Here is a 57,671-nt window from a genome sequence, read left to right as displayed (position 1 = left end):
CCCGATAAAAGGCAAAGAAAGAGAATTTAACGATTATTTCTCTTCATTTCGAGGCACTAAACAAGGAATACGCATTTATTGGGCGAAGCACAGTCAACAAGTTGTCATGGAAGGTGAGCTGGTACATTCTTTTGAAGGTGATTATGTTACTGGTCAAGGCAAAATACTATCAAATGAGTATGTCAGTGATGGCCACTTCAAATTAATGCTTGAATTTTATTCATTACCACTATGTGACTAACGATCACTGTAGAAAGAATGGGCACCTAAATGCCCATTCTTTCTATGCTTTATTTCTTATACTTTTCGAACCATGCTAGGGTATGCTCAATTTTACTGATCATACGCGATGGTCTTCCTGCAATACCGTGTGGTGCGCCCGGTATTTTTATAAGAACGGTATCTATTTTACGTAGCTTTAATGCTTGATAATACTGCTCAGTCTCTGCCATCGGTGTTCGCAAATCCTCTTCACCGGTCATTAACATGGTTGGTGTTGTAACATTACCAACGAGAGACATAGGTGAACGCTGCCAGTAGTGCTCAACATGATCCCAAGGCATCCCTGGAAACTGTGTAGGGATCTGGGTTAAACCACTGTCTGCGGTAAGTACTTTGCTAAGCCAGTTAATTACTGGTTTTACTACCACTGCGGCATTAAAACGCTCTGTTAATCCAATAGCATAAGCAGTCGCAATACCGCCAGCGGATCCCCCTGCAATAAATAAATTTTGCTCATCGATAAAGCCTGTTTTTATCATTGCATCAACCCCTGAGTCGTGGTCTGCAAAATCCTCTTTAGAGCTATATTTATATTTTAATAGCATCGCAAAACGCTCGCCGTATGAGCTGCTACCTCGGTGATTGTCATAAAATACCACATAGCCCTCTGCTGCATATCGTTGGAGCTCAGCAGAAAAGTGAGGACCATAAGCTAAGTGAGGGCCGCCGTGAATTTCTAACAATAAAGGGTATTTTTTAGTCGGATCAAAATTGGGAGGTGTTATATACCAACCTTGTATTGCTTCACCATCAAATGATGATTTGTAATTGATTTCATGCACTTTACCAAGTCGTTTATGAGCGAGCAAATCTTCGTTCAAAGACGTTAACTGCTTCACTTTACCCCGGCTACTCACCATCGCGACATTTGACGGTCGTTCACTTGTGCCTAATGTATATGCAATATCACCGGCGTAATTAGCGCTAAATGAACCACTTAAATAAGGTCGGCCTAACGTGCTCCCTGACACGGTATCGGTTAAGTCTTTAATTTTCCCGCTTGTGGAAATGGTCGCAAGCTTGCGTTTGCCAAAATCGTCATACGACATTGCGAGCTTAGATGAACCAATCCACGTGGGGTTTTGTATCGAACGGTCAAAATCACTGGCAATCATTTCTGACTTTTTAGTACGCCACGTCATAATATTTAGTTTGTGGTTACGATAAGGATTTGGTGCGTTAGAAGCGCTTAAATATGCCAACTGTTTACCATTTTCAGAGAAACTAGGCGAATGCTCTCTACCTGGTGCCGACGTAAGTTGGGTTAATTTGTTATCTAAACTGATCTCGAACAAATCACCTTCTAACCTTTTATATTCCCAATCCGCAATTCTGTTTGCGGAGAATACTATCGATTTAGAATCACGACGCCATGCAAGTTTGCCACTGTGGTGAAACTCACCTGAGGTTAACTGTCTTGGTGTACCGCCTTCGCAAGGTAAAACAAAAATCTGCTTATAACCTGGTTTTACCAAACCACGCCCATCAGCCTGATAATAGGCTTTATCGATAACAATAGCAGGCTCAGACCAGTTAGCGCCTTTAGGTTTTACAGGCATTTTTGCAACCACTGTTGGCTTTTCATTGACCTGTTGGCTAAAAGCAAGCCACTGACTGTCAGGTGACCAAGTTAAGTTACTCACACCAGAGGTGAGTTGTGACACAAGCGCGGTTCTATTTTCAGCTAAATAATGCACATGTATTTGCGTGGAACCCGATACATTGCTGATGAATGCCACTTTTTTACCATCAGCAGACCATCGAGGGTGACTAAACTGATTTGCCCCTGAAAACAATGGCGTCTGCTCATTGGTTTTTGTATTTACCAACCACAGGTTGCGACGTTTACTGTCATTCATAACGTCATTACTGTTACGTACGTAAACTATTTGCTCACCGTCAGGTGAAAGCTGTACATCACTGGCATATTCTAGTGAAAAGATATCTTTGGCAGTGAAAATGCTATCAGCGTGGGCCATTACGGGTAATAACGCGCAAATCGCGACCGCAAGACGGTTTCTATATGACATGAAAAATTCCAAACGAGTGTTATTAAGTAACACACATTTTTAAACAAAATTTACCATTCGTCACTGATTAGTCGATGAAATGTCTCAGATAAGAGAGCAACGACTTCCAGCCCCCTGATACCGCATTCTTCACATAACAATGCCTGCGTGTAGACAAGGCCATTCCTTAGAAAATATCAGTAAAAACAAAAAAGCCAGCAACTCATGCTGGCTTTTAATCACCACTCGTCGTTACTAAAAGCCAAATAAGCTCACAGCAAAAAACTTAGTCGCGACCGTATTAACAAAAATAATAAGTAAAATAACCGGAATAAACGTCGACAGTGAAAAATTCACGTATTTCTCGGTGAAGCTTCCTTTGTAACCATCACACCCTAGTGATAACTCCTCAGACAGTTTTATTTTCTTCCAGCGGTAGATTACGAATAGACATACCATTAACCCATTAAGCGGTAAAATCGTATCGTAAAAAACATCGTACACTAAATCGAACAAACTCTTGGGAGCACCGCCATAACTAATAAACTGAGTTAACCAATCAACCATACCAAAAGACATAGTACACAAGACGGTTAATGCCCCAGTTGAACCAGCCAATATGATTAATGCGGTTTTCCGGCTTACCTTTTTTTCTTCAATTAATGCCGCTGTAGGTACTTCGATGATTGAAACCAAAGACGTTATTGCGGCAAAAAATACCAACAAGAAGAATATAAATGCCACAATTGACGCACCTGTGTAGCCAATATCAGATTGAATAGCTAGCAAAATTTTGGGCAGGTAAACAAAAATCATTGACACTGACGACTCTGACAATTCATCTGGATTGGTCGCAGGATTAAAGCTAAATATAGCAGGTAACACCATTAAACCGGCGATAAACGCAACCAATGAATCTGTCACTGCCACCATTTTAGCACCACCAACAATGTCCTCTTTCTTAGAAATATACGATGCATAGGTCATTAAAATACCCATACCCAACGATAACGAGAAGAATGCTTGTGACAGAGCGCCATTTAATACACTGGCATTCATTTTAGAAAAGTCAGGAATAACATAATAACGAACGCCCGCCATTGCATTATCAAGGGTCAGCACATAGCCAACGAGACCTATTAACAACACAAACAATGCTGGCATTAAGAATTTCGCTGCTTTCTCAATCCCCTGCTTCACGCCACCAACAAGGATCAGGTTAACAATCACCCCTACCAATAACATGTACCAAAACACACTTGATTGGTTTATAAATTGCCCAAAATGCTTAGGATCAGCGAGTGCATCTAAATTACCCAGGGCTGTCTGGGCAAGATAGCCAAATATCCACACCGTAATTACCATGTAAAATACCGCGATCATAAACGGTGTCAGAACAGCGAGCATTCCCGCAAATGACCATTTCTTATCATTGCCGGATAATGTTTTATATGCGCCGTATGGGTCTTGCTGTGCTTTTCGACCCATCGCCATTTCAGCCATCATTACAGGGAGACATATAAATGCCACAAATAGCGCATAGACTAATAAAAAAGCACCACCACCATTTTTGGTAGCCGATACTGGAAAGCCAACTAAGTTACCTATACCAACAGCAGATCCCGCTGCTGCTAAGATAAACCCTAGTCGGGAGCTAAAATGCTCACGATTTGCACTCATGCAGACAACCTTATTATTATTTTTTAATTAATATCCGAGCGACTCTAACAGTCTTGGCGTGTCATTTTCAAGTATTTAACGTTAAAGCCCTACACAAATCGCATCAACGTTTACAACGTAATATGAATCAGACTAATATAAGGAAATTTTATCTTACTGATTAGCAAAGCTATGTTATACATGATCTACTCAATAGATGTAGAAAATTCGTTAGAAAAGCGCTTGGGCGCAAGACCTGCGCACCTAGCAAGATTAACTGAATTACAAGCACAGGACAGATTAGTCACTGCCGGTCCATTGCCCGCCATTGATTCTACTGAACCAGGTGAAGCAGGATTTACAGGGTCTTTACTCATCGCAGAATTTGCGTCTTTGAAAGATGCCAAAGAATGGGCCAATGATGATCCCTATTTTATCGCTGGCGTATATTCAGGTTGTACCGTAAAACCATTTAAAAAAGTATTCTAATCCGAGTATAAGTTCAGGAAAGGTTAATCACCTTACTTCTAATCTTATACACTCTTGTTAAGTAAATTTAAGATCGTGGAGCTTTGTAAAATGCGATTGTCAGTTTGTTTGTTTCTACTGGGTTTGTTTTTAACTTCAAACAGTGCCCTAAGTGCTGAAAAGCCTACTGAACAGACAATTACCAAAAAACAGGCGGTAGAACTTGCACTCGCAAGCTATGCTGGAAAAACTTTAAAGATCACTGAGCAAGGTGATCACTTCATCGTACGTATATTACAAAGCAACGGTCGTATTGTAGACCTCAAAGTAAATAAAATGACTGGTGAGGTCAAAAAGGATTAGAAATGCGAATTTTAGTAATTGAAGATGATATTCAACTGGCCGAGAATTTACGTAGTACGCTTGAAAAAGAAAAGTACAGTATCGACCTATGTCATGATGGCGAATCAGGGTTGTTTCATCTCAAAGAATACCCACTTGATATGGCCGTAATTGACCTTGGGTTACCCAAACTCAATGGGATTGAAATCATCCGCCAAGCCCGTGCAGCGGGCATTGATATTCCCATATTAATCCTCACTGCCCGCGATAGATGGCAAGATAAAGTCGAGGGCCTCGACGCGGGTGCCGATGATTACTTGACCAAGCCTTTTCACCTCGAAGAACTCATTGCTCGCTGTAATGCATTAATTAGAAGAAGTGCAGGACAAGCTAATCCAGAGATGAGTATCGGTCCGATAAAGATTCATACGCGTTCTCAGCAAGTGTGGGTAAATGATCGTGAGCTGTCTTTAACTGCATATGAATACAAAGTACTTGAATACCTTATGGTGAATCCACAAAAGGTCATTTCTAAATCAGAGCTAACAGAGCATATCTATGATCAAGACTTCGACCTTGATTCCAATGTAATAGAGGTGTTCGTGCTCAGACTGCGTAAAAAACTTGACCCTGACGGCACACTCAATCCCGTTGAAACACTTCGAGGAAGAGGATATAGGTTTAAAAGTCAGTGGTAAACGCAGCGCAAATCTCTTTGAAAATAAGGCAAGGATTTATCCTTGTCTTTGTTTTAATTATCGCTCTACCAGCGCTGTTTTTTTCTATCGGCCGCGCTTATCATGCGTCACTGGTTGATGCCACAGAAAAAACCTTAGAAGCCCACCTTTACTCTCTCATTTCTGAAGTTGAATTCGTGTCCGACGGAATTGAAATGCCACGTACTATTCTGGCACCTGAATTAAACCGGCTTAATTCCGATACATTCGCTATGGTATACCAAGACCAAACCCTTGTTTGGTATTCTGAGTCAGCCGTTAACTTGTCAGTGACGCCAGAATTTATTGATGGCAGAGCTGGTGCAGCCGAATTTGAGCTTGTTGAATATAACAATGCCAAATACTGGCAACTGAGCTTAACGGTGATACTCGGTAATGCAGAGCAGAGCCAACACGCGAGATTCATCCTTTTAAAAAGTAATGGGGCCTTAGTGGCACAAATGTCCGGTTTTAGAAATACGCTCGTAAATTGGATGCTGGTGATGGGCGTGATCATCGCTGGGCTTATGGCCGTTGGCTTCATTTGGAATGCAAGGCCACTGCAACGACTTGATAAAGAAATCAAGGAGGTAGAAGCCGGAGAAAGGGACAAAATAAGTGGCTTATACCCTATTGAGTTGCAAACAATCAAAGCTGACTTAAATTTATTATTAGACTCGCAAAGACGTCAAAAAGAGCGCTACCGCGCCTCTTTGAGCGATTTAGCCCATGCCCTTAAAACGCCACTTGCAGTACTAAAATCAAGCCCTATGGCAAGTGACGCCGATGCGCAAGAACAATTAGATCGTATTAACGTCATGATCGAACACCAATTAAAGCGTGCCGCGACTGGCGCATCAGATACATGGAAAAAACAAACAGTAATTGAACCTGTGCTACATTCTATACTCAATGCAATGAGAAAGGTTTATTATGATAAACACATTGATTTTCAGTACACTTGTGATGACAATCTTGCCTTTTTAGGCGATAAAACCGATTTAATGGAAATTCTTGGCAATATCATAGATAACGCCTGTAAAGCATGTGTAAAACAAGTCGAAATTAATATCGCTGTATTGGAAAAAAAAGGCTTACGCATTGAAATTTGTGATGATGGGCCAGGTGTACCAGAAAATCGGCGTTCCGAGCTATTAAAACGCGGTGCAAGGTTAGATACGTATGAAGCAGGGCACGGTGTTGGCATGGCCATTGTTTCTGATTTAGTTAACGCCTACCACGGCCAAATACACATCGATAATTCACCCCAGGGTGGGGCTAGGTTTACGATTGAGTTTAATTATGAAAAAAACTAAGTACTTATTAACATCATTACCTTGTCTATTGTTGTCGACATTTGCGCAGGCAAATTTCGACATTTTGAAAGACTGTGATCCCTTAGCTGACACGCACCCGTCTCGGGCTAAAAATTACATTGTGTGTTTAGATGATAACATCAGGAACCTCGAACGCACCCGTAAAACCTGGATCACAAAACTTCGTCTTGATATGGACTTGATCGAGCAAGATACGGGTAACTCGCAATTACTCCCTATTATTGAGCGAAGCTTTATTCGTCAAGACAACTATATTGAGGATAGCTGTCGGTGGCGTTACTTACATCAAATGCCCAACGCAACCAAAGCAGCCATTATTTATAAAAAATGTAAAATCCGCATGTTAAAAAGACACATAGAAGATTTAAAACATCCTTATTGAACTTTAACTTCACCATTTCCGAGCATGGTCGCAAGCCACTGACCTTCTTCAGTGGCTTCTAAAGCAATTTTTACTATCATCGTCAGTGGAACTGACAGCAACATACCGACAGTGCCTAACAACCACCCCCAGAAAATTAACGAAAGAAATACCACTAAAGTAGATAAACCAAGGCCTCGTCCCATAAAGCGAGGTTCGATAATATTACCCATCACAGTATTTATCGTAATATAGCCAATTGCCACAATACCAGATGCCACAGGCCCAACTGTCAACAAAGCCAATAAAACCGCAGGAATAGCCGCGATAATAGACCCAATATTAGGGATGTAATTCAATAAAAAAGCCAACACTGCCCACAACACGAAATAATCGACATTAAGTATCCAGAGTAACAGTCCTGCACAAAACCCAGTACCAAGCGACACCATAGTTTTAATCGCTAGATAAGAGTTAATAGACTCTAAAAACCGGTCAATTTGTAGCATTTTCATTTCCGGGTCATCTAGAGCCAAATGCACCTTTTTACTTAACATAGGTGCTTCAAATAGCATAAACACCACGGTTAAAATGATTAAAAATAAGTTAGCCATAACCCCACCAAAACCGGTTAGCATATTGGTCGCCATGTCAATCATTTTTCCAGGGTCAAAGAGTGAAATTAACTGGTTTTTATCTATGAGAATATTGTACTGCGCTGCTATATCGACAAGCCAAATAAATTTATCCTGTAACTGCTCTCTGTAATCTGGAAGTTGCTTAGAAAAGTCGGTAAGTGATTGGCCTACAAGGCCTGCCAGACTCATCCCAACAGCGCTAATTAAGCAAATAATAATCACGATAGAGAGACCTTTCGGTATATGAAAGCGTGCAAAGAATCGAAGTAATGGATTACAAATAATGGCAATAAAGGCGGCTAAAATAAAAGGGACAATGATGTCACTTGCTAACTTCACGCCCGCTAGCACAACAAACAAAGAGGCCAAAATAACAAGGCTTCTGTTTAAACCCGATAATGACGACACTGGATTTCCTTAACGATTTTTTTCTGATTCTAATGCATTCCCTGATAAAGTCATAACTATTTACAGTCCAGTCCAATGCTTTACTTGATTGTTGTAGAGTACGCATAATTTAATTCTCTAATTCCCTATGCCACTCTATTTTTCTTAAAATTTTCAGCCTGTGCAAAAATCTCTTTATACACTTCGTCTCGACTAACCGGCGGGTAGCCAAACCTATGGAGTAGCATGATCAAATCAACTTTTAACTCAGCCTTAATATCATCACGGTTATTCCAATCGGTGTATTTGGCTTTATCATCAACAACCTCTTTTACAGCTTGCGACAATTCAATTAATTTCTCGTCAGGGTAAGTAAAGTCATACTTAACAGCCAACGATTTTAATATGTCGTAAAAGGCTTTTTCTTCAAAGCTAATACCTAAGTCATCGTTAGAGTCCATCTCAGTTTTAAGGTCGGTAAACATATTGATAATTTCATCAGAAAAGTCTTCTAATACTTCACTGACCAATACATCTTCTTCTTTTCGCTCATTGTACTTTTCAACTAACGCCTTAAACCGTTTGGTGAAATCTACCCCTTGTGCAAGATTAACCTTTTTCATTTCTCCAATGGCTTTAGCTAGCATTTTTTGCAGTAGCATTATTTTGGTATTGGACAGCTTTATTTTGCCAATTTTGGCAAGATAGTCTTCATCAAAAATATCAATCTCACCATCGTCGTTGCCAAGTTTGAATATTTCCTCTACCCCCTCACTTTTAAGCGCCTCTGCAATCATCTCACGCACTTTAGCGTTCATCTGAGTAGTATCAGGCGCATCGCCTTTGGTTAACTTATAAATAATTGAGCGAACAGCTAAATAAAAGTGAATATAATCCCGCTCTTTTTCTGAAAGCTTCTCGCTGCCACAACACACATCATAAGCGGCTTTTAAACGCTTAACTAAGGCCATAAAGCGTTTCTCAAGTTTGCCAATAGAGAGTACAAATTCAGCCGCAGAATTTAAGCAATTTAACTGTGCCACTGGCTCGCCAGTGAAATATGGAGAAGAGTTAAACTGATGGAAAATTCGATTGAGTAAATCTAAATGATCTTTAACCGCAATAACCGACTGATTAATATCTTCAAAGTTCGTTTCTTCTGACTTTGAGAACTGCGCTAACGCTTTATTCATCGCCGTTTTAATACCGATGTAATCGACCACTAAACCTTTATGCTTACCTGAAAACTTGCGGTTAACACGTGAAATAGTTTGAATAAGATTATGTTTTTGCAGTGGTTTATCAATATAAATCGTATCAAGAAATGGGACATCAAAACCAGTAAGCCACATATCAACGACAATGGCGATTTTAAAGTTAGATTTATCATTCTTAAACTGACGGTCTAACTCTTTACGGTACTCTTTGGTGCCTAGTAAGTTATACAGGGCTTCTGGATCATCTTTACCACGTGTCATAACCATTTTGACACGTTCCATCGGTTTGATTTTCTTCTTCTCTTGTTCGCTTAACGTAGAGCCTTTTTCGCACTCCAGTATTTCAAACCACTCAGGGCGTAACGCTTCCAGCTCCTGATAAAACAGGTAAGCAATCTCACGTGAACTACTAACAAACATGGCTTTACCTTTTATGGTAGAACCTTCAGTGATGCGTGCTTCGTAGTGTTCAACAAAATCTTTAGCTAGCGTGCGTATGCGATCAAGATCGCCCAAAATCGAGTTCATGCTCGAAGTGGCTTTTTTGCTTTCTTCTATTTGATGTTCATTGCTACCAGAGTCTTCACATTGCTTGTAATACGCTTCTATCTCTTCTAACTTGGCATTATTAAGCAATACTTTTGCCGCACGGCCTTCGTAAACAATACGCACCGTTATTTCATCTTTCACCGACTCTGACATGGTATACGCATCTATTACCTCACCAAAAACATCTAACGTGGCATCAATAGGTGTGCCGGTAAAACCAACAAAGGTCGCATTAGGTAATGAGTCATGTAAATACTTTGCAAAACCGTATGTGCGCCTCACTCCGGCATTAGGGCCTTTATCAGTAATCACCACCTTTTGATCTAAGTTTACTTGGCTACGATGTGCCTCATCAGAAATACAAATAACGTTGGTACGCTCTGTGAGTACTTCAATGTCTTCGGTAAATTTATGAATGGTCGTTAAAAATACACCGCCACTTTGTCGGCCTTTAAGAAGTGTTCTTAGTTGATCGCGGCTTTCAACACTCACAATATGATCATCGCCAATATAGCTTTTAGCGTTGGAGAATTGTTTAGATAACTGGTCGTCTAAATCTGTTCTGTCGGTAATTAATACAATGGTCGGGCTTTCAAATTCAACGCTTTTCATCAAAAGCCGTGATAAAAACTGCATGGTAAAGCTTTTACCACAGCCTGTAGCACCAAAATACGTACCGCCTTTACCACTGCCCCCTTCTACATTGCCGCCAGCAGTAAGCAACTTTCGCTCTTTCTTAATATTCTCAAAAAGCTTTCTAGCTGCGTAATATTGTGGGTAACGGCACACTATTTTTACTTCATCTTTAGATTTATCAGGAAAGTAAATAAAGTGTCGAATAACATCACATAAACGTTCTTTATCAAACAAGCCTTGCAACATAGTATGCAAGCCATTAATGCCGTCTTGCTCTATTGATTCATCCCCCGTCACTTTTCGCCATGCATAATAAAAATCATAAGGTGCAAATACATTGCCCATTTTATTATTTACCCCATCACTAATCACGCACAGTGCATTGAAAACAAATAACTGAGGAATATCACGGCGATAACGAGTGGTTAATTGCACATAGGCATGATGTAATGTGGCTTGTTCTTCACGAATGGCGCTCTTAAATTCAAACACAACAACAGGCAAACCATTGATATATATAATACCATCAGGAATACGCATGGCGTTATCTGCTGATGGGCTGTCAATCTCTAGCTGATTAACGATCTTAAAAATATTGTGCTGTGTTGAAGCAGCATAAGTGATGCTTGACTCTGCAACCCTAGGTAACGCTTCATGTGACGCTTGAGCAACCGCGACTTCTGCCTTCTTTACTTGGTCATAGTCAATTAGCTGAATATATAAATCTTTTTTAGACGCTTCACCGGGCTTACTACCTGCTTCACGTTTTAATAAAAAGCCATCACTTAACCACTTACAAAAGGTTTTATTACTTTCATATAAGTCGCCTACCGGTAAGGTTTCAAGCTGTAAGATAATACTGTCAATTTCACCCGAGGTAATGTCATCAGCAGCATAACGATTTGCCAGATAGGCGCGTAAGTCTTCTTTTATTAATACCTGCTCTGGTTCTCGTGTGCCGTCAGCCATAGAAAAGTCTGAACCAGAGGTATACAGGTAGCCTTGATCACCCAGTAACTCTATAATGGCTGCTTCTAATTGAGCTTCTGTAAACTGCATAATATTTCCCTATTATTATTGTTTTATTTTGGCGCTTTTTGAGCGTACTTTTATCGCTGTATTTGATTGACCACTGACTCTAAAAGCATACTGAATAATGTGCCTTTAAAAGCTTCATCATATTACGTTTTGCTTTGTGTTGTTTGATAACGTGACGGATCATCCGGTGTAGTTGCTCAATATGATCACCTTGGAGGTTTTTCTCTAGCGTCAGCAGTAAATCGGTGGCGTGTTGATATGCTTGATTGTTACCTTGGCTTATTGTTGGTAGTACAACACGCGCATATAAATCGATGGCTTCTTGTGGGTGTTCTGCAACAATTAAATCCGCTAATGTAAGCAATTTTGTAAACTCTGCTTTATGTGACTTTACCCATAAACGGGCATTGGTTAACTCTTGGTGATACATATAAAAGCTTAATAACGCATCAGCCTCTCGGGCTATGCCTCCATAGCTATTTTCAGTGTAACAGTGGGTAAAAATATGCTCGGCTTTCTGTTTAAATGTTGTATCAATTACCCCTGTTTTTTTCTCCAGTGCCATTAACCCTTTGTAACCTGAAAAACTAGGGCGTTGGTTAAATAGTTGCCACGCCAACTGCCACGCTTGGCCATAGTCATTTAAAGCAAGGCGCAACTCAACTTCAAATTGTTGACAACTGATTTTTTCCCGGTCATTTTTTGCCGCGTGATAGGCTTTTTGTAACCAATATTCCGCATCTAAGAGTTCACCTTGATCAACACCTTTATTATCTAAACAAAGCTGGCTGATGCTAATAAAATCTCTTTCATCGTAAGCGGTCATTGCCATCAATGTGCATTGTTGCTGCCAATCATTATTTTGTTGCGCTTGTGCTATGAGGGGTTCAATTAAGCGGGCGAATTTAGATTTTTGTTGCCAGTTGCTTAAATCAACGCCTTGTTGCTGACGTTGTTGTGCAGCTGTTTCACATAAGCCAACAAAAATCTGTTTTACCGGATCGGTTAAGTTAAAGTCCTCGGGTACGCTCGGAAACACATCGTATTTATAGTCTTTATAATGGTCAAAAATCCATTGTGCCTTTTCATCGTCAGACCAAGCTTGCTGGTTAAACAAGGTACTTAATCGTTGATTTAATTCGCCTTCTAAATCAAAGCGGTAACCGCCTGAGTCATCGACTTGCTCTAATACGGTATTGAGCCGAACCAGCGCATGTAACACCAGTTGCCATTGTTTATCAACGGGCAAGCTATCGATGGCAATAAAAATGTCTGCAAACATGTCATCACTATGCCGAAAATAGGCGCTTGCCTCGCTGTAGCTCCAAACCTGCTTTTTTGGCAAGGCTTTGGTGATCATCTTTTTTATATCCGCAGCGCTTAACCCAACTTGATCGTTTAACATGGCAAGCTGCCAACGGCTTTGCTCTTCGGCAGACTCGCCGATATAATTGAGAATAATCTCGCTGAGTTCACCTACCGATTTTTGTTTAAACCAGGTTTTTAGCTGGCTCATAATGGGGTGCTGTTCGTCGTCATAGGTTTTCATGATGGGTATGCTTCTGTCGCGGCCGTGCATTTACTGTTGTCAGCAGGCAAGGTTAATTCGCCAGAGATTAGTTTTGGTAGTAAATAATCTCGTGTATCAGTTAGAGTATTTGAGTGCTTGATATTTTCCGTGACTTTATCGTATTGAGCTTTTGCAATACAGCTATACGCATCAACAATGGATTTTGAAGGGACAATTAGCTTAATACTTCTAAACGTTTTTTTACTTATCTCGGCAAAAGTAGTGCCGCCTGAAATACCTTTAATTTCATCCATCACAGAATCTAAAAATTGCATAGTGTATTCAGGAGATAATGTTTTCTTGCACTGTAAAGCAATGTAACCTTGGTTAATTGCAACGGGAACTTTAGCGAAGGCTAAATAGCCAACAGGTGCTCTTGAAGACATTAATACTGTATCTACAGGCAGCAAACCTGAAGTTATTTTTGCTAAGCCTGCTTCAGTAATCTTACGGTTTGTATCTAATAATATTTTTGAGTCATTACCTGATAGATCTTTTGGTGATGTCCAGTGTATTTCACCACCCTCCCAAAAATCTGAGTTTTTCGTACTAGGTGTTGAACCACCTTTGATCTCAAACTCATCGCCAGTATTTGATAAAACCCAACCCTTAGGTATCCAGCCGTTGATGCCGATTGATGGTTCATCCGTCTGTTCAAATTCACTTGGGAAGAGTTGACGGATATCTTCGGGTAGTGGTTTAGCTTCGTCTTTTTTATCGGCTGAGGGCTCTCCATTAGCACTTTGTTGTTGCACTTTACTCGCTGATGGCGCTTGTTGGCGTTGCTGTTGCCTCAAAAGTGCTTTTTTCTGTAAGGCTTCTGGGAAGTCGTTAACTGCCATACCGCTAGCAAGGGCGTTGTCGAAAACGGGATCAAAATCGACAAACCAGCTTTTAAATAACGCTTGCGCCATTTTTTCTAGAGTTTGGTTGGTTTGGCGGTTTAACTGTATTTTATTATCAAGGCTGTAGAGAACGTCAGCGATGCGTTTTTGTTCTTCTAATTCAGGTATTGAAAACTTTAACCGTTCGAAAGTAGCGAGGTTAATGTTATCTTGAACAGAGCCTATGGCTTCTCTTTGTAATTGAGCTTTTAAATATCGAAAACGATATTCAATAAAGCGGACATCACACAAACTTTCATCCGCTATAAAGCCAATTACGCTATCAGGAAAACATGCTGGGTATGTCAAAATTCCAGTTTCAGCAATGTTTGCAGCAATAGTGATACACATTGTATTGGTTGGCCACAAACGACTTTGCGCTAATCCTGCTTCACTGTAGGTTTGCGAATGTGTAGATACTAGCCCACCAGAAGCTTTAATATCCCCAGTTTGTATGAAAGGATATTTTCCTCCATATAAGTGCTCAGCATACCTAGGACGATGCTTAGACTTTCCTCTGGCTACCTCGCCTAAATCATTTAACCCTACTTTTTTCCAATTACTCGCCATAACCCAACACCTCCAAGTTTTGGCGGATCGCTTTATCTAGTTCTTCTGCCTGCTCCATCTGGCTATAAAGGGTTTGGCTTAGCTCCTTCATTTTAACTTCAAACGGGATGCCGTCATCTTCAATGTCAGCAGCGCCCACATAACGGCCCGGTGTTAATACAAAGTCATTCGCTTTAATATCTTCAAGCGAAGCTGACTTGCAATAACCAGCAACATCTTCATACGGTTCAAGAGATCCCGCATCAAGTGCGGAATGACCGGGGGTGTTGCGCCAAGCATGGTAAGTGCGAGCAATATCAGCAATATCATCCGTGGTTAATTCTTTATTGGTACGGCTGATCATTGAGCCCATTTCACGGGCATCAATAAATAGCGTTTCACCTTGGCGGTTGCGCCTGTTACCTAGTGAATCTCCCTCAGTACTTGCTTTTTTATTCTTGGTGATAAACCATAAACATACCGGGATTTGTGTGGTGTAGAACAATTGCCCCGGCAGTGCAATCATACAATCCACTAAGTCTTGCTCGATGATTTTTTGGCGAATCGCACCTTCGGTATTTGTATTGGTTGACATTGCGCCATTGGCCAATACAAACCCTGCGGTGCCGTTTTCACTAAGCTTTGAGATCATGTGCATGATCCACGCATAGTTCGCATTGCCTGTTGGGGGTACGTCAAAACCCGCCCAACGGCCATCGTCAACTAATTCGCTATCAGAACGCCATTGTTTTTGGTTAAACGGCGGATTTGCCATAATAAAGTCGGCTTTTAAGTCTGGGTGTTGATCTTTAAAAAAACTATCACCGGCAACTTCACCTAAGTTGCCGGAAATACCCCGCACCGCTAAGTTCATTTTGGCGAGTTTGTAGGTGGTATTCGTGTATTCCTGTCCATAAATTGAAATATCTTTACGATTGCCTTTGTGGCTGTCGATAAACTTAAGCGATTGCACAAACATACCGCCAGAACCACAACATGGGTCGTAAATTTTACCTTTGAACGGTTCAATCATTTCAGCAATTAACGCAACGACTGATTTTGGCGTATAGAATTCACCACCACCTTTGCCCTCACTAGAGGCAAACTTACCTAAAAAGTATTCGTAAACGCGACCCACTAAATCTTCTTCAGTCATTTCACACTCAGAAGCCGCAGTGTCGATGTTATTAATGGTATCGATAAGTGACGCAAGCTTACTGGTAACAAGCCCTAAGCGGCTAAAGTAGTTTTCTGGCAATGCGCCTTTTAATGATGGGTTGTTCTTTTCAACGGTGTGTAATGCGGTATCAATTTTTACAGCAATGTCGTCTTGCTTCATGTTCTTTTTAATAAACGACCAACGGGCTTCCTCTGGTAAGTAAAACACGTTGTCTTGCATGTAAAATTCCACTTGCTCAACAAAATCCTGCATACCACCATCAATTAAGGCTTGGCGTTTGTCTTCAAACTTATCACTGATAAATTTTAAGAAGATAAGACTTAATACCACATGCTTATATTCAGACGACTCAACACTGCCACGCAGTTTATTTGCGGTATCCCAGAGGGTTTCTTCAAAATTGGGGTTTGCGGTGTTGCTCTTTTTGCTTTTAGCGGTTGCCATTCACTTTACCTTAATTCTTTTTTTAAACAGTGATCTGTATCATTTAGTAGTATGGTACATTGAATTTACTTTTAACTCATGTAGTTATGTAAGTAAAACTTTACCTACACGCTATTATCTTGTTCATCTTCAGCAATAATAGTCAGCACTTGCTCAAGATATTTGCCATGTGCTGTGGATGTTGCTGAGCGCAAATATGATCAGGGGTAATATCTTCTAGCGAAATATTAACGAACTCTTTACGATAGCGTGTTGCTATTGAAAAGATTTGATAAATTGCTCTCTCTGTATTTGTAATGTGCTGTTGATCACAATTAGCATATTGAGTTAATGCCTCTTTTTTCTCTTCATACATTCGAATATGAATTGATGATGGATAGCAATAATCATCTTAGCTGTTTATTCGCTTAGCTATATTTTTATAAACTTGTTTTTCTATGTTTTATGGCTAGATAATGCCAGACAAAAATCACCTAAGCCCTACTCTAGCTAATCGAGATTTTACGACTTAAAGTGCAGCCATTTTGTCAGCAACACAAAGTATTTTTTTACCTTGAGGAGAGCCGCTGTCATTAAATTAGTTATAGTGTGCGATTTACCAGAGCATGATGGCCCTTCGATAGCTAAATCTTTTCCCTGCATAATAACTTTCAAGTCTGTTTTCAGCTAATTGATCTGGCATTTCATCTATCACTCGGATAAAACCAGATCTGCCATGTTTAAAGTTTAACAGTCGGTTTCTGCCAGTTAGGTCTAATAAGCGATTTCGAATCGACTGCAAAGAATCAAAGGCAAAGTGCTCATTTAACTGCGTATGAGTTGAATTATCCATCTCTTGAGGTACTCCTTTTTCATTGTTTTTAAATAAAGGCGGCTAAAATAACTATGTCACGACAGTTTAAACCCGATAATGACGACACTAGATTTCCTTAACAATTTTTTTGCTGATTCTAATGCATTCCCTGATAAAGTCATAGCCACTAGACGCTAAAGATGATCTATATTGTTTGGTGTGCGTATTCATTATGTTGATATTAATGCAGTAAGGAAGGTAAACCACATGAAAGTATTGATCACAGGTGCAACAGGGCTGATTGGTCGTCAATTATGCCAAGTGCTGTATCAAGAGCATGAACTTATAGCGTTAACACGCAATATAGACCGCGCAAAATCAATCTTACCAGACACCGTTACATGCATAAACACAGTAAACGACGCCGATTTTAACGCGCTCGATGTCATTATTAATCTTGCAGGCGAGCCCATCGCCGACAAGCGCTGGTCAGATCAACAAAAAGAAAAAATCTTAACGAGTCGGCTAACTATCACCCAGCAACTGATCGAGAAAATTAAACTCGCAAATAGTCCGCCGCATACACTTATTTCAGGCAGTGCCATTGGATTTTATGGACGTCAATCAAGTCATATAAAAATCAATGAGACGTTTACCGACTGTACAACAGAATTTAGCAATGAGTTATGTGAGCAATGGGAAAACCTTGCACTTAGTGCCCAGCAGTACAATACTCGAGTATGCATCGTGCGCACGGGCGTTGTACTTAGCGCACAGGGCGGCGCCTTGGCTAAAATGGTTCCTCCGTTTAAAATGGGTCTGGGTGGCAAAGTATCAAGTGGCGAACAAATGATGTCTTGGATCCACATAGATGACATGGTGAACATTATTGTGCACTTGATGGAAAATACGGCACTCACAGGAAAATTTAACGCCACAGCGCCCCACCCTGTTAGCAACATAGAATTTACCAAAACATTATCAACTGTACTGAAAAGACCCTCAATAATTCCTATGCCCAACATCATGTTGCGGCTTCTTTTTGGTGAAATGGCTGATTTACTCATTTATGGCCAAGCGGTTGTGCCCGAGAGGTTAACTAAAGACAACTTTCAATTTAAGTATAAGGAATTACACAGTGCACTGAGTGATATACTGATCTGATAAGAAGCAGGTCTTATTTAATGATAAGCTGATCTTCAAGTAGGTAGATGCTTTCTGGATTCGTTAGGCTGAATACCTCAACTGCCAACGTTTTACCTGCCGCATCTTCACACAGAAAAGTGTGGTAAAGAACAGGTTGACGCGTCTCGTTCACCACGGCTTTGTTTATTGTAAATACATCTGAGTGGAAAGGCCGTTTTGCGCCTTTCCAAGAGAATAAACCCAATTCAACATCACGGTTAAATAAAGTAGCATAATAAGCTTGGTTATTCACTGTCAAACGACTCGTTACAGTGTATGCACTATGATAGCCATATGAATATGGCGGGTGTACGCGTTCTCCATTAGGCAAATCATCAATTCCATAATCAACCCAAGGGGCACCAAACATGGTAATTAATACGTAATCATCAACCCCTTCATCATCAATACAATTGACTGACATCGTCTTATTGCTTGTTAAATATTGCACAGGAATATCTGCTGATACAGTGTTCATGGTCCTCACAGCAAAGGTGATTGAGCCGTGTGGTCAACGGGCCTAAAGTTCGCATATAAGACACAGTATGCAGCCCAATGAGCCTGCATACTGTGACTATTTTAAGGAAATGAGTAACGCAAAATACGTTTTAACACAGAGCGATACTGCTTAAAAAAACCACCCGTATTGTACGTAATACCATGCTGAGAAAGCACGGCTTGTACCTTGGGTGCAATTTCTTGGTAACGTGATGCCGGTAAATCAGGGAATAAGTGATGCTCAATTTGATAACTTAAGTGACCCGTTAAAATATGGAATGTATTACTTCCTTGAATATTCGATGACCCTAATACTTGACGATAATACCACTGCCCTTGACTTTCATTCTCACAATCACGCTGCTCAAACGTGTGCGTTTGTTCTGTAAAATGGCCACAGAATATGATGGTCGAGGTCCATAAATTACGAATAAGATTAGCGAGTAAGTTACCACTGAATACCCACAAAAATAGCGGACCAGCAAGTACAGGAAAAACAACATAATCTTTCAGTAATTGCCGTGTGCCTTTACTAAAAAAGCGTTGCTTTAACATTCGGTGCGACACTCGAGGATCACGGCCTTGTTTTTGCTTTCCTAAAAAGACGCGTTCAGCAGCCATTTCATGATAAGACACGCCCCATTGAAATAACATGCTCAAATTGATGTATGTTAACAGTTGCCAGCTATTTTTAAGTCGCCATTTAAAGTCATTCGATAATCGCAGCAAGCCATAGCCAAAATCTCTGTCTTTACCAAGAATATTGGTATACGTATGGTGTTCGTAATTATGCACTCGATGCCAACTTTGTCCATCACAAGCAATATCCCATTCATACACGCGAGAGTTAATATGTTTATCGTTCATCCAGTCATACTGACCGTGCATAACATTATGACCAATTTCCATATTATCTAGAATTTTCGCAATCGCTAATAATAAAACACCTATAAGCCATAATGCCGGAAGTAAAAACCCCATCATGAGTAATACCCGCCCAGACCATTCACAATACCTTTGTATGCGAATAATTCGGCGAATATGATCTGCATCTGCTTGGCCTACTTTGCTTAACGTTTGCTGTTTTATGTCATCAAGCTCTTGTGCTAATAAAGTAAAATTTATCTTATTCATATCGTTAAATCCAAATCAGAGACGGGTTCAGACACACACAACTGGATCAGCTGCTGACCACTGTCAGACAGTTGCCCAGTACGAATATCTCTCACAACTCCCGCATTTTTAACACATTGGCATTGGTGACATACCCCAATGCCACATCCCCGTATCACGGGTAAGTTTTGCACCTCCAGTTGCTCAAGTAACGTGCCTTCGCTCTTAATGTGTGTCGATGATTGCGTGAGTTTGAGAGTAAAACTTTTCGCGTCCGTGCCCGTTGCGTGCAACCGCTGCTTTCTAACACCGAATGTTTCTTGATAGTACGGCATGCCAAACGCTTCACATGCATTTTGCACTTGTTGCATCATATTAAACGGGCCGCAACAATACACATCCGATAGCCTATTTTCAGACACATAAACATCAACTGGTTGACTGTTTTGTCTTACACACAGCGTGACACTAAAGTGTTCATATTTCATCTGAAGCGCATTAAGCTGCTTAATACATTGATGCTCATGCTCTTTAGCAAAGTACACCAAACGAACAGGTTCTTTGATCTGTGGTAAATGTTGACTCAATAAGGCGATAAAAGGCGTAATACCAGAACCACCCGCCACCATAAGCAACGGCTTTTTTAATGTATTAAGCCTAAACTCACCATAGGGCGCTGAAATATTGCACCACGTTTGTGTTCGTAAAACATCATATAGCTGACCTGTAAAACGACCATTTTCATCTACCTTGATCAATAACTTTATTAAACCCGTTGAGTTATGTTCATCGCTACTAGATGCAACCGTAAATGTCCGGGTTAATAATCGCCCATCACCCTCTATGGTTAAATTAATGTGCTGCCCTGCGCGGTGCCTTGGCCAACTTTTCTCGGGTTTTAATGTAATTTCGAGATATGACGGGGATGGTTTAACGACCATTTGTACTTTTGCACGGTATGAACCATCCCTCCATGCGGGTAAAAAATACTGAACAACAGGCTCAACATAGCCAAAAAAACTCTGGTGATGTAAAAAGAGCTGTGTGAATTTATCAAAAATGATTCGTGCAACACGCATTTTGAGCGTACACCTGTTAGCTGAAAATCTGAGCGCACAAGTGTACGCTGAAAATATATAATTTCAAGAAAAATAGAGTAAATAGGTAAATGTCACCAAGTAAATTACACTTTTAGTCTATTCATTCACTAGATAAGTAATGGGACGAAACCCATTATTTGGCTTTATAGCTGATAGGCAGAACGCCAAGTGATAGAATGCGAACAAAAAGAATGATACTGCCTCACTTTTAAACAACCCCGCAAGGTGTCAAAAATACACTCAAATAAAATTTAATTATCACCAAAAGAAAATAAGATCACCCTGCGCTATAAAAAGTACAAACCGTGACAAAATTGTAACTTGCAAGCCAAATGAGAATAAAATATGAAGCAACTAAAATCATTGCGAAGTCCGCAAGGTTATTTATTACTGGCTAATTTATGATTGCTCCGTGTTCGTTATCGACATAGCAACTTTTTCAATGCCATGATCAGGCGTCCATTTTTTAACTGCAACAAATCCCTGTTTTTGATAAAGCGCAATAGCAGGAGCGTTCACCGCAGCGGTCTCTACAAGCGCGCGTGAAAAAGGATATTCCTCCATAATAAAACACAATAGCTTGCGAGCGATGCCCCTTCGAAAAAAGCTCGGTGATACTGTTAAGCTGTCAATAATAAGTACCGTGTCTTGTATCGAAATCTCAACTACCGCAGCCAATTCTTGTGCTTCAAAATAACCGTAAAATTGAGTTTGCGCTGCGCAAATATCGTCTATAGTGCGAGCAAGAGGAGGAAAACACGCAATACCAATCAATGCAGCTTCAATTTTATACGATGCCTGAAAAATATCATATATTTGCATTGCAACCGTATGCTCGGTGTTATCTAAACATCTGATCATGATCTCTAAAATTACCTTTACTTTTTTTCATTTCAAAACAAAAAAGCACAGCGCAAGCCATGCTTTTTCATCAACGTTGTGCGTCAGTACACTGTACTAGGCTTACAAACGAATACCACCATCGATTTCTACCACTCGACCGGTAAAAAAGTCGTTTTCAATAATGTATCTAGCGGTATGGGCAATCTCTTGCGCTTCACCAAGTCGTCCTACGGGCTTCATTTTAACTAAGCGCTCTTTGGCTTCTGGCTTCATCGCATCTGTCATCTGCGTGCGGATCACACCTGGCGCAATCGCGCCCACGCGAATACCAAACCGGCCTAGCTCTTTGGCCCATGTTGTGGTTAAAGCCGCGACTCCGCTTTTCGCTGCTGAATAATTGGTTTGACCCATATTACCCGCGCGTGCCACACTCGACATATTAATGATCACGCCACCTTGCTCACCTTCAACCATTTTCACTGCGGCTTCACGGCCACACAAGAAAACGCCTGTCAGGTTTACATCAATCACAGACTGAAATTGTGACAATGACATTTTATCTATGATTTTGCCTTCTTTGGCTTTGAGTAATAAGCCATCGCGTAAAATACCCGCGTTATTGATCAACACCGCAATATTACCAAAATCATTCATAATGTCGTTAAATACGCCTTCAACATCTGCTTCAACACTCACGTTAGCCACGTAGGTTTTAACGGTTGTACCAAATCGAGTTAACTCAGAAACCGCAGTCGCTAACACATCTTCTTGCATATCAATCAACGCAAGGTTTGCACCTAACTCCGCCATTTGTGTTGCCATGGCAAAACCTAAGCCTTGCGCTCCACCAGTGATCACCACTGTTTTATCTTTAATATCCATAATGAATCTTATTTTTCACTAAAAAGTTTAAAAATCGCGCTAAAGTCTTCCGAGCCTTTGCCTTGATTTTGCATCAAGTTATACAAGTTTTTCGCGAGTGCACCCATCGGCGTTGCCGAATTTGTTTGTTGTGCCGCTTGCTGTGCTAAGCCTAAGTCTTTAGCCATTAAGTCAACCATAAAGCCCGGCTTGTAATCATTTGAGCTTGGGGCATTTTCTAGTACATCTGGGCATGGATTATACAATTCTAATGTCCAGTTGCGGCCAGAACTGTTGAGCATGATTTCGCTGAGTACTTTTGGATCTAAGCCATGGTCAATGCCCATTTGTAACGCTTCGCTGGTTCCTGCCATTAATATACTTAACAGCATATTGTTACAGATCTTAGCCACTTGTCCTGCGCCAATATCACCCGCATGAAAAATATTTTTCCCCATATCAGGTAGCACGCTATTCGCGCTGTCAAAATCACTTTGACTACCACCCACAATAAACGTCAATGTACCAGCAGCAGCGCCCGCAACACCGCCAGATACTGGTGCGTCTACAAATTTAACACCCGCATCACCTAAGGTTTTACCCACAAACTGTGCAGACTCTGCATCAATAGTAGAGCAATCGATCACCAATGTCGTCGTATCTAGATGGTTAATTAAGCCATTTTCACCACAATAAATAGCACGCACATGTTTACCCGCAGGCAGCATGCTGATCACATAATCAGCTCCTTCACATACCTGTGTTACATCGCTTGCGGTCTGTGCTCCTTGTGTTGCTAAGTGCGCCATTGCATCAGCACTTAGGTCAAATACGGTCACTGAGTGTCCGGCTTTAACCAAGTTGCAGGCCATTGGGCCACCCATATTGCCTAAGCCAATAAATCCGATTTTTGCCATTTTTTGTTCCTTACATATTTGCTAATGGGTGTGCATCATCATTCCAACGCGATGCAGTAAAGGTTGATATCGTGTCACCAGGTACGTCACCCACTGATTTAAACTGCCAATCTGGCGATCCGTCTTTATCAATCAATAGTGCACGTACACCTTCTTGAAACTCACCTGCTTTACCTGCTTGCACTGACATACCTAACTCAAACATAAAGCACGCTTTTAAAGAGCGCCCTTTGCCAAGTTTAAGTTGCTCATTCACCAATACAGCACTCAATGGGGAACCCTGTCGCAATGATTTTTGCGCCCTGCTTAACCATTTATTGCCATCACTAGGAATTGATAGAATATAGTCAACCTGAGCTTGGAGATCATGACAATAATTCACGCCGGTGATGTGGTTAATATTAGCCTGAATCTCACTTTTTGGCGGTTCAATAGAGGCAGTATTGAGTTCAGTGAGCATATCGCTGAGCATATTATGGTTTGAACTCATCGTTTTACCCCACTCCACACCGAGTAAACCAGCAATTAACTCACCATACTTTTCAGCATCCACAAAATGATCTGCTAACCCCACAAACAGTGCATCAGCGGCATTCATCGAGGCACCTGTTAACCCTAAAAATAACCCCACACCTTGCGGCATCTTATTCAAAAAGTAACTACCACCCACATCTGGATATAAGCCAATGGTGATTTCAGGCATTGCAATACGTGCGGTTTCTGTGACAACTCGATGACTGGCACCTGCCATGAGCCCTAATCCGCCCCCCATAATAATGCCGTTACCCCATAGTAAAATAGGTTTCTCATAAGTATGTATTTGATAATCTAGGCGGTACTCTTCACTAAAAAACGTTTCTATATAGTTATTGCCGTCATTGGCGGCCATGGCATTATAGAGGCTCACTACATCACCTCCGGCACAAAAGGCTTTTTCACCCTCGCCTTTAATAACAACCACTGCCACTTGCTCGTCTTGTGCCCATGCATCTAATTGGGGGGCAAGCAATCTGATCATATCTAAATTCAGCGCATTGAGAGCTTTAGGTACATTTAGTGTCGCAAACGCAATTTGCATGCCATTATCACAATGCGCTAGCTCAAACACCACAGGCGCATCAGCTTGATTTAATAGTTGTAACTTCGCCATTAACCATTCACCCAATTTGCTTTGCGTTTTTCTAAAAAGGCATTAACGCCTTCTTTTTGGTCTTGTGTATCAAACAAAGTAACAAATAACTCACGCTCTAAAGGCAATGCACTATTAATCGTGCCTGTGCGGCCTTTCTGAATAAGTGCTTTACACGCAGTGACCGCAACTGGGCTTTGATCAGCGACCTTAGTCGCCAATGCAATCGCCGCCTCTAAAGATGTCCCTGTATCTACAACTTCTTCGACTAACCCTATCTCACGCGCCTTGTCTGCTTTAAGACGTTCACCGCATAAAATCATACGTTTAGCCCAGCCTTCGCCGACTAACCACGCTAAATTCTGCGTCCCTCCAGCACAGGGTAATAAGCCAACTTTGGCTTCAGGTAATGCCATTTGTGCCTGCGTTTCGGCAATACGAATGTCACATGCTAGCGCAACTTCTAATCCGCCACCCATAGCAAATCCATTTATCGCAGCAATAGATACGCCTCTAAAGTCACTTAAGGTTTCAAACGCTTCACCAAAAACACGCGACATATCAGCAGCAACACCTTTATCTCCGCTGGCAAACACATTTAAGTCGGCCCCTGCTGAAAAGAACTTTTCACCTTCGCCCGTAATGACCAAAGCATAAATGTTTTTGTCAGCATTAAGCCCTAACACCAACTCTTTCAAACCCGCTAACGTATCCCGCGTCCACGTGTTTGCTGGCGGGTTGCTCATCGTAATTACGGCTGTACTACCTTGCTTTTCAAGTTTCAGTTGTGCTGTCATGGGAAGTCCTTATAATACGTTAGCAGCGCCTTGCGCTAGGATTCGACGTGCAATAATTACACGCATGATTTCGTTTGTACCTTCAAGAATTTGGTGTACGCGAACATCTCGTACATGACGCTCTAGCGGATATTCTTTAATATAACCATAGCCACCATGGATCTGCAGCGCATCATCACAGACTTTAAATCCAACATCAGTCGCAAAACGTTTCGCCATCGCGCAATAAGTCGTTTTTTCAGCATCATTTGTATCCAATTTAAACGCTGCTAGACGCACCATTTGACGTGCTGCAACCAGCTCTGTGTTCATGTCTGCAATTTTAAACTGTAATGCTTGAAACGCAGCTAAAGGCTTACCAAATTGCTCTCGCTCTTGCATATATTCTTTTGCCGTGTTCAGTGCTTGTTGCGCTGTGCCTATAGAACAAGTCGCAATGTTAATACGCCCACCATCTAAGCCTTGCATGGCAAATGTAAAACCTTGGCCTTCTTTTCCTAATAAATAACTTGCGGGGATCCGTACATTTTCAAAGCTCACTAATCGAGTCGGCTGTGCATTCCAACCCATCTTTTCTTCAGCTTTACCGTACTCCACACCCACGGCATCAGCTGGTACAAAGAATGCCGATATACCTTTAGGACCAGCTTCTCCAGTGCGCGCCATCACCACTAAGACGTCAGTTTCACCTGCGCCTGAGATAAACATTTTAGAGCCGTTTAATACGTACTCATCTCCTGCTAATACCGCTTTTGTCTTAAGAGATGCAGCATCCGAACCCGCCCCCGGCTCAGTCAAACAGTATGAAGCTAGCAGCTCCCCCATGACCAATTGGTCAATATAGCTTTCTTTTACTGTGTCACTGGCAAAACTCGCTATCATCCAGGTTGCCATATTGTGGATCGTTAACATAGCTGTTGTCGCAGTACATCCCATAGCAAGCTGCTCAAAGATAATGCTGGAGTCCAAACGCGACAGCCCTAAACCACCGGCTTCTTCAGGTGTATAAAGTCCACAAAAACCCAGTTCACCGGCTTTTTTGATAACTTCTTTTGGAAAAATATGTTCGCGATCCCACAAAGCGGCATTGGGCGCAAGTTCACTCATTGCAAATTGGTATGCTGTATCGGCGAACGCCTGTTGATCTTCGTTCAGATTAAAGTCCATAAAGACCTCTTTTGTTGTCTAATGCAAACCCACACAGGCAGGCTTGATTGTTTTAATTATTGATACGCGAGCGTTATGCAGAGATAACGCTCGGCTACTACTTAGTGTCTGTAACTCTTGTGGCTACTTGCTGGACACTCAATGTATTACTTAAGATTAATACTCATATTTGGGCCTGATACGGCATCATCTTCAAACCAACGAGACGTGATGGTTTTCGTTTCAGTATAAAAGCGCACACCTTGCTTACCGTAGGTATGTTGATCACCATAAAATGATCCTTTCCAGCCTGTGAAAGAGAAAAATGGCAAAGGCACTGGAATTGGTACGTTAATACCCACTTGACCCACTTCGATATGATGTTGGAATTTGCGCGCAGCAGCACCACTTGAAGTAAATAATGATGTGCCGTTACCATAAGGACTGTTGTTAATTAGTTCTATGGCCTCTTCTAGCGTATCAACAAACATACACGCTAAAACTGGACCAAATATTTCTTCTTTGTATAGGTCCATCTCAGGTGTGACATCGGTAAACAATGTAGGGCCAACCCAGTTGCCGTTTTCATAGCCTTCAACGGTAAAATCAGAGCCATCAAATAAACAGGTTGCTCCTTGCTGCTTGGCACTGTCAATCAAAGACAAGATACGCGCTTTGGCGGCACCGGTCGTTTGCGGGCCATAGGCTGCCTCTGGATCATTCCAAATACCAGGACGTACTTTGGTGAAGGCTTCTTTTAAATCAGCAACCCACTCTTTAGAATCACCCACAAATACCGCGACTGATATACCCATACAACGCTGACCTGCAGCGCCCACAGATGAACCAACTAAATTGTTTATGAGCTGCTCTTTTTTCGAGTCAGGCATGATCACCATATGGTTTTTAGCACCAACACACGCTTGTACGCGTTTTAAATTTTGTGTGCCTTTTGAATAAATATATTGGCCTACACCACATGAACCCACAAATGAAATTGCACGAACTTCTGGCGCTTCTAATATTTGGTCTACTTGTGGTTTAGTGCCGTGTACTACTTGAAGTACCCCTTTAGGTGCACCGGCTTCTTCAAATAACTCCACTAAACGCATAGGGGTAAGTGGATCTTGTTCAGAAGGTTTTAAAATAAAGGTGTTACCACACACAATAGCAAGAGGGAACATCCATAACGGGATCATCGCTGGGAAGTTAAACGGTGTGATCCCTGCACATACCCCCAGAGGCTGCATATAAGAATACGTGTCGATATTGCGAGCAACATTACCTACCGTCTCACCCATCATCATGGACGGCGCATTGGCCGCTTGCTCTACAACTTCAATACCACGCCACACATCCCCTTTGGCATCCTCAAATGTTTTGCCAAGTTCATGACAAATAATGGTCGCTATTTCGTCGTGATGTTCTTTAAGTAGTGCAGCATAACGCATCATTACTCGTGCACGTTCTGAGATGGGTACTTCCTTCCACGTTTTAAACGTTTCTTGTGCTGAAGTAATAGCAGCTTGAACTTCTGCTTCAGTCGCACAGGGCACTTTAGCCAGCACTTCTTGGTTAGCAGGGTTAACTACGTCAATCCAAGTGTCTGAAGATGATTGTGAAAATTCGCCGTTGATGTATAAAGGTACTTGGTGCATGACGCACTCCTCCCCAAAGTAAATAGATAAGGCATCGCTGGTTAGTAATATTTGTTATACCAGTTATTCGATGCCCGAATTTTTAAAATAGTGTCAAATCAGCATTACACTTCAACTGCAAGTGCGACCGCTTCACCACCACCAATACACAATGAAGCAATACCTTTTGATAAGCCTCTATTGCGAAGAGCGTGAATAAGCGTAACTAAAATACGCGCACCACTTGCACCAATAGGATGTCCAAGTGCACAGGCCCCACCATTAACATTAACTTTATTGGTATCTAACCCCATTTCATTAATCGCTAACATAGTGACCATGGCAAACGCTTCGTTAATTTCCCATAAATCAACATCGGCTTTATTCCAGCCCGTACGTTCTAGTAGCGTATTCATCGCGCCAACGGGTGCTAATGTAAACTCTTCCGGTGCTTGTGAATGGGTTGCGTGTGCTGCGATTTTACATAAAGGTGTTAAACCTTGACGCTGAGCTTCTGATTCACTCATTAAAATTAAAGCTGCTGCACCGTCAGAGATTGAAGACGAATTAGCTGCGGTGATCGTGCCATCTTTTTTAAATGCTGGACGTAGCCCCGGGATTTTATCCGGACGCGCGTTACCCGGTTGCTCATCAATGTTGACTTCCACATCACCTTTTCGAGTACGAAGCGTATGTGCCGCAACTTCTGCGTCAAAACTGCCATTCTCAATTGCTGCATTTGCTTTACTCAACGACCCCAATGCAAACTCATCCATATGTTCACGCGTGATGCCATACTGATCTGCTGTATCTTGTGCAAAACAACCCATGGCTTTATTGTCATACGCATCTTCTAAACCATCAGACATCATATGATCTTTAATTTCGCCATGCCCCATACGCATACCGCCACGCGCTTTTGGAATGAAATACGGTGAATTGGTCATGCTTTCCATGCCACCCGCGATAGCAGATGAAATACTACCTGCCTTAATTAAATCGTGCGCGAGCATCGCCGCTTTTAAGCCAGAGCCACATACTTTATTGATTGTTGTTGCGCCTGTTGAACGCGCTAGACCACCATGCAACATTGCCTGACGAGCAGGTGCTTGCCCAAGCCCAGCAGGTAATACACAACCCATGATCACTTCGTCTATTGAGGCATCTGATAATCCGGTTTCAGACATCACACTTTTTATGGCAGTTGCGCCTAATTCCGTGGCACTTGCGCCAGATAAAGCGCCCATAAAGCCACCCATAGGGGTACGTTTTGCAGCTACGATGACAACAGCATCATTACTCATTTTTTGCTCCTATTAACAAGCATTCTCGCTTGAACAATAAATTTTATATTTCGAGCATACATAATATTTACGTTTACGCCAACGTAAATCTAAAAACTTGCGACATGCGTTCGCTTAAACTGTAAAGTTATGCTGCACACTATCCTTGCCAAACACGTAATTTCCTTTCTGTAGCTTCATTTAATTCTCTAAGCTTACCTATTTACAACCACTACCAAAGTATGATTTGAATGTTCAGCTTTACCTTTACGTAAACTTCACTTATATTGGTTTTATCAGTATAGATGTAAATGTATAAACACCATGCAAGATAACAACAACGAACCTACTTTTTCTATTAGTGATTTAGCTAAGGAATTTGACATTACCACGCGAAGTATTCGCTTTTATGAAGATCAAGGATTACTTTCTCCTGAACGTCATGGCCAAACACGTATTTACTCGAAGCGTGACAAAGTCCGTCTTAAGCTCATCCTCCGTGGCAAACGATTAGGGTTTACGCTTGCCGAAACAGGTCGTTTGTTCGAGCTATACGACGCAGACAAGTCTAGCGCAAAACAATTAGTTACCATGTTGAATTTAATTGAAGAGAAAAAAGCAGATTTAAGTCAACAAATGGACGATATCAAAGTTGTATTGATGGAATTAGTGACCGCAGAACGTCGCTGCCGCGATACCTTAGGAAATTTAGAAGAATAACTCTCACAGGATTATTAATATGAGCACCGTATCTTTATACAAAGAAATGAATTTTGGATTAGGCGAAACCGCAGACATGATCCGCGATCATGTCAATGCTTTTGCCTCAGCAGAAATTGCCCCTCTCGCTGAAAAAACTGACCTAGATAATAGCTTCCCAAATCAATTGTGGCCGCAATTTGGCGAAATGGGATTACTTGGGATCACAGTGCCAGAAGAATTCGGCGGTGCTGGCATGGGATATCTTGAGCATGTTATCGCCATGGAAGAGATCAGCCGAGCAAGTGCTTCTATTGGATTAAGTTATGGGGCACACTCCAACCTATGCGTGAATCAAATAAACCGCAATGGTGATGACGCGCAAAAGAAAAAGTATCTCCCGAAACTTATCAGTGGCGAGCATATCGGCGCACTGGCAATGAGTGAACCCAATGCGGGTTCTGATGTTGTCTCTATGAAATTGAAAGCGCAGAAGCAAGGTGATAAATACATCCTCAATGGTAATAAGATGTGGATAACCAATGGTCCCGATGCTGACGTGTTAGTGATTTATGCGAAAACAGATTTGGATGCAGGTTCTAAGGGCATTACCGCATTTTTAGTCGAGAAAGATTTCCCAGGGTTTTCTACAGCACAAAAGCTCGACAAACTGGGCATGCGTGGCTCAAATACCTGTGAATTAGTATTTGAAAATTGCGAAGTCCCTGAAGAAAACATTTTAGGGGGCTTAAATGAGGGTGTAAAAGTACTTATGAGCGGCCTAGATTATGAGCGCGTTGTGCTTGCTGCAGGCCCATTAGGTATCATGCAAGCGTGTATGGATATCGTCACGCCTTATATTCATGAACGCCAACAATTTAATAAATCAATTGGTGAGTTCCAACTAATTCAGGGCAAAGTGGCTGATATGTATACGCAAATGAATGCAGCCCGTTCCTATGTATACACTGTGGCTCGCGCATGTGACCGTGGAGAAACGACTCGTAAGGATGCGGCGGGTGCAATTTTATATGCCGCAGAGCTAGCGACTAAAATGGCACTTGATGCCATTCAGATCTTAGGTGGCAATGGTTATATTAATGAATATGCAACGGGCCGGTTGCTACGCGATGCAAAACTCTATGAAATTGGCGCGGGAACTTCTGAGGTACGCCGCATGCTAATTGGTCGTGAATTATTTACTGAAAGCCGTTAAGGACACAACTATGACTGTACTTAACTCATCAGTTAATCCCAACGACAGTCAGTTTAAAGCTAACAGCGATGCTATGGCATCGCTGGTAAGTGATTTAAACGACAAAGTCTCAAAACTGGCTCAAGGCGGTGGTGAAGCACTGATCGCTCGCCATGAAGGGCGCGGAAAGCTATTCGTCAGAAATAGGATAAATACCCTGCTTGATGAAGGCTCTCCCTTTTTAGAGATTTCTCAATTCGCGGCCTTTGGCGTTTACGAGCAAGACATTCCCTGTGCCGGTGTGGTAGCGGGCATTGGGCGTGTCAAGGGTGTCGAGTGTATGATTGTCGCCAATGATGCCACAGTTAAAGGCGGTACCTACTTCCCCATAACAGTAAAAAAACATTTAAGGGCACAAGAAATTGCCGAGCGCTGTCACCTCCCCTGCATCTATCTGGTTGACTCTGGCGGCGCAAATTTACCAGAGCAAGACGAAGTATTTCCCGATAAATTGCATTTTGGGCGTATTTTTTATAACCAAGCACGTATGTCTGCAAAGGGGATCCCACAAATCGCAGTCGTTATGGGATTATGTACGGCCGGTGGCGCGTATGTACCTGCGATGGCTGATGAGAGTATCATCGTTAAAGAGCAAGGTACTATATTTTTAGCGGGTCCTCCACTGGTCAAAGCTGCAACGGGCGAAGAAGTGAGTGCAGAAGAGTTAGGTGGTGCTGATGTGCACTGTAAAACGTCAGGTGTGGCAGATCATTACGCTGAAAATGACGAACATGCACTATCCATTGCCCGACAATGTATTCAACGAGCTAATCATCAACGCCCTACAAAACCTATTTTACAAGACGTTAAACCCCCACGTTACGATATTCGTGAAGTGTACGGCATTGTTGGCACTGATCTGAAAAAACCATTTGATGTACGCGAAGTGATTGCACGCGTTGTAGACGATTCTCAATTTGATGAATTTAAACGCTATTTTGGTGAAACGCTTGTTACTGGCTTTGCGCAAATATACGGGCACCCGGTCGGAATAGTCGCAAATAACGGTATTTTGTTTTCCGAGTCGGCACAAAAAGGCGCACACTTTATTCAACTGTGTGCACAACGTGATATTCCCCTCATTTTTTTACAAAACATCACGGGCTTTATGGTTGGCCAGAAATATGAAGCAGAGGGCATCGCCAAACATGGAGCAAAAATGGTAACCGCCGTATCTTGCGCGGATGTACCAAAGTTCACAGTCTTAATCGGTGGGTCATATGGCGCCGGTAATTACGGCATGTGCGGCAGAGCATACGAGCCCACAATGATGTGGATGTGGCCAAATGCACGAATTTCAGTCATGGGCGGAGAGCAAGCAGCGGGTGTATTAACACAAGTACGCCAAGACGGTTTAGCACGAAAAGGGCTAAGCATGAGCGAAGATGAAGTGGCTGAGTTTAAAAAGCCCATCGTCGAGCAATATGAAAAGCAAGGTCACCCCTATTATGCCAGTGCTCGATTATGGGATGACGGCATTATCGACCCCGCAGACACGCGCACAGTACTTGGCTTAGCACTTGATGCAGCGGCAAATGCGCCGCGTATAGAGTCTAAGTTTGGTATTTTTAGAATGTAACGGGAGCAGACTATGTCAGTCACTTTAACCATAACAAAAACACAAGTGGCGATTTTAGAATTAAGTCGCCCGGAAAAACACAATGCATTCGACGATATCGTCATTAGCGAATTGATCAAATGTATTGAACATGCCAATTCGTTAGACATTCGTGCTCTGGTACTAAAAACAGATGGTAAACACTTTTCAGCCGGCGCAGACCTAAACTGGATGAAGTCTATGGCAGGTAATAATTTTGATGAAAATGTTGCCGACTCCGAGCAACTTGCAAAATTGATGTCTGTTTTAGCAAACTGCCCTCACCCGACACTTTGCTTGGTTCAAGGCGCTGCTTTTGGTGGCGCACTGGGTTTGATCGCCTGCTGTGATATTGCCGTTGCAACCAATAAAGCCAAATTCTGCTTAAGTGAAGTAAAGCTTGGTTTGATCCCCGCAGTCATTAGCCCTTATGTCATAAAAGCGATTGGCGAACGTCAAGCCAGGCGCTACTTCCTTACTGCCGAAGTATTTACCGCAGATGTCGCACTCGATATGGGATTAATACACGACATTAGTGATGATTTAGCGCAAAGCGAAGCACACTTTCTAGCATGCTTGCTCAATAATGGTCCACAAGCAGTTAAATCTGCAAAAGCGCTCATTGACGAAGTTGCGAACAACGCCATAGATGAGGCGCTGATCAACCATACCGCAAAACGGATAGCGCACATTAGAGTCAGCGATGAAGGGCAAGAAGGCCTAAGTGCTTTTTTTGAAAAACGTGCACCAGCTTGGCAAAACGCCGCCAAACAATAAGAATAAGGGAACACCATGCTAAAAAAAATTCTTATCGCGAACCGAGGCGAAATCGCCTGCCGAATTATACAAACAGCGAAGCGTCTTGGTTTAAAAACAGTGGCGGTGTATTCAGATGCCGATGTAAATGCATTACATGTCCGTAGCGCTGATGAAGCCTATCATATCGGTGCTGCTCCAAGTAAGGATTCATATCTAGTCGCTGATAAAATTCTTAGCGTCGCCAAACAAGCGAATGCCGATTGTGTTCATCCAGGCTATGGTTTTTTATCGGAAAATGATCATTTTGCCAATGCCTGTGAACAAGCCGGTATTGTTTTTATTGGTCCATTAGCCAGTTCAATTGAGGCGATGGGCTCAAAAACCCGCGCTAAAGAAATTATGGCACAAGCCAATGTGCCATTGGTGCCAGGTTATTATGGCCAAAAACAAGAAACCGCCTTTTTAGCCAATGAAGCCGATAAAATTGGCTACCCTGTTTTAATCAAAGCAGCTTACGGCGGTGGCGGTAAAGGAATGCGGGTTGTACGTGAAGCTCATGAATTTACCAGTGCCCTTGAAGGTGCCCAGCGGGAGGCCCTAGCTGGATTTGGCAATGACTTAGTTCTGCTTGAGCGCTACGTTGATAAACCACGCCATGTTGAAGTACAGGTATTTGCTGACAATCATGGAAATTGTGTTTATTTAGGTGACAGAGACTGTTCTTTACAACGCCGTCACCAAAAAGTCATCGAAGAAGCCCCTGCTCCGGGCCTAAGTGACGCATTACGACAAGCGATGGGGGAAGCTGCTGTAAGATGTGCTAAGGCAATTCATTATCGCGGCGCTGGAACAGTGGAGTTTTTATTATGTGGTGAAGAATTTTTCTTTATGGAAATGAACACCCGATTACAAGTGGAACACCCTGTCACAGAGATGGTAACCGGCCTAGACTTAGTAGAGTGGCAAATTCGCGTCGCGAACAATCAAGTATTACCATTAACGCAAGATCAAATAAAGTTGTCAGGCCATAGCTTCGAAGCACGTATTTATGCAGAAGACCCCACCGAAAACTTTATGCCCCATTCTGGCACGCTGAGCCATTTATCGTTTCCAACGACAAATACAGGTGTACGCGTAGACACTGGCGTGATCGCGGGTAGTGAGATAAGCCCTTTTTACGACCCGATGATAGCCAAACTCATTGTCCACGCACCAGAGCGTTCAATTGCATTACTTAAATTACATCATGCTTTAGAAGAAGTTCACTTAGCAGGTGTAAAAAGTAATATTGCCTTTTTACACTATTTATCGAGCCATCCTACCTTTGTTACAGGTGCACCCGACACCCATTTTATCGACAGCCAGACAGAAGCTTTAACTCAACATACTTTGCCTTTAACCGAGTTATTGACTTTGGCCACCGCTGCGTATACTCAATATAAGCAACAGGCCAATGTGACGACGCCATGGCATGCAGGGACTGCATTTAGGCTCAACCAAACTAACACGCTTTCAGTGCCATTTGCTGAGTATGATGTGAAGGTCGAACTTCATGATGAACGACACACAGTGCACATTTTAGATGAAACCTATAAAGTATCAGCCGCACTACAGAACACCCAGCTCAGGGCAGAAATTAATGGCAAACGATGCAGCGCCAGCGTGTTAATCGATGAAGACACTATCACTGTTATGTCTGGCGCATTAGCACATCGTTTTGAGCTAAAATCTAAACATTACATCAGCGAACATGAGCATGAAGCCGCGCCATTGGCCGCACCGCTCAATGGAACTGTTGTTAAGCACCTACAAAAAATAGGAAGCCAAGTACAAAAAGGCGATCCTATTGTTGTCATTGAAGCCATGAAAATGGAGTACACATTGAATGCGCCATATACCGGCATACTCAGTAGCTACTGCTTTGCAGAAGGCGCACTTGTGAGCCATGGTGCGATGCTCGCCATTATTGACCCTGAGGAGGTGTAACTATGGCGTACCCAAGCACGGTCAAAATTGTCGAAGTGGGTGCCCGTGATGGCTTGCAAAATGAAGCATCCGTCTCAACAGAAGACAAAATAGCTTTGATCAATGGGTTAAGTGAGGCTGGTTTGAAACACATTGAAGCAGGCGCATTCGTATCGCCTAAGTGGGTACCGCAAATGGCGGACTCACTCGCGGTGATAAATGGTGTCTCGGTTGCCCAAGATGTTGCACTCAGTGCACTCACTCCGAACCTCAAAGGTGCCGAGGCTGCATTAACAGCAAATATCAAAGAGTTTGCAATATTCACTGCGGCCAGTGAGACCTTCACTCAAAAAAATATAAATTGTTCCATTGAACAAAGCATTGACCGCTTTAAGAGTGTACTGGAATTAGCACAACAGCACGATGTTAAAGTCAGAGGCTACGTCAGCTGTGTACTAGGTTGCCCCTATGAGGGGGATATTGAGCCAGAAGCCGTTTTGCGGGTATGTAAACAATTGTTGGCTCTTGGTTGTTATGAAATTAGCTTGGGAGATACCGTTGGCGTGGGTACACCAAATAAGGTCAAGTCACTCATCTCATTATTGCTGCAACATATCCCTGCAGACAAGCTGGCTGTGCATTTTCATGATACCTACGGTCAAGCATTAGCGAACATTCACAGTGCATTAGAGCTGGGGATCTCAACCATTGATAGTGCCGTTGCAGGACTCGGTGGCTGCCCCTATGCACAAGGCGCGTCAGGAAATGTTGCCACCGAGGATGTAATTTACTTACTGCAAGGGCTTGGCATTGACCCCCAAATTGATTTAGAAAGGCTAGCAAAAGCTGGATGGACAATTTGTCGTGCGCTGAATAAACCTCCTATTAGTAAGGTTTCTTTAGCATTGCAAGCTAAATGTTCTTCGTAACAACAACACAGTGTTGACGCCGATTACAGTGATAGGTGTCGCACTGAAGATATAACAACAATTTAGGAGTGGGCTAATGGCCGGTTTCGATAAAGTAGTAAACAGCTACGCCGAAGCGATGGAAGGCATAAAAGATGGCGATACCATCATTGCAGGTGGTTTTGGACTATGTGGTATTCCTGAGGGCTTAATTAACGAGATTAAGCGTAAACAGACCAAAGACCTTACCGTCGTATCTAACAACTGTGGTGTTGATGATTTTGGTTTAGGCGTTTTATTGCATGACCGCCAAATCAAAAAAATTGTTGCATCATATGTTGGTGAGAATGCGCTTTTTGAACAGCAGCTACTAGACGGCATTATTGACGTTGAACTCACCCCACAAGGCACATTAGCAGAGAAAATGCGTGCAGGCGGTGCTGGTATCCCAGGTTTTTATACCGCAACGGGCTACGGCACCCCAATTGCAGAGGGGAAAGAAGTTAAAGAATTTAATGGTCGTCCCTATATTCTTGAAGAATCAATTACTGGCGAATTCGCGATTATTAAAGCGTGGAAAGCAGACCGCTACGGAAACCTTGTATTTCGCCATACGGCAATGAACTTTAACCCGATGGCTGCAACTGCGGGTAAGATAACCGTGGTTGAAGTAGAAGAAATTGTAGAACCGGGTGAATTAGAACCAAGCCAAATTCATACCCCAGGTATTTATGTCAACCGCGTTATTAAAGGTAACTTTGAAAAACGCATTGAACGTGTCACGACGAGTAAGTAAGGAGAATTATAATGGCTTTATCACGTGAACAAGTTGCAATGCGTGTTGCACAAGAACTAAAAGATGGTTATTACGTTAACCTAGGCATTGGTATTCCTACGCTTGTAGCGAACTTCGTACCTAAGGGTATTGAGGTAATGCTGCAATCAGAAAATGGTCTTTTAGGTATGGGTCCGTACCCAAATGAAGACCAAGTTGATGCCGATATGATCAATGCGGGTAAAGAAACCGTGACAGCAGCGACAGGTGCGGCTATTTTTAATAGTGCAGAAAGTTTTGCTATGATCCGTGGTGGTCATGTAGACTTAACGGTTCTAGGTGCATTTGAAGTTGATCAACAAGGCAATATCGCGTCTTGGATGATCCCGAAAAAATTAATTAAAGGTATGGGTGGAGCGATGGACCTCGTCGCTGGTGCACAAAACATTATTGTCACCATGACCCATGCCAGTAAGCACGGCGACTCTAAATTACTAGAAACCTGCTCATTGCCATTAACTGGCGTAAGCTGTGTTAAAAAGATAGTAACTGATTTAGCCGTACTGGAAGTAAAAGACGGCGCGTTTTATTTATTAGAGCGTGCCCCTGGTGTTAGTGTTGATGAAATTATAAACAAAACAGCGGGCAAATTGATTGTTGAAGGTGATATACCTGAGATGCAGTTTGCAGATTAATCGACAGACCACTTTTGATTTAATGTACCGACCTCATTCCCAGTGCTTAAAGCGCTGAGTTACCCAAAACCCCTCGTTAGAGGGGTTTTTTTTTACGCTAAATTTTATTGTGCAGCAACAAACTCTAACACCGTCGCATTGATACAGTATCGGTCTGATCCTTTAGGACCTTCTTTGGCAAATACATGACCTAGATGAATACCGCTTGATTTAGAGCGAATTTCAGTGCGCTTCATACCAAAGCTGTTATCTTCATGATACGTCACGCTGCCCTTGACCGGATATTTAAACGACAGCCAACCAGTTCCAGAGTTAAAGCGGTCTTTGGTATTAAACAATGGTGCTCCACTGAGTTTATCGATAAATACGCCATCAGGGGTGTTCTTAAATAAGTCATACTCTTTACAAAATGGGCGATCAGTGCCTTTTTTAAATGCAATAGAATACGCTTCAGTATCACCCAATTTAAATGCGCCTAGCGCTTTGTAAAACCGCGATCTATCCATAAACCCCTGCTGACCAAATATCTCTTTGCCCTGCTCTATAAATAAAATTGTTGGCGTCGCCCATGTTGCTGATTTTATTTTTAAACCTTTCAGCTCATCGGCATACCTAAAGTGCACTGGAATATCGCCATGATAATCGTTCAGCACAGTCTTTTTTAATTTTTCACAATAGGGACAATGGTTTTTTGAGTCGATGACAACGATATGCTTGCCAGTCAATAACCCCTCATTACTGCGTGTTTCACGCTCTACGGGTGTAAAGACCACTCCAGTAGAGTGATCTGGGCAATACCCATTTGGGTTTTTTACTAAATAATTTTGATGATATTCTTCAGCTGAGTAGAATTTATCCAATGGCTTAATATTTGTTTGTATCTTGCCATACCCATTTTTAGCCAGTAGCGCTTGATATGTAGCCTTTAACTTAATCGCCACATTTTTTTGATCTAACTCACTAAATAGAATTGTTGAACGATATTGAGTTCCGATATCATTGCCCTGGCGATTTTTTTGAGTTGGATCATGACTTTCGAAGTAACTTTTTAAAAGCGTCTCCGTAGTCAATATGTTCGCATTGTATGTAACTTTAACCACCTCGGCATAGTTACGTGCATCGAAGCGCCTAGAGCGCTTAGTTATTTCTTTGTAAGTGGCTTTAAAGCCAGTGCCATCGGCATAGCCTGATTCAGCATCAATTACCCCTTGCATCGCTTCATAACGCTTTTCAGCCCCCCAAAAACATCCTGATCCTAATACTAAGGTTTTCACATGCATACTCGCCTGCACCGGCTCTGGCATGGGCATATCACTGGCATAGCCTGTAAAAGTACTTACCAAAAACACAGCAGTTAACAGCGGATTTTTTAAACTATTCGACATCTAATGTAACCTTCTAAGACATTTTTTGCCTGACTAAGTTAGCTCAGTACACACATTCATTGCTCTACTTAAATAGACCTTAATATCGCACTTTTACTTTCAGTTAATGCAATAAATTTACGATAAGTTACGCCGCAAAGTTCAATTTCAAATACCTTTATTCGCCACATAACAACCGTAACTGGGCTTTGTAAAATGGCCATTCAACGACTATTAGTTACCTGAATCACATTTTTAATGTAAAACCGTGTCAGTTTTTTTACTTAGGATTTATCATGAAACTTCTTTCTTCTATGAGTGCGATTTCACTTGCTTTATTGAGTACCAGCACACTTGCTGCTGATGTCAATTTCACGTCAAAACTTGCCAAAGGCGATGCGCTTGTCGTTTTTCAAAACGTAGGCAGCGATACTGATCTTAAGTTTTTAGACCGAGACACTCGTAAGCAATTACAACGAGCGATAAAAACAGACTCGTTTACCGGTAAATATGGCAAAACACTTGAGTTGATCGCTCCTATCGATAGCAAGTATTCACGTATCGTTGTGGTTGGTTTAGGCGAAAGCAATAAATTAACAGCCGCTAAAATGGCCAAACTTGGTGGTAACATCCATGCCAAACTAGAAGATAAAAAAGTGGCAACAGTCTCTCTTGCCTTCGAGTCTGTTGACGGCAAAGCAAAAAACAGCGAATTGGCAGCACAGTTTGCACACGGCGCAAACCTTCGAGACTATACGTTTGAAGTATACAAAAAAGAGCCACAAACATTTAAGGTTACATACAACATTGACGTTGCTGATAAAAAGACAACCAGCAAGCGCTATCAACAACTGGCTAATATCGAACAAGGCGTATTTTTGGCCCGTGATCTAACCTCTGAAATTGCAACAGAAATGACGCCGATTGATTTTGCACATGAAGCAAAATCACTTGAAAAACTGGGCGTCAAAATCACCATCTTGAAACCTGAACAATTAAAAGAACTTGGCATGGGCGCATTAGAAGGTGTCGGCCGTGGTAGTAAAGAAGGCGCGCGCCTTATTGTTGCCCACTACGAAGGTAACAATGACACTCCTATCGCCCTTGTGGGTAAAGGGATCACATTTGATTCAGGTGGTTATAGTCTCAAAAAAGGGCCTTCAATTGCACGAATGAAGTCAGACATGGCCGGTGCAGCAGCCGTACTTGGCACAATCAAGGCAATGGCTTTAAATAAAGCTGACGTTAACGTCGTAGCTGTGATGGGTATGGCAGCAAATATGGTATCTCGCTACTCTCTTGCACCAGGTGACGTATTGCGAACAGCTGAAGGGCACAGTGTTGAAGTTGTGAATACGGATGCCGAAGGACGCTTAGTATTAAGCGATGCAATGTGGTATGCCCGTAAGCATTTTAATCCAGAAATTATGGTTGATGTTGCCACATTAACAGGATCAAAAATTCGCGCAGTTGGTAATCGCTACTCAGCCATTTTCTCTGAAGATGACACACTGATCAATCAAATAACATTGGCCGGCAAACAAGTTAATGAGCAAGTATGGCGCTTACCGCTTGGTTACAAAGATACTTTATCTTCAGATATCGCTGACTTTACTAATTTAGGCTCTAGTGGCCCCGGTGCAACAACTGCTGCTACTTTCTTACAACAATTTGCAGGAGATACTCGTTGGGTACACATCGATATCGCCGGTAATGCCTTATCAGGTAAAGCCAAAGGAGAAGTTCCTGTTGGTGGAACAGGCTACGGTGTTCGTTTATTAAGTGAGTGGTTGCTCAGCAACAATTAATAAAATGCGATAAGCGTTATATTTTAATCACCTACGCAGTGTATTAAACCCAAAAACCATGCTCTGCATGGTTTTTTTATACTCCCAAAGACTAAATTAGATATACTACCAACAATAATAAAAAGTACCTTGGAGACTAGATGAGTGATCATCAATGCTATTTATTAGGGGAACATGCCATTGCATTTGTGCTAGAGACATCAAACCCATCTTCGAATGAACAACGACGTTTATTTGCTTTGACCTCAACATTAATGAACCTAGGTGCTTTCTTTGACGTTGTGCCAGCAAAATCTTCTATTACTGTCTATTTAAAAACGCCTCAAGATCACCCAATCTGGATAAAAAGAATCACCACTTTATGGCACGAGTGCGAAATGGCTAGTTTTAAGCCGACGACTCATCGCTTTACGGTTAAGTATGGTGGAGACTATGGCCCTGATCTCAGTTCGCTTGCAAATACACTTTCATTACCAGAAAAAGATCTCATTGAACTCCATGCATCTGTCACATATCAAGTCGAATTTCTCGGGTTTTTACCTGGCTTTGGATATTTAGGCACGTTACCAAACGCCCTTCAAGTACCCAGAAAAAAAACACCAAGAACACGAGTACCAAAAGGATCGGTTGCCATTGCACAAGAACTGACGGCGATATATCCCAGTTCCTCTCCGGGCGGCTGGCATTTACTCGGTATATGTGACACACCTTTATTCAACCCTAGCCTTCAACAACCAAGCTTATTGATGCCAGGCGATCACGTTCAATTTATCCCATCCAAGGGCGGACTATGCTCACAGTAATCAAACAAGGTGTTCTTTGTAGTATCCAAGACACCGGGCGTCATGGCTATCGACATTTGGGCGTAGGGCAATCGGGTGCATTAGATCCAATCGCAGTCAAGCTGGCCAATTTGCTATTGAATAATGACCTAAATGAACCCGTTATAGAGGTAACTATTGGGCTCGCGCAATTTGAATTTACTGCCTCAATTAACTTTTCAATCACGGGGGGGGATTTACGTGCAAAGTTAAACGGACACCCTCTATACCCTGGCTGGCGCTACTTCGCAGAATCTGGCGATATACTTTCCTTTAGTACCAGCCACAATGCACAACGTGCATACTTAGCGGTTCGAGGAGGGTTTTTGATTGATAATGTACTCAACGCTAAATCAACAGACATACAGGCACAATTTGGTGGCTACAATGGCCGAGCGTTAAAAATGGGCGATCAGCTGCCTTTTCACGCTGACAAAACGCCGCTACCACACCTAGGCGTCAAGCAACCTGACTACACGAATGAGGTAAGAGTACTCAAAGGGCCGCACTGTGATAAGCTCCCTAAAGGGTCCTTTGAGCACTTTTTGCAAACAAAGTGGCTCGTCAGTGACATGAATAACCGCATGGGGTCACGGTTAACTGCTAATAACACTGTTCAGCATCATGCCACCATCGCAAGCCAAGCCGTTCACCCGGGGGTGATCCAATACCCCCCTAACGGGCAACCAATTGTTTTGTTAAATGACTGCCAAACAACCGGAGGCTATCCCATTATTGCATCAGTAATTAGCGCGGACCTAAGACTGTTTAGTCAATTAGGCAGTCAACAATCTTGTAAGTTTATTGGTGTAAGTGTTTCACAAGCACACCATGCGATGAAAAAATTAAATTCACATTTAGCGCAATTTGCGCTAGCGAATAATAACAATAAAGAGTAGTAGTTATGAGCGAACTAAATTTATTACCTTTAAGTGGTATTGTGGTTGTTGTGCTTGGCTTTGCCCTGCGCTTCAACCCACTATTAGTGGTTACCGCAGCAGGCTTAGTCACAGGCTGGGCCGTTGATATGCAATTTTTAGCCTTGGTTGAAACGTTTGGCGAAAAATTTATGAACTCTCGTCAATTGGCTAGCTTTTTACTTATTTTGCCCGTCATTGCATTACTGGAACGTCACGGGTTACAACAGCGAGCACAAAGTTGGATTGCCAGTATTAAAAGTGCGACTACAGCTCGTATCCTATCGGTCTATTTTGTGGTTCGTGAATGCTCATCTGCGTTAGGTTTACTGAGTTTAGCTGGCCAACCGCAAACAGTTAGGCCATTGCTCGCACCGATGGCGTTAGGCGCAGCAAGCAACGTGCATGGCGAGCTTCCTAAAGAAGTAAAAGATATGATCTGTGCGCACGCCGCGGCCTGCGACAATATCGCAATGTTTTTTGGTGAAGACATTTTTATTGCATTCGGTGCGGTATTACTCATGGATGCTTTTTTAAGAGAAAATGGCATTGAAGGTATTGAGCCACTGCACATTGGGTTATGGGCAATTCCCACTGCGATTGCCGCGCTTATCGTGCACCTATTTCGCTTAGCACGATTAGAAGCTAAAATTACCCATGCTGTCGCCACTTATAACAGTCAACCTAATAAATTATCAGAGGAACTGTCATGAGTGCTCCATCAATTAATACGGCTGATACTACGGCCATTATCTCGATTGAAAATATTTACTTGTTAATCGGTTTTGTGGTCATATTTTTGGTCGTTCGTACGCTACAAGACAAAAGCCACCCAAAAAGATATAGCACTGCACTATTTTGGTTGTTATTCGGTAACGTCTTTTTATTCGGTGATTTATCTGTGTCATTGTTTGGACAAGCTATTACATATCAGTGGGTTGGTTTAAGTGTGATGGCAATCGCTTTACTTGCTGGGTTTGGTTTAGTGTCGATGGGTACCTATGACACGCCATCAGATGAGGTAAAAACACACAGTGCAGAAAAAATAGGTAACAAACTGTTTATGCCTGCCGTAATGATCCCCATCGTGACCGTTGTGTGTACTTTATTACTTGGCCAAATTAATATCAATGACTGGTATTTATTTGATCAAAACCATTTAACTCTTGCATCATTAACCCTTGCTTGTGCCGTTGCACTCTTAATTGGGTGGAAGCTCACATCTGGCAGCCCAATACAAGCACTGACTGAATCACGTCGATTAGTCGATTCAGTCGGCTGGGCCGCCATTTTACCGCAAATGCTCGCCATGCTAGGTGGTGTATTCATCGTGGCCCAAACTGGCACTGCTATTCAAGACCTTGTCACATTGTTTATTTCACCTGACAACCGGTTTATGTTGGTGGTCCTGTACTGTGTTGGCATGGCGCTGTTTACGATGATAATGGGCAATGCCTTTGCCGCATTCCCGGTGATGACAGCAGGTATAGCTGTGCCATTTCTAATTCAGGGCCATGGCGCATCTGCCGCACCACTAGTTGCAATCGGCATGTATTCGGGTTATTGCGGCACGTTAATGACCCCCATGGCAGCAAATTTTAATATTGTGCCAGCGGCTTTATTAGATTTAAAAGACAAGTATCAAGTGATCAAAGTCCAGATCCCAACAGCACTTTCATTACTTGCAATTAATATTCTTCTTATGTACGGAGTGATTTTTAATGACTAACACACCAAGACCCTGCGTTTTAATTACAGGGTTTGCCCCATTTGGTGGGGAAAGTATCAATCCCTCTTGGCAAGCTGTACAAGCCTTAGAAGGACTCAATATTGATGGCTTTACCATACAAACCAAAGAGCTACCTTGTGAATTTGATACCTCTATTCATGCACTTCAAGAGGCTATCAATAAATATTCACCACATGTGGTACTTTGTATTGGCCAAGCCGGTGGTCGTGCCGGTATTTCCATTGAGCGTGTTGCGATTAATGTGAACGATGCGCGTATCGCGGACAATGCAAATAATCAGCCTATTGATACTCCAGTGGTGCCAGCTGGGCCTGCCGCTTATTTTACGAACCTTCCAATCAAGCGTATATTACTGGCGTTACATCAGTCTGATATACCCGCCTCCATTTCAAATACAGCGGGCACCTATGTATGCAATCACATTATGTATGGACTCATGCATGAAATAGCATCGCATCATCAAAATGTTAAAGGAGGGTTTGTTCATATTCCTTATTTGCCTAGCCAAGCTGTGCATCACAATGGTGCACCGAGCATGAGTCAGCAAACAGTCGAATCGGCACTTAAAGTGATTATTACTGCCGCCATCAGTAATAAATCTGACTTAAAAGTCGCAGCGGGCACAACCCACTAACATCAGCCCCATATTGGTGCAATATAGTATATTTATTGCACCAACTTAGCCTTGTCTTCGCATAAAAAAATACCCTTTAACCATGTGACTTAATCTTACATTTCTGATACATCTATAGTAACTGGAAGGCGCAACGGTGCCTTTTCATCAACTAATTTATAATTAAAGGGAAGCCTGAGTGCTTACCCAACACAGGAATGAGGTATTTTATGTGTTCAATTTTTGGGGTGTTAGAGCTAAAATCGGATCCTATCCAATTACGTAGCCAAGCCATCGAAATGTCAAAGCGATTACGCCATAGAGGGCCTGATTGGTCTGGTGTTTACGCATCAGAAAAAGCGATTTTAGTACATGAAAGACTGGCAATTGTTGGCGTATCAAGTGGTGCGCAACCTTTATATAACCCAGAAAAAACCAACATATTAGCCGTTAATGGCGAAATATATAATCATAAAGAATTGGCACAAAATCTTACCGCCGATTTTGATTTTCAAACTGAGTCTGACTGTGAAATTATTCTCGCACTGTACAAGCAAAAAGGGCCTGAATTTCTTGATGATTTAAATGGTATTTTTGCATTCTGCCTTTATGATGAAGAGCAAGATAGCTATTTAATCGGCCGCGATCACATTGGGATCATTCCACTTTATACGGGCCGCGACCAACATGGTAATCTGTACGTAGCCAGTGAAATGAAAGCACTCACACCGATTTGCTCATCCATAGAGGAGTTTCCTCCTGGGCACTACCTTTATTCAAAAGAAGGGACTTTGCGTCCGTATTATCGACGCGATTGGCAATCTTTCGAGGCAGTCAAAAATAACACCGCAAAAGCAGAGGATGTGAAAGACGCGTTAGAAGCCGCGGTCAAACGTCAATTGATGTGTGATGTACCCTACGGTGTTTTATTATCTGGTGGATTAGACTCATCTGTTATTTCTGCGATCACCCAAAAGTTTGCAGCCAAACGGGTAGAAGATAATGACGCTTCTGACGCTTGGTGGCCTAAATTACATTCATTTTCTATTGGACTAGAAGGCTCTCCGGATTTAGCGGCAGCACAAGTCGTTGCAGACGAGATAGGCACAGTTCACCACCCTATTATATTTACGGTTCAACAAGGTATCGATGCACTAAAAGAAGTCGTCTACCACCTAGAAACATATGATGTTACAACGATTCGAGCCTCAACCCCAATGTACCTAATGTCAAGACAAATTAAAGCAATGGGCATTAAAATGGTGCTTTCAGGCGAAGGTGCTGACGAGTTGTTTGGCGGTTACCTGTATTTCCACAAAGCGCCTAATGCCCAAGAGTTTCATGAAGAACTGAACCGTAAAGTATCAAAATTACACATGTTTGATTGTTTAAGAGCAAACAAATCTATGGCTGCATGGGGTGTTGAAGCGAGAGTGCCTTTCTTAGACAAAGAGTTTGTAGACGTCGCGATGCGGACCAACCCAGACTACAAAATGTGTAAAGACGGCCGTATTGAGAAGCACATAGTCCGGGAAGCATTTGAGGGTTACTTACCAGACAGCGTTTTATGGCGACAAAAAGAGCAGTTCTCTGATGGTGTTGGTTATAGTTGGATTGACTCGCTAAAGGAACACGTTGACGGTCAAATATCAGATCAAGATTTGGCTAACGCGCAATATCGTTTCCCAATCAATACACCTGATAGCAAAGAGGCATATTTTTATAGAGAAATCTTTGAAAGCCACTTCCCAGGTGACGCAGCCGCTAACTGTGTACCACACGGTAAATCAGTCGCATGTTCAACCCCTGAAGCGCTCGCATGGGATGCGTCTTTTCAAAACAACGCAGATCCATCAGGCAGAGCCGCTAATGTTCATAATGAAGCCTATGAATAACGTTATATAAACACACAATAAAAAAGGGCTTATTAGCCCTTTTTTATTGTGTACTCAACCTTGTTGAAGCCGTTCACTAGCAGCTAAATAAACTTCTTAATAATAAAGTCTACTTTGACACGCTTAGCTTGCCCTAAGAGCTTTTTAACTGGTAATGGGTAATCACCCAATGATTCAATGTCATCAGGTCCGCTTAATAAGCGACAGTTGGCCAATATTGTCTGCTTTTCTGCCTCAAGTCTCGGTAGTATATCTTGCTGCGGATCTTCTATTAAAATACCATTTTCAATATCAAGCCCCCACGCTCTGGGGTTTAGATTGTGGCCACTCAATAAGTGAGTATGGTTATCTTTACTGATCCCTTTTAAATGAAATGAATTGGCACCATCTTTCCACAGGTATACTTTTAAGCGGCCAGAAGAGATATGGCGCTTCTGACTTTTGAGAAACTTCTGTAAAATAGTTTCGTATAAATAAGGCAACGCACCTATCCGACTAAACGGCTGTTCTGGACAAATATAAAAATCATTTGCAGTCTTATCACCAACAATAATGGTGACCTCTTTGCCTTGTTTTAGCAATCGGCGTAATGAACGCAGTAACGGTGCTGGAAAATTAAAGTAAGGTGTGTACAGTATGAGCGTCTCATCGGTTGTATCAAATAAACTCTTGATCAAACGGTTAAGTTTGTTCGTACGACGCCCAAAGCCAAGAAAAGCGCGAACATTAAGGCCCTCTCTTTTACCTGCTGATGATAAGTCATATTTGGCTTTTTTTAGTTCCCGCATTAACTTTTTTTGCGCTAACTTGATATCATTAAACTTCGGTAATGGGCGCAAGTCAATTCTTGGAACGCCCTCACTACTGATTAAGTATTTGTTCGTGAAATCACAAAAGCTATCAGCCAGTTGATGCTGGTTTATAACAAAATAACGGTCTAAGCGGTACTTCTCGCCTTTTTGTAGGTAAACATCATTCAAACTTGCCCCGCTATACAGCAGCATATTGTCGACGACGAAACCTTTGAGGTGTAGCACACCAAAAAGTTCTTTCGCTTTTACAGGCACACCATAAATACGTACATTACTTTTATAGTCACTCAAGGCTTGGCAATACAGACTGGCATTACCATCTGATTGTTTCTCACCAATAAGCCCTCTTTGAGCTCGGTGAAAGTCAACCAATACATTCACTTCAAGGTTTGGATTCGCACATGACGCTTCATGTAAAGCACTTAAGACTTCTCGACCTGCGTCATCGTCTTGCAAATATAATGCAGTAATATAAATACGCGTTTGCGCACTTTTGATAAGCCTCAATAACTCTGCATGATATTGCTTTGCATCGGTTAAAACCTGAATGTTTTCAGCCTCAAGTTCAAACCCTGGAGTTTCCTGCCAAAAAACCATAAATACCTATTTATTTAGAGTTAGTTTTACATCACTAACGAAATACAATTCTTTAAAACATATCAAAAAAAAAGTACTTGGTCATGAATAAGCGTTCATTTTCGTGTTGATGGCGTAAAAAACGTTCAAGTACAGTATTTTTGACAACTTAGTGATTTGTCGAAAAATGAAATGTTGAATTTATTTTACATCTTGGTTGAATTTCATAGAATCAACCACATTCAATCTCAGTATATAACATTTTAGGAAATCATAATGAGTGATGGTAAACATTGTAAGCTGCTTATTTTAGGTTCTGGCCCTGCAGGTTACACTGCTGCAGTTTACGCTGCGCGTGCCAATCTAAACCCTGTATTAATTACAGGCATGCAACAAGGTGGTCAATTAACAACGACAACTGAAGTCGAAAACTGGCCAGGTGATGCACATGGTCTAACTGGACCTGCATTAATGGATCGCATGAAAGAGCATGCAGAGCGCTTTGAGACTGAAATTATTTTTGATCACATCAACAAGGTTGATGTAAGCAAACGCCCGTTCACATTAACGGGTGATCAAGGCACATATACATGTGATGCATTGATCATCGCAACTGGTGCATCTGCTAAATATTTAGGCCTTGAGTCTGAAACAGCATTCCAAGGTCGAGGTGTATCTGCATGTGCAACATGTGATGGCTTCTTTTATAAAGGTCAAAAAGTTGCGGTTGTCGGCGGTGGTAATACAGCTGTTGAAGAAGCACTTTATCTATCAAACATCGCAGAGGAAGTACACGTTATTCACCGTCGTGATTCTTTCAGAAGCGAGAAGATTTTATCTGACCGTTTAATGGAAAAAGCGAAAAATGGGAATGTGACATTACACTTAAACCGCAACCTAGATGAAGTATTAGGTGACGAAATGGGCGTAACGGGCATTAGAATTAAAGAAACGGATTCAGAAAACACTGAACAACTCGATCTTGCGGGTGTATTTATTGCGATTGGCCACAAGCCAAACACTGATATGTTTGAAGGCCAGCTAAATATGAAAGATGGTTACTTAGTGGTTGAGTCTGGTCTGCACGGTAACGCTACTCAAACAAGCGTAGAAGGCGTTTTTGCTGCTGGTGATGTATCTGACCATATTTATCGTCAAGCTATCACCTCTGCTGGTACAGGCTGTATGGCTGCTTTAGATGCTGAACGTTATCTAGATAACCTGTAGTCTACTTTTAAAATGGGGGGTATTCCCCCATTTGATTTTTTACACAATTGCGTTATTTTACTCCCAATCGAGTTTTAATATTTTCTTTATGACGCAACAAATTACCCATTTATCAGACAACAACACACAATTTCCGTCTTGCGACCTTGCCCTTACAAATCCTGATGGCCTGTTAGCTGTTGGGGGGTGCCTGTCTTTAGCTCGACTTAGTAAGGCATATCATTGCGGCATATTTCCTTGGTTCAATGAGCGAGAGCCAATCATGTGGTGGGCGCCCAGTGAACGTGGTATCGTGGAATTAGACGAATTTCATGTCAGTAAATCTCTCAAAAAAGCAATGCGCCGAATGCAGCCTACCGTGACAATTAATACTGCCTTTACACAAGTCATTAATGCCTGTAGAACTCAACGCATAAACAATGAAGGAACATGGATAAATACACAAATGCTCGACGCATATTATACCGCGCATAAAGCAGGCTTTGCGCACAGCATCGAGGTCTGGCATGAAAAACAACTCATTGGCGGGTTATACGGTATCATGCAATCTGGTATATTTTGCGGTGAGTCTATGTTTTTTAAACAACCGAATGCCTCTAAATTAGCCATGTGGGCGCTCGTCAACTGGCTCAAAAAACACCAGGCACATTTTATCGATTGCCAGCTAGAAAACCCATATTTGACCTCCCTCGGTGCAAAAGTTATTCCACGAGAAGAATTTTTGACTAGACTTAGTATAGCGAACAACTTCAATATACCTGCCAATATGTGGCTAGCTCAAACCTTGGAAAATATTTATGACTGAACACTTTCCATCAAAAATTGGTTTAAGTCAGCAATTCAGTTGCAGTTACCTGCCTGAGCAACAAGAACAATTACTCGTTATTTTAGACCAAAACTGTTACTCACCAGAGCATTTTGAAGGGTTATTAGAGCTTGGCTTTAGACGAAGTGGTGATCAAATCTATCGACCACATTGTCCCAAATGCAATGCATGTGAATCATTACGACTCCCAGTACAACAGTTTAATGCGTCAAAGTCGCAAAAACGAAAGTGGAATAAACTGTCAGATGAATTTCGCATCGAGATAAACCAACAAGAACAACCTAATTATTACACTTTATACGAGAAGTATATTTCCTTACGTCATCAAGATGGCAGTATGTACCCCCCTAACCACCTCCAGTACGAAAGCTTTCTGTTCTGTCAGTGGTTACCAATTACTTTTATTGAACTGTGGCATTTAGAGACATTAATCGCAGTTGCAGTGACCGATACAATGCCCAATTCCCTATCGGCGATTTACACCTTTTTCGATCCTGATTATGAACATTATAGTCTCGGAACCATCATGATCCTTGCACAAATAAACTATGCACGAGAAACACATCGACAGCACCTGTATTTAGGCTACCAAATCGACAGCTGCAAAAAAATGCGCTACAAAACCAACTATAAACCGGCGCAACGTTTTGTAAATGATATTTGGGTGCATAGCGATACACGTCAAAAAAGCAGCTAGCTGTTCATCTGTAAATCATCGTAATTTGCTAAAATTCGTACCAAAAAAGTACTTTTATCCCTGTTCTGGAATATATAGGCTAATAAAATAACAATTTTTCAGCCCTTTCCTTTACTTATTGGCTGCTTTTGGGCAAAATCTCCAGCGTTTAAATATTCAAAGAGGTGTTACGCTACACATGGCGAAAGAAGACGTAATTGAAATGCAAGGCACGGTCCTTGATACTTTACCAAATACAATGTTCCGCGTTGAGTTAGAAAATGGTCACGTGGTTGTTGCTCATATTTCTGGAAAAATGCGCAAAAACTACATCCGTATTCTTACAGGTGACAAAGTAACGGTTGAAATGACCCCTTACGACCTAACCAAAGGACGCATTGTCTTCCGCGCTCGTTAATCGAACCGTGTAGAACTGTTCTTGGAACAGGTTGTAATACGTCGCTCTTAGACGTGTTTCATAGACCTAGCCATTGGTTATTGTATAAGTCTACAGAGCTGGGTTATATGACCCAAAGACAAAAAGCCTAGCATTGCTAGGCTTTTTGACGATTACTGCTTTAACATTTATGCAGAGACGAGAGACGATTCATAAGTAAATACAATTTTATTGTCTTTGATACTCACTTTCACTGAGCCACCGTCTACCAGCTCACCAAATAAAATTTCATTGGCTAATGGTTTCTTAAGCTGCTCTTGAATAACACGCGCCATAGGACGTGCACCCATTGCTTTATCGTATCCCAGTTCAGCCAACCACGAACGCGCTGCAGAGGTAAGCTCTAAGTTAACTGACTTACGATCAAGCTGTGCTTGTAACTCAACAATAAACTTATCTACAACCTGCAATGTAACTTCTTTATCTAGGTGGTTAAACCAAATAATATTGTCTAAACGATTTCTAAATTCAGGCGTAAAGACTTTATTTATTTCAGACAATGCATCATGTGAGTGATCTTGCTCTTGGAAACCAATAGATTGTCTTACTGTCTCCTGAACACCCGCGTTTGTCGTCATCACTAATACCACGTTTCTGAAATCAGCTTTACGCCCATTATTATCAGTTAACGTGCCATGATCCATAACTTGAAGTAATATGTTGTAGATATCTGAGTGCGCTTTTTCTATTTCATCCAGTAATACGACCGAATGAGGATGCTTTATAACAGCATCAGTTAACAAGCCACCTTGTTCATAACCTACATAACCAGGAGGCGCACCAATTAACCGGCTCACCGCATGGCGCTCAGAGTACTCAGACATATCAAAACGTATAAACTCTACGCCCATACATTTACCGAGCTGTTTTGTTACCTCGGTTTTACCTACACCTGTTGGTCCTGCGAATAAGAAAGATCCAATTGGCTTATCTTCATTAGCAAGTCCAGAACGAGACAATCTAATCGCTGAAGTTAATGCACCAATTGACTGATCTTGTCCAAAGACCAACATTTTTAAATTGCGGTCCAAATTTTTGAGGGTGTCCTTGTCGCTTGAAGAAACACTTTGCTGTGGGATCCGCGCAATTTTTGACACAATCATTTCAATATCTGATACGCCAATGGTTTTCTTACGGCGAGATACCGGTAATAATCGCTGATTAGCACCCGCCTCGTCGATAACATCAATTGCTTTATCAGGTAGCTGGCGTTCATTTATATACTTTGCACTTAACTCAGCGGCGGCTCGCAGCGCTTTTTGTGTATAACGAATACCATGATGTTCTTCATAACGTTCTTTTAAGCCATAAAGGATCTTCGTTGTGTCTGCAACGCTTGGTTCAACAACATCAATTTTTTGGAAACGACGCACTAACGCTCTGTCTTTTTCAAAAATGTTCTTAAATTCATTGTAAGTCGTCGAGCCCATGCAGCGTAATTGACCACTAGACAATAATGGTTTAATGAGGTTCGATGCATCCATGACTCCGCCAGACGCTGCACCGGCCCCAATTATTGTGTGAATCTCATCAATAAATAAAATAGCATGAGGTTTGGCCTGTAGTTCTTTCAATAAAGCTTTAAAGCGCTTTTCAAAATCGCCACGATATTTGGTACCCGCTAACAGCGCGCCCATGTCCAGTGAATAAACCACCGCATCTTCGATAACATCTGGCACTTGGTTGTTCACAATACGATATGCCAACCCTTCAGCGATAGCTGTTTTACCCACGCCAGCCTCACCCACTAACAGAGGATTGTTTTTCTTTCTACGACACAGCACCTGAACAGTACGTTCAACTTCTTCATCACGGCCAATTAATGGATCGATTTGACCTGCTTGTGCCATCACATTTAAATTTGAAGTAAAGTTTTCGAGTTTCGACTTTTCTTCATTTTGAATATCATTAGGCTCATCATTCATCTCTTCATGATCTTCACTTTCTGACTCGTCGTCATCAGACTTTGCAATACCATGAGAAATAAAGTTAACGATATCGAGGCGGCTAACATCGCTCTTTTTCAGTAAATATACCGCTTGGCTTTCTTGCTCAGAAAAAATAGCAACCAGCACATTTACACCTGTAACTTCGCTTCGTCCTGAAGACTGAACATGAAACACTGCGCGTTGCAAAACGCGCTGAAAGCCGAGTGTTGGTTGGGTTTCTCTGTCTTCTTCTAAATCTGGTAAGACTGGCGTAGTCTCATCAATAAACTCAGAAAGCTCTCGCTTTAGAGTGTCTGTATTTACGCCGCAGGCGCCTAACGCCTCTCCTGCTGACGGGTTATCTATTAACGCCAAAAGCAAATGCTCAACGGTCATAAACTCATGACGACGAGTACGCGCTTCACGAAATGCGGCGTTTAAGGTAATTTCTAGATCTTTGTTTAGCATTGGCAACCCCCAAACGAGAATTAAAAAGGTTATTCTTGCTCACAACTGCAGAGCAACGGGTGCTCATTGTCGCGGGCATAACGATTGACCTGCTCAGCTTTAGTGTGCGCTATATCTGCAGGATATATTCCACATACAGCCTTCCCTTCGTGATGTATTTTAAGCATCACATCAGTTGCTCTTTCGCTATCCATATTAAAAAATGTCATTAAAATTTCAATTACAAAATCCATCGGAGTGTAATCGTCATTATTCACAATGACCTTGTACTTACGCGGAGGGCTAAGCTTCTGCTTCTCACTTTCGCGTACCGTGTCTATAACACCTGAATCTTTTGTCCCACTCATAATTAAATATAGTCTTGTCTTGGTAACTCAAGCAAACTTGAATTAAAAAATAAATAAAATGTTAAAAAAAAGAGTAAATAACTTGACTGACTGCTCATATAAACTACAGTCCTATTAGATTGCTCTACAGGCAGTCTAGCAAATTATAAAGTTTAGATTAACTAATTAACTAGATTTAGTCACTTATAGAAGGATGTAGAAGTATGGCTTGCGGAAAAGTCAAGTGGTTCAATAACGCCAAAGGGTTTGGTTTCATCGTAGAAGACGGCAGTGAGGAAGATATCTTTGCCCATTACTCAACGATTGTAATGGATGGATACAAAACACTTAAAGCTGGTCAAGGTGTAACATTCGAGCTGCAAGAAGGCCCTAAAGGTCTACATGCTACAAACATCGCACCCAGCGGTGAATTGTTAGTGTAAAGCAGTGATGGCTATCTAAAGCGAGTCGCATTAGCTTCTCGCTTCATTTCCCCTTATATTTTTTCATTCTTTAACTTTAATTTTTTGAATTAGCCCCAATATGTAATGATTGATACAATTGCTACGTCTACTAGGTAGGTTAGATATTATTATTTACGTTTAGTAAAAATATCTAACAAACTTGCTATACCCTATTCCCTTAGGCAACATAGCGTTCCCTTTGCATTGTTGAATGGCTTTTAGAAGCCACAAATTCTAGGAATGATGATGACATCAAAAATTATTTACACGAAAACAGACGAAGCACCGGCTTTAGCAACATATTCTTTACTTCCAATCATCCAGGCATACACGAAAATTGCCGGAGTAGAAGTCGAAACTCGTGACATTTCATTAGCAGGCCGTATCATTGCTAACTTCCCTGATTTTTTAACTGAAGAGCAGCGTATCGGTGATGCACTTGCAGAACTTGGTGAGCTGGCTAAAACTCCAGAAGCAAATATCATCAAACTTCCTAATATCAGTGCTTCAGTGCCTCAGCTTCACGCCACAATTAAAGAACTTCAAGCGAAAGGCTATGCACTTCCTGATTACCCAGCTGAGCCACAAGATGAAAAGCAAGCTGCGATTAAAGCAACTTACGATAAAATAAAAGGCAGCGCAGTAAACCCTGTACTACGTGAAGGTAACTCTGACCGTCGTGCGCCAGCATCAGTTAAGGCATATGCGCGTAAAAACCCTCATTCAATGGGTGCATGGGCGGCTGATTCAAAATCTTACGTTGCTAGCATGGCTGATGGTGACTTCTTTGGTTCTGAGCAATCAACCACTGTTGAGCAAGCAACTAATGTTCGTATTGAGCACGTTGCTGAAAACGGTGATGTAACTACGCTTAAAGCAAGCACTGCATTGTTAGCCGGAGAAATCATTGATGCGTCACGCATGAGTGTATCTGCACTACAAGATTTCTTAGCGGCAGAAATTGCGTCAGCGAAAGACAAAGGCGTACTGTTCTCATTGCATATGAAAGCAACCATGATGAAAGTATCTGATCCAATCATCTTCGGCCACGCGGTAAAAGTATTCTATAAAGACGTATTCACTAAGCATGCTGCACTATTTGCAGAGCTAGGTGTTGATGTAAACAACGGTTTAGGTGACGTATATACAAAAATACAACAGCTAGATGATGAAAAACGTGCTGAAGTAGAAGCTGATATTGCAGCGGTATACGAAAGTAGTCCAAGTATCGCAATGGTTGATTCTGATCGTGGTATTACTAATCTACACGTACCAAGTGACGTGATCATTGATGCGTCAATGCCAGCAGCTATTCGTACAAGTGGACAGATGTGGAACACGGCTGGTAAGCAACAAGACACTAGCTTTGTTATTCCTGACCGTTGTTATTCTGGCGTTTACCAAGCAACTATCGACTTTTGTAAAGAACACGGTGCATTCGACCCTCGTACAATGGGCACGATCCCGAACGTTGGCCTAATGGCACAAAAAGCAGAAGAATATGGTTCTCATGATAAAACATTTGAAGCACCATCTGCAGGTACAATTCGTGTTGTAGACGCAAATGAGACCGTGCTACTTCAACATGATGTTGAGCAAGGTGATATCTGGCGTATGTGTCAGGTAAAAGATGCACCAATAAAAGATTGGGTTAAACTTGCTGTAAACCGTGCTCGCGCAACAGGTGTTCCAGCGGTATTCTGGTTAGATGCAAACCGATCTCACGACGCGCAGCTTATTGAAAAAGTGAACACATACCTTGCAGATCATGACACTGCTGGTTTAGAGCTGTTGATCAAAGCACCTGTTGCTGCCACAGAGTACTCTCTGGCGCGCATGAAAGAAGGCCAAGACACAATTTCAGTAACAGGTAACGTACTACGTGATTACTTAACTGATTTATTCCCAATTCTTGAACTAGGTACCAGTGCAAAAATGCTGTCTATCGTACCATTAATGAATGGGGGTGGTTTATTTGAAACTGGCGCAGGTGGTTCTGCACCTAAGCACGTACAACAGTTTGAAAAAGAAAACCATTTACGTTGGGACTCGTTAGGTGAATTCTTAGCACTAGCGGCGTCACTTGAGCACCTAAGCCAAACAACAGGTAATACAAAAGCGCAAGTACTTGCTGATACGCTTGATCAGGCAACCGGTAAGTTCTTAGATGAAAACAAGTCACCATCCCGCCGTGTAAACGAGCTAGATAACCGTGGTAGTCACTTCTTCTTGTCACTTTACTGGGCACAAGCACTTGCAACTCAAACTGCAGACGCTGAACTCCAAGCACAGTTTGCTGCTTATGCTGAAACATTAACAGCGCAAGCACAAACAATTGTTGAAGAGCTAAACAATGCCCAAGGCGTAGCAAAAGATGTAGGCGGTTACTTCCAGCCTAATGACGATATTGCCTATGCATCAATGCGTCCAAGCCAAACATTTAACGATATTCTAGCAACACTTGTATAATCGTTAACTCGCACGACAAAAAAGGGTAGCTTTGGCTTAATGCCGATCAGATA

Annotated in this window: 51 protein-coding genes (1 of these 51 running past the window's edge); 28 read left to right on the top strand and 23 right to left on the bottom strand. The window is 41.9% G+C overall.

Annotation, left to right across the window (positions count from 1 at the left end):
• Positions 1 to 241: the final stretch of a hypothetical protein gene (locus tag CWC18_RS04905; RefSeq protein WP_138674832.1), read on the top strand. It extends 326 nt beyond the left edge of the window; only the last 241 of its 567 coding nucleotides appear in the window; its start codon lies beyond the left edge, outside the window; its stop codon occupies positions 239 to 241.
• 49 nt (positions 242 to 290) lie between these two features.
• Here CWC18_RS04905 and CWC18_RS04900 read toward each other — a convergent pair whose 3' ends face one another.
• Together CWC18_RS04900 and CWC18_RS04895 are read right to left on the bottom strand one after the other, a co-directional pair.
• On the bottom strand, positions 291 to 2,312 hold the full coding sequence (locus CWC18_RS04900) for a S9 family peptidase (RefSeq protein ID WP_138674831.1): 2,022 nt from the start codon (positions 2,310 to 2,312) through the stop codon (positions 291 to 293).
• 234 nt (positions 2,313 to 2,546) lie between these two features.
• The gene (locus CWC18_RS04895) at positions 2,547 to 3,971 is read right to left on the bottom strand and encodes a sodium-dependent transporter (RefSeq protein ID WP_138674830.1); all 1,425 of its coding nucleotides are present in this window, start codon (positions 3,969 to 3,971) and stop codon (positions 2,547 to 2,549) included.
• Between the two features lie 171 nt (positions 3,972 to 4,142).
• On the opposite strand from CWC18_RS04895, the gene CWC18_RS04890 reads away from it, so the two are divergent.
• The 5 genes from CWC18_RS04890 (at position 4,143) to CWC18_RS04870 (ending at position 7,195) form a co-directional block, all read left to right on the top strand.
• Positions 4,143 to 4,439, top strand: a complete 297-nt coding sequence (locus tag CWC18_RS04890) for a YciI family protein (RefSeq protein ID WP_138674829.1) — start codon at positions 4,143 to 4,145, stop codon at positions 4,437 to 4,439.
• 90 nt (positions 4,440 to 4,529) lie between these two features.
• A complete protein-coding gene (locus tag CWC18_RS04885; protein WP_138592165.1) occupies positions 4,530 to 4,781 on the top strand; it encodes a PepSY domain-containing protein in 252 nt (83 codons plus the stop codon).
• 2 nt (positions 4,782 to 4,783) lie between these two features.
• Positions 4,784 to 5,458, top strand: coding sequence for a response regulator transcription factor (locus CWC18_RS04880; RefSeq protein ID WP_138592164.1), 675 nt, complete (start codon positions 4,784 to 4,786; stop codon positions 5,456 to 5,458).
• The gene (locus CWC18_RS04875; RefSeq protein ID WP_138592163.1) at positions 5,452 to 6,792 is read left to right on the top strand and encodes an ATP-binding protein; all 1,341 of its coding nucleotides are present in this window, start codon (positions 5,452 to 5,454) and stop codon (positions 6,790 to 6,792) included. Before CWC18_RS04880 ends, CWC18_RS04875 begins: the two co-directional genes overlap by 7 nt.
• The gene (locus tag CWC18_RS04870) at positions 6,779 to 7,195 is read left to right on the top strand and encodes a hypothetical protein (RefSeq protein WP_138592162.1); all 417 of its coding nucleotides are present in this window, start codon (positions 6,779 to 6,781) and stop codon (positions 7,193 to 7,195) included. The genes CWC18_RS04875 and CWC18_RS04870 overlap by 14 nt, the downstream gene beginning before the upstream one ends.
• Here CWC18_RS04870 and CWC18_RS04865 read toward each other — a convergent pair.
• The 6 genes from CWC18_RS04865 to CWC18_RS21235 all read right to left on the bottom strand — a co-directional run bounded on the left by CWC18_RS04865 (position 7,189) and on the right by CWC18_RS21235 (position 17,098).
• The gene (locus tag CWC18_RS04865; RefSeq protein ID WP_138592161.1) at positions 7,189 to 8,220 is read right to left on the bottom strand and encodes an AI-2E family transporter; all 1,032 of its coding nucleotides are present in this window, start codon (positions 8,218 to 8,220) and stop codon (positions 7,189 to 7,191) included. The genes CWC18_RS04870 and CWC18_RS04865 overlap by 7 nt on opposite strands.
• A gap of 125 nt (positions 8,221 to 8,345) precedes the next feature.
• On the bottom strand, positions 8,346 to 11,660 hold the full coding sequence (locus CWC18_RS04860) for a type I restriction endonuclease subunit R (protein ID WP_138592160.1): 3,315 nt from the start codon (positions 11,658 to 11,660) through the stop codon (positions 8,346 to 8,348).
• Between the two features lie 79 nt (positions 11,661 to 11,739).
• Entirely contained in the window at positions 11,740 to 13,188 is a 1,449-nt protein-coding gene (locus tag CWC18_RS04855; protein WP_138592159.1) for a hypothetical protein, read from the bottom strand.
• Positions 13,185 to 14,663 carry a restriction endonuclease subunit S gene (locus tag CWC18_RS04850; protein ID WP_138592158.1) on the bottom strand — a complete coding sequence of 493 codons (1,479 nt, stop codon included), beginning with the start codon at positions 14,661 to 14,663 and terminating at the stop codon, positions 13,185 to 13,187. The genes CWC18_RS04855 and CWC18_RS04850 overlap by 4 nt, the downstream gene beginning before the upstream one ends.
• Positions 14,653 to 16,266, bottom strand: a complete 1,614-nt coding sequence (locus tag CWC18_RS04845; RefSeq protein ID WP_138674828.1) for a type I restriction-modification system subunit M — start codon at positions 16,264 to 16,266, stop codon at positions 14,653 to 14,655. Before CWC18_RS04845 ends, CWC18_RS04850 begins: the two co-directional genes overlap by 11 nt.
• A gap of 595 nt (positions 16,267 to 16,861) precedes the next feature.
• The gene (locus CWC18_RS21235; RefSeq protein ID WP_212747716.1) at positions 16,862 to 17,098 is read right to left on the bottom strand and encodes a DUF4011 domain-containing protein; all 237 of its coding nucleotides are present in this window, start codon (positions 17,096 to 17,098) and stop codon (positions 16,862 to 16,864) included.
• A gap of 228 nt (positions 17,099 to 17,326) precedes the next feature.
• Here CWC18_RS21235 and CWC18_RS04835 point away from each other — a divergent pair, with 228 nt between their 5' ends.
• Positions 17,327 to 18,223 (top strand): TIGR01777 family oxidoreductase, encoded by an 897-nt coding sequence (locus CWC18_RS04835; RefSeq protein WP_138592144.1) that lies wholly within the window; start codon positions 17,327 to 17,329, stop codon positions 18,221 to 18,223.
• A gap of 13 nt (positions 18,224 to 18,236) precedes the next feature.
• Here the strand turns inward: CWC18_RS04835 and CWC18_RS04830 are convergent, their stop codons facing one another.
• From CWC18_RS04830 to CWC18_RS04780, 11 genes are all read right to left on the bottom strand, one after another.
• The gene (locus CWC18_RS04830; RefSeq protein ID WP_212747715.1) at positions 18,237 to 18,722 is read right to left on the bottom strand and encodes a hypothetical protein; all 486 of its coding nucleotides are present in this window, start codon (positions 18,720 to 18,722) and stop codon (positions 18,237 to 18,239) included.
• A 101-nt stretch (positions 18,723 to 18,823) separates the two neighbouring features.
• On the bottom strand, positions 18,824 to 19,876 hold the full coding sequence (locus CWC18_RS04825; protein ID WP_138592143.1) for a fatty acid desaturase family protein: 1,053 nt from the start codon (positions 19,874 to 19,876) through the stop codon (positions 18,824 to 18,826).
• Positions 19,873 to 20,934: a flavin reductase family protein gene (locus CWC18_RS04820; RefSeq protein ID WP_138592142.1), complete on the bottom strand. Its 1,062-nt coding sequence runs from the start codon at positions 20,932 to 20,934 to the stop codon at positions 19,873 to 19,875. Before CWC18_RS04820 ends, CWC18_RS04825 begins: the two co-directional genes overlap by 4 nt.
• Positions 20,935 to 21,354: 420 nt before the next feature.
• Positions 21,355 to 21,816, bottom strand: a complete 462-nt coding sequence (locus CWC18_RS04815; protein ID WP_138674827.1) for a GNAT family N-acetyltransferase — start codon at positions 21,814 to 21,816, stop codon at positions 21,355 to 21,357.
• A 102-nt stretch (positions 21,817 to 21,918) separates the two neighbouring features.
• On the bottom strand, positions 21,919 to 22,680 hold the full coding sequence (locus CWC18_RS04810) for an SDR family oxidoreductase (protein ID WP_138674826.1): 762 nt from the start codon (positions 22,678 to 22,680) through the stop codon (positions 21,919 to 21,921).
• An 8-nt stretch (positions 22,681 to 22,688) separates the two neighbouring features.
• Positions 22,689 to 23,576 (bottom strand): 3-hydroxyisobutyrate dehydrogenase, encoded by an 888-nt coding sequence (gene mmsB, locus CWC18_RS04805; RefSeq protein ID WP_138674825.1) that lies wholly within the window; start codon positions 23,574 to 23,576, stop codon positions 22,689 to 22,691.
• A 10-nt stretch (positions 23,577 to 23,586) separates the two neighbouring features.
• Positions 23,587 to 24,726, bottom strand: a complete 1,140-nt coding sequence (locus CWC18_RS04800) for an enoyl-CoA hydratase/isomerase family protein (protein ID WP_138674824.1) — start codon at positions 24,724 to 24,726, stop codon at positions 23,587 to 23,589.
• Positions 24,726 to 25,502 carry an enoyl-CoA hydratase gene (locus tag CWC18_RS04795; RefSeq protein ID WP_138592138.1) on the bottom strand — a complete coding sequence of 259 codons (777 nt, stop codon included), beginning with the start codon at positions 25,500 to 25,502 and terminating at the stop codon, positions 24,726 to 24,728. The genes CWC18_RS04800 and CWC18_RS04795 overlap by 1 nt, the downstream gene beginning before the upstream one ends.
• A 9-nt stretch (positions 25,503 to 25,511) precedes the next feature.
• On the bottom strand, positions 25,512 to 26,669 hold the full coding sequence (locus CWC18_RS04790) for an acyl-CoA dehydrogenase family protein (RefSeq protein ID WP_138674823.1): 1,158 nt from the start codon (positions 26,667 to 26,669) through the stop codon (positions 25,512 to 25,514).
• 146 nt (positions 26,670 to 26,815) lie between these two features.
• Complete coding sequence (locus CWC18_RS04785; protein WP_138674822.1) at positions 26,816 to 28,306, bottom strand: CoA-acylating methylmalonate-semialdehyde dehydrogenase; 1,491 nt, start codon at positions 28,304 to 28,306, stop codon at positions 26,816 to 26,818.
• A 104-nt stretch (positions 28,307 to 28,410) separates the two neighbouring features.
• Positions 28,411 to 29,589, bottom strand: a complete 1,179-nt coding sequence (locus CWC18_RS04780) for a thiolase family protein (RefSeq protein ID WP_010363180.1) — start codon at positions 29,587 to 29,589, stop codon at positions 28,411 to 28,413.
• A gap of 303 nt (positions 29,590 to 29,892) precedes the next feature.
• Between CWC18_RS04780 and CWC18_RS04775 the strand changes: the two genes are divergently transcribed.
• The 8 genes from CWC18_RS04775 to CWC18_RS04740 all read left to right on the top strand — a co-directional run bounded on the left by CWC18_RS04775 (position 29,893) and on the right by CWC18_RS04740 (position 38,221).
• The gene (locus CWC18_RS04775; protein WP_010363179.1) at positions 29,893 to 30,288 is read left to right on the top strand and encodes a MerR family transcriptional regulator; all 396 of its coding nucleotides are present in this window, start codon (positions 29,893 to 29,895) and stop codon (positions 30,286 to 30,288) included.
• A gap of 19 nt (positions 30,289 to 30,307) precedes the next feature.
• Positions 30,308 to 31,483 carry an isovaleryl-CoA dehydrogenase gene (locus CWC18_RS04770; RefSeq protein WP_138674821.1) on the top strand — a complete coding sequence of 392 codons (1,176 nt, stop codon included), beginning with the start codon at positions 30,308 to 30,310 and terminating at the stop codon, positions 31,481 to 31,483.
• A gap of 10 nt (positions 31,484 to 31,493) precedes the next feature.
• Complete coding sequence (locus CWC18_RS04765; protein WP_138674820.1) at positions 31,494 to 33,101, top strand: carboxyl transferase domain-containing protein; 1,608 nt, start codon at positions 31,494 to 31,496, stop codon at positions 33,099 to 33,101.
• Between the two features lie 12 nt (positions 33,102 to 33,113).
• On the top strand, positions 33,114 to 33,896 hold the full coding sequence (locus tag CWC18_RS04760) for an enoyl-CoA hydratase-related protein (protein WP_138674819.1): 783 nt from the start codon (positions 33,114 to 33,116) through the stop codon (positions 33,894 to 33,896).
• Between the two features lie 15 nt (positions 33,897 to 33,911).
• A complete protein-coding gene (locus CWC18_RS04755) occupies positions 33,912 to 35,864 on the top strand; it encodes an acetyl/propionyl/methylcrotonyl-CoA carboxylase subunit alpha (protein WP_138674818.1) in 1,953 nt (650 codons plus the stop codon).
• A gap of 2 nt (positions 35,865 to 35,866) precedes the next feature.
• Positions 35,867 to 36,772, top strand: coding sequence for a hydroxymethylglutaryl-CoA lyase (locus CWC18_RS04750; RefSeq protein ID WP_138674817.1), 906 nt, complete (start codon positions 35,867 to 35,869; stop codon positions 36,770 to 36,772).
• A gap of 76 nt (positions 36,773 to 36,848) precedes the next feature.
• Positions 36,849 to 37,547: a CoA transferase subunit A gene (locus tag CWC18_RS04745; RefSeq protein ID WP_119863421.1), complete on the top strand. Its 699-nt coding sequence runs from the start codon at positions 36,849 to 36,851 to the stop codon at positions 37,545 to 37,547.
• Between the two features lie 11 nt (positions 37,548 to 37,558).
• Complete coding sequence (locus CWC18_RS04740) at positions 37,559 to 38,221, top strand: 3-oxoacid CoA-transferase subunit B (RefSeq protein WP_138592130.1); 663 nt, start codon at positions 37,559 to 37,561, stop codon at positions 38,219 to 38,221.
• A gap of 104 nt (positions 38,222 to 38,325) precedes the next feature.
• On the opposite strand, the gene msrA is transcribed toward CWC18_RS04740, so the two are convergent.
• Positions 38,326 to 39,531, bottom strand: coding sequence for a peptide-methionine (S)-S-oxide reductase MsrA (msrA, locus tag CWC18_RS04735; protein ID WP_249348080.1), 1,206 nt, complete (start codon positions 39,529 to 39,531; stop codon positions 38,326 to 38,328).
• Between the two features lie 350 nt (positions 39,532 to 39,881).
• Between msrA and CWC18_RS04730 the strand changes: the two genes are divergently transcribed.
• From CWC18_RS04730 to asnB, 7 genes are all read left to right on the top strand, one after another.
• Positions 39,882 to 41,393 (top strand): leucyl aminopeptidase, encoded by a 1,512-nt coding sequence (locus CWC18_RS04730; RefSeq protein WP_138592128.1) that lies wholly within the window; start codon positions 39,882 to 39,884, stop codon positions 41,391 to 41,393.
• Positions 41,394 to 41,533: 140 nt separating this feature from the next.
• Positions 41,534 to 42,196, top strand: coding sequence for a 5-oxoprolinase subunit PxpB (gene pxpB, locus CWC18_RS04725; protein WP_138592127.1), 663 nt, complete (start codon positions 41,534 to 41,536; stop codon positions 42,194 to 42,196).
• A complete protein-coding gene (locus CWC18_RS04720) occupies positions 42,184 to 43,113 on the top strand; it encodes a biotin-dependent carboxyltransferase family protein (RefSeq protein ID WP_138592126.1) in 930 nt (309 codons plus the stop codon). The genes pxpB and CWC18_RS04720 overlap by 13 nt, the downstream gene beginning before the upstream one ends.
• Positions 43,114 to 43,118: 5 nt before the next feature.
• A complete protein-coding gene (locus CWC18_RS04715) occupies positions 43,119 to 43,844 on the top strand; it encodes a DUF969 domain-containing protein (protein WP_138592125.1) in 726 nt (241 codons plus the stop codon).
• Entirely contained in the window at positions 43,841 to 44,860 is a 1,020-nt protein-coding gene (locus CWC18_RS04710; RefSeq protein ID WP_138592124.1) for a DUF979 domain-containing protein, read from the top strand. The genes CWC18_RS04715 and CWC18_RS04710 overlap by 4 nt, the downstream gene beginning before the upstream one ends.
• The gene (gene pcp / locus CWC18_RS04705) at positions 44,853 to 45,515 is read left to right on the top strand and encodes a pyroglutamyl-peptidase I (protein ID WP_138592123.1); all 663 of its coding nucleotides are present in this window, start codon (positions 44,853 to 44,855) and stop codon (positions 45,513 to 45,515) included. The genes CWC18_RS04710 and pcp overlap by 8 nt, the downstream gene beginning before the upstream one ends.
• Positions 45,516 to 45,724: 209 nt before the next feature.
• Positions 45,725 to 47,389: an asparagine synthase B gene (gene asnB / locus CWC18_RS04700; protein WP_138592122.1), complete on the top strand. Its 1,665-nt coding sequence runs from the start codon at positions 45,725 to 45,727 to the stop codon at positions 47,387 to 47,389.
• An 83-nt stretch (positions 47,390 to 47,472) separates the two neighbouring features.
• Here asnB and pssA read toward each other — a convergent pair whose 3' ends face one another.
• Entirely contained in the window at positions 47,473 to 48,798 is a 1,326-nt protein-coding gene (pssA, locus tag CWC18_RS04695; protein WP_138592121.1) for a CDP-diacylglycerol--serine O-phosphatidyltransferase, read from the bottom strand.
• A gap of 255 nt (positions 48,799 to 49,053) precedes the next feature.
• Here pssA and trxB point away from each other — a divergent pair, with 255 nt between their 5' ends.
• The 4 genes from trxB to infA all read left to right on the top strand — a co-directional run bounded on the left by trxB (position 49,054) and on the right by infA (position 51,924).
• Entirely contained in the window at positions 49,054 to 50,004 is a 951-nt protein-coding gene (trxB, locus tag CWC18_RS04690) for a thioredoxin-disulfide reductase (protein WP_119863410.1), read from the top strand.
• 88 nt (positions 50,005 to 50,092) lie between these two features.
• On the top strand, positions 50,093 to 50,809 hold the full coding sequence (gene aat / locus CWC18_RS04685; RefSeq protein WP_138592120.1) for a leucyl/phenylalanyl-tRNA--protein transferase: 717 nt from the start codon (positions 50,093 to 50,095) through the stop codon (positions 50,807 to 50,809).
• A complete protein-coding gene (locus CWC18_RS04680; RefSeq protein ID WP_138592119.1) occupies positions 50,802 to 51,527 on the top strand; it encodes an arginyltransferase in 726 nt (241 codons plus the stop codon). The genes aat and CWC18_RS04680 overlap by 8 nt, the downstream gene beginning before the upstream one ends.
• Positions 51,528 to 51,705: 178 nt before the next feature.
• The gene (gene infA, locus CWC18_RS04675; RefSeq protein ID WP_058029687.1) at positions 51,706 to 51,924 is read left to right on the top strand and encodes a translation initiation factor IF-1; all 219 of its coding nucleotides are present in this window, start codon (positions 51,706 to 51,708) and stop codon (positions 51,922 to 51,924) included.
• A gap of 167 nt (positions 51,925 to 52,091) precedes the next feature.
• Here the strand turns inward: infA and clpA are convergent, their stop codons facing one another.
• The gene (gene clpA / locus CWC18_RS04670; RefSeq protein ID WP_138592118.1) at positions 52,092 to 54,359 is read right to left on the bottom strand and encodes an ATP-dependent Clp protease ATP-binding subunit ClpA; all 2,268 of its coding nucleotides are present in this window, start codon (positions 54,357 to 54,359) and stop codon (positions 52,092 to 52,094) included.
• Positions 54,360 to 54,388: 29 nt separating this feature from the next.
• Positions 54,389 to 54,706, bottom strand: a complete 318-nt coding sequence (gene clpS, locus CWC18_RS04665; protein WP_119863407.1) for an ATP-dependent Clp protease adapter ClpS — start codon at positions 54,704 to 54,706, stop codon at positions 54,389 to 54,391.
• Positions 54,707 to 54,909: 203 nt separating this feature from the next.
• Between clpS and cspD the strand changes: the two genes are divergently transcribed.
• Positions 54,910 to 55,128 carry a cold shock domain-containing protein CspD gene (cspD, locus tag CWC18_RS04660; protein WP_010363137.1) on the top strand — a complete coding sequence of 73 codons (219 nt, stop codon included), beginning with the start codon at positions 54,910 to 54,912 and terminating at the stop codon, positions 55,126 to 55,128.
• Positions 55,129 to 55,395: 267 nt separating this feature from the next.
• Positions 55,396 to 57,618, top strand: coding sequence for an NADP-dependent isocitrate dehydrogenase (locus tag CWC18_RS04655; protein ID WP_138592117.1), 2,223 nt, complete (start codon positions 55,396 to 55,398; stop codon positions 57,616 to 57,618).
• Positions 57,619 to 57,671: the final 53 nt, after the last annotated feature.

It is taken from the genome of Pseudoalteromonas aurantia (assembly GCF_005886875.1).
Taxonomy (GTDB): domain Bacteria; phylum Pseudomonadota; class Gammaproteobacteria; order Enterobacterales; family Alteromonadaceae; genus Pseudoalteromonas; species Pseudoalteromonas aurantia_A.
This window is presented reverse-complemented; position numbering and strand designations above follow the sequence as displayed.

Coding starts and splice junctions, on each gene's coding strand:
- pssA (WP_138592121.1), bottom strand. CDS start 48,798: ATGGTTTTTTGGCAGGAAACTCCAGGGTTTGAACTTGAGGCTGAAAAC.
- CWC18_RS04710 (WP_138592124.1), top strand. CDS start 43,841: ATGAGTGCTCCATCAATTAATACGGCTGATACTACGGCCATTATCTCG.
- CWC18_RS04795 (WP_138592138.1), bottom strand. CDS start 25,502: ATGACAGCACAACTGAAACTTGAAAAGCAAGGTAGTACAGCCGTAATT.
- pxpB (WP_138592127.1), top strand. CDS start 41,534: ATGAGTGATCATCAATGCTATTTATTAGGGGAACATGCCATTGCATTT.
- CWC18_RS04715 (WP_138592125.1), top strand. CDS start 43,119: ATGAGCGAACTAAATTTATTACCTTTAAGTGGTATTGTGGTTGTTGTG.
- trxB (WP_119863410.1), top strand. CDS start 49,054: ATGAGTGATGGTAAACATTGTAAGCTGCTTATTTTAGGTTCTGGCCCT.
- CWC18_RS04845 (WP_138674828.1), bottom strand. CDS start 16,266: ATGGCAACCGCTAAAAGCAAAAAGAGCAACACCGCAAACCCCAATTTT.
- mmsB (WP_138674825.1), bottom strand. CDS start 23,576: ATGGCAAAAATCGGATTTATTGGCTTAGGCAATATGGGTGGCCCAATG.
- CWC18_RS04810 (WP_138674826.1), bottom strand. CDS start 22,680: ATGGATATTAAAGATAAAACAGTGGTGATCACTGGTGGAGCGCAAGGC.
- CWC18_RS04775 (WP_010363179.1), top strand. CDS start 29,893: ATGCAAGATAACAACAACGAACCTACTTTTTCTATTAGTGATTTAGCT.
- CWC18_RS04750 (WP_138674817.1), top strand. CDS start 35,867: ATGGCGTACCCAAGCACGGTCAAAATTGTCGAAGTGGGTGCCCGTGAT.
- CWC18_RS04880 (WP_138592164.1), top strand. CDS start 4,784: ATGCGAATTTTAGTAATTGAAGATGATATTCAACTGGCCGAGAATTTA.
- CWC18_RS04825 (WP_138592143.1), bottom strand. CDS start 19,876: ATGAATAAGATAAATTTTACTTTATTAGCACAAGAGCTTGATGACATA.
- CWC18_RS04820 (WP_138592142.1), bottom strand. CDS start 20,934: ATGCGTGTTGCACGAATCATTTTTGATAAATTCACACAGCTCTTTTTA.
- CWC18_RS04890 (WP_138674829.1), top strand. CDS start 4,143: ATGTTATACATGATCTACTCAATAGATGTAGAAAATTCGTTAGAAAAG.
- CWC18_RS04745 (WP_119863421.1), top strand. CDS start 36,849: ATGGCCGGTTTCGATAAAGTAGTAAACAGCTACGCCGAAGCGATGGAA.
- CWC18_RS04785 (WP_138674822.1), bottom strand. CDS start 28,306: ATGCACCAAGTACCTTTATACATCAACGGCGAATTTTCACAATCATCT.
- CWC18_RS04885 (WP_138592165.1), top strand. CDS start 4,530: ATGCGATTGTCAGTTTGTTTGTTTCTACTGGGTTTGTTTTTAACTTCA.
- pcp (WP_138592123.1), top strand. CDS start 44,853: ATGACTAACACACCAAGACCCTGCGTTTTAATTACAGGGTTTGCCCCA.
- CWC18_RS04860 (WP_138592160.1), bottom strand. CDS start 11,660: ATGCAGTTTACAGAAGCTCAATTAGAAGCAGCCATTATAGAGTTACTG.
- CWC18_RS04765 (WP_138674820.1), top strand. CDS start 31,494: ATGACTGTACTTAACTCATCAGTTAATCCCAACGACAGTCAGTTTAAA.
- CWC18_RS04895 (WP_138674830.1), bottom strand. CDS start 3,971: ATGAGTGCAAATCGTGAGCATTTTAGCTCCCGACTAGGGTTTATCTTA.
- CWC18_RS04835 (WP_138592144.1), top strand. CDS start 17,327: ATGAAAGTATTGATCACAGGTGCAACAGGGCTGATTGGTCGTCAATTA.
- CWC18_RS04780 (WP_010363180.1), bottom strand. CDS start 29,589: ATGAGTAATGATGCTGTTGTCATCGTAGCTGCAAAACGTACCCCTATG.
- CWC18_RS04740 (WP_138592130.1), top strand. CDS start 37,559: ATGGCTTTATCACGTGAACAAGTTGCAATGCGTGTTGCACAAGAACTA.
- CWC18_RS04655 (WP_138592117.1), top strand. CDS start 55,396: ATGACATCAAAAATTATTTACACGAAAACAGACGAAGCACCGGCTTTA.
- asnB (WP_138592122.1), top strand. CDS start 45,725: ATGTGTTCAATTTTTGGGGTGTTAGAGCTAAAATCGGATCCTATCCAA.
- CWC18_RS04815 (WP_138674827.1), bottom strand. CDS start 21,816: ATGATCAGATGTTTAGATAACACCGAGCATACGGTTGCAATGCAAATA.
- CWC18_RS04770 (WP_138674821.1), top strand. CDS start 30,308: ATGAGCACCGTATCTTTATACAAAGAAATGAATTTTGGATTAGGCGAA.
- CWC18_RS21235 (WP_212747716.1), bottom strand. CDS start 17,098: ATGGATAATTCAACTCATACGCAGTTAAATGAGCACTTTGCCTTTGAT.
- CWC18_RS04900 (WP_138674831.1), bottom strand. CDS start 2,312: ATGTCATATAGAAACCGTCTTGCGGTCGCGATTTGCGCGTTATTACCC.
- CWC18_RS04790 (WP_138674823.1), bottom strand. CDS start 26,669: ATGGACTTTAATCTGAACGAAGATCAACAGGCGTTCGCCGATACAGCA.
- CWC18_RS04760 (WP_138674819.1), top strand. CDS start 33,114: ATGTCAGTCACTTTAACCATAACAAAAACACAAGTGGCGATTTTAGAA.
- CWC18_RS04855 (WP_138592159.1), bottom strand. CDS start 13,188: ATGAAAACCTATGACGACGAACAGCACCCCATTATGAGCCAGCTAAAA.
- CWC18_RS04800 (WP_138674824.1), bottom strand. CDS start 24,726: ATGGCGAAGTTACAACTATTAAATCAAGCTGATGCGCCTGTGGTGTTT.
- clpA (WP_138592118.1), bottom strand. CDS start 54,359: ATGCTAAACAAAGATCTAGAAATTACCTTAAACGCCGCATTTCGTGAA.
- CWC18_RS04850 (WP_138592158.1), bottom strand. CDS start 14,663: ATGGCGAGTAATTGGAAAAAAGTAGGGTTAAATGATTTAGGCGAGGTA.
- CWC18_RS04830 (WP_212747715.1), bottom strand. CDS start 18,722: ATGAACACTGTATCAGCAGATATTCCTGTGCAATATTTAACAAGCAAT.
- CWC18_RS04870 (WP_138592162.1), top strand. CDS start 6,779: ATGAAAAAAACTAAGTACTTATTAACATCATTACCTTGTCTATTGTTG.
- CWC18_RS04755 (WP_138674818.1), top strand. CDS start 33,912: ATGCTAAAAAAAATTCTTATCGCGAACCGAGGCGAAATCGCCTGCCGA.
- CWC18_RS04680 (WP_138592119.1), top strand. CDS start 50,802: ATGACTGAACACTTTCCATCAAAAATTGGTTTAAGTCAGCAATTCAGT.
- msrA (WP_249348080.1), bottom strand. CDS start 39,531: ATGCCCATGCCAGAGCCGGTGCAGGCGAGTATGCATGTGAAAACCTTA.
- clpS (WP_119863407.1), bottom strand. CDS start 54,706: ATGAGTGGGACAAAAGATTCAGGTGTTATAGACACGGTACGCGAAAGT.
- aat (WP_138592120.1), top strand. CDS start 50,093: ATGACGCAACAAATTACCCATTTATCAGACAACAACACACAATTTCCG.
- CWC18_RS04730 (WP_138592128.1), top strand. CDS start 39,882: ATGAAACTTCTTTCTTCTATGAGTGCGATTTCACTTGCTTTATTGAGT.
- cspD (WP_010363137.1), top strand. CDS start 54,910: ATGGCTTGCGGAAAAGTCAAGTGGTTCAATAACGCCAAAGGGTTTGGT.
- CWC18_RS04720 (WP_138592126.1), top strand. CDS start 42,184: ATGCTCACAGTAATCAAACAAGGTGTTCTTTGTAGTATCCAAGACACC.
- infA (WP_058029687.1), top strand. CDS start 51,706: ATGGCGAAAGAAGACGTAATTGAAATGCAAGGCACGGTCCTTGATACT.